This window comes from Streptomyces sp. SAJ15, assembly GCF_007595705.1.
Classification (GTDB): Bacteria; Actinomycetota; Actinomycetes; order Streptomycetales; family Streptomycetaceae; genus Streptomyces.
The window spans coordinates 57672-108856 of sequence record NZ_NISY01000017.1 but is presented as its reverse complement, the minus strand read 5'-3'; the positions used below and the strand labels follow the sequence as shown (position 1 = coordinate 108856).

The following is a 51185-nucleotide window of genomic DNA, read 5'->3' as shown; positions in this document are numbered from 1 at the left end:
CCTCCTGGCCTGCGTCCTGACCGGCCTCGGCGTCACCAGCCTCTCCATGGGCGCCACCGCCATCCCCTACGTCCGCGCCACCCTCGCCAACCACACCCTCGCCCAATGCGAACGCGCCGCGGCCGCCGCCCGCGCCACCGACACCGCCGACGAAGCACGCCGCGCCGCACAAGCAGTCCTCTCCGAAGAGGGCTGAACGGGCGCATGCCGGGGGCCCGTCGGTGTGGGCTGGCCCCCCGACCGCTTAAGAACCACCGACCCCCACTCCCAGAAACGGCAGGCCAAGCGTGGAAGTTGTCATCGTTCCGGACGCCAGGGCAGGCGGCGAGCTCATCGCGGAGGCCATGGCCGCCCTGGTGCGCCGCAAGCCGGACGCCCTGATCGGTGTCGCCACCGGATCCACCCCGCTGCCCGTCTACGAGGCCCTGACGGCCAAGGTCGCGGCCGGCGCCGTCGACGTCTCGCGGACGCGGATCTGCCAGCTCGACGAGTACGTCGGGCTGCCGGCGGGGCACCCCGAGAGCTACCGGTCGACCGTGCTGCGCCAGGTCGTGGAGCCGTTGGGGCTGACCGAGGGGTCCTTCCTGGGCCCCGACGGCGGCGCCGAGGACGTGCAGGCGGCCTGCGAGGCGTACGACCGGGCGCTGGGCGAGGCGGGCGGCGTCGACCTCCAGTTGCTCGGCATCGGCACCGACGGCCACATCGGCTTCAACGAGCCCTGTTCCTCGCTCGCCTCGCGCACCAGGATCAAGACCCTGACGGAGCGGACCCGCCAGGACAACGCGCGCTTCTTCGACGGCGACATCGACCAGGTGCCGCACCACGTCATCACCCAGGGCATCGGCACCATCCTGGACTCGCGCCACCTCGTGCTGCTGGCCACCGGCGCGGGCAAGGCCGAGGCCGTGGCCCGGTCGGTCGAGGGCCCGGTCGCCGCGGCGTGCCCGGCCTCCGCGCTCCAACTGCACCCGCACGCCACCGTGGTGGTGGACGAGGCGGCCGCCGCGAAGCTGCGGCTGGCCGACTACTTCCGCGCCACCTACGCGGCCAAGCCGTCCTGGCAGGGGCTGTAGGACCCGCTCCGGCCGGCGCTCCCGTCATGGCGTCGCCCACCTCCCCGGCGCGCCCACCCCACCCGCGTGTCCACCCGTGGGAGGCGCGATCCTCCTTCGGGGGAACCGAGCCGAAGACCGACGTCGACGAACCGCACCCGGAACATCTTCGGCCACCGCTTGCCGGTGAGCAGGAACTGATCGGTCCCGGGCACGGCCGCGACGCCGTTCAGCTCGCCCGCCTCCCGGCTCTCCGCGGGAGTGAGCAGCTGTGAGGCGTCGACGCTGCCGGTGACCGCGCCGGTGGCGCCGTCGATGCGCACGAGGCGGCCGGTCCCGACGATGTTGGCGTAGACCGTGTCGCCGTCGACGCACTCGAGTTCGTTCAACCCGGTCACGGGTCGGCCGTGCTCGGTGACGGCGACCGTGCCCGTGACGGCGAAGGTGCTCGGATCGCGGAAGGCGAGCCGGTCGGACCCGTCGCTCATCACCAGCCGACCGTCGCGGCGTCGGTGGCACAGCCCCCAGCCCTCCCCGGTGTACGTCACGCGGCGGCGCTCGGCGAGGGTGCGGGCGTCCCGTTCGACCGCGACGCCGTCGCGCCAGGTGAGCTGCCACAGCGTGCGCCCCAGGACGGTGATGCCCTCGCCGAAGAGCGGGGGTGGCAGCTCGGCCCGGTGGACCGGCGGCCGCCCCACGGGCCCGGCGGTGACGGCGGAGTCGCCATGAGCGAGACCGCCGGTGCCCTCGTAGAGCATGCCGTGGGCCATCTCCAGCCCCTCGGTGAAGGCCCGTGGGTCGTGGGGGAGGTGCTGGAGCACCTGGGTCCGCAGCGGGGCCACGGCCTGCCGCTCCGGCAGCCGCCGCGCACCCTGTGACGCCGCGGCGGTCCCCTCCGGGCGGGACGGGCACGGCCCATAGCCGCCCAGGGCCAGCACCGCCGCCAGGGTCGGCACGCCGACGGTCAGCCGTCGGCGGACCCCGAAGGGGCGCATATCACTCTCCGTGATTCGTCGCGTACGGTCATGAAGGCAGTCTGTTCGCCGTGGTCGGACGGCGCAAAAGATGCGCCGGGGACCCATGAGAAGATCACTTGCGAATCTGTGCGGGTACCGACCGTGGAGGGTGAGGATGTACGCGATATCCCTGGACGACGACGGTGCGGAGCTGCGCCCGCTCGAACCGTGGCGGGCCGATGAGTTCCTGGCCCACATCGACCGGGGACGGGAGTACATCGGGCGGTACGTCGGGCTGCCGGACATCGTCACGGACCTGGCGTCGAGCCGCGCGTACCTCCAGTCCTACGCGGACAAGACCGCGACCGACACCGGGCGGATCCACGGCATCTGGGTCGGCGACAAGCTGGTCGGCGGAGTCATCCTCCGGGTCATGGACGTCCCCCAGGGCAACGCCGAGGCGGGCTGCTGGCTGGAGCCCTCGGCCGCCGGCAGGGGCCTGGTCACCAGGGCGGTGCGCCTGCTCATCGACTGGGCCGTCGAGGAGCGCGGCATCCACCGCGTCGAATGGCACGTCTCGGCGGCGAACGCGGCCAGCATCGCCGTGGCCCGGCGACTCGGGATGACCAAGGACGGCGTGCTGCGCGAGAGCTACGCCTACCGAGGAGAGCGGCACGACATGGAGGTCTGGTCGGTGCTCGCCCCGGAGTGGCGGGCCGGCAAGCAGGCGCCCCAAGGCTCCTGAGCCACCCCTTCGGGTGGATTAGTCGGCGGTCGTGACCCGTGGGCGACGCGCCGTGCTCTCCTTTCCCTGCTCCTCGCCGAGGGGGAGCGGAGAGGGGGAACCACCGTGCACCCGAAGGCACACCTCAGGAAGTGGCTCGCCGCGGCGGCCGGCGCCACCGCCCTGCTGCTCGCACCGGTGACGGCCCACGCCCACGAGCCGCGGCAACAGGCCGTCACCTATCTCAACCTGCACCAGTGCATGTACTACTCCGGTTCGGCCACCAACCACTTCTCGACGGTGGTGACGAGTAGCGACGGTCGGTTCGCGGCGGGGACGAACGTGTCCGACACGGCCGACACCGGGCCGTCCTGCGGCGCCGGAGACGGCAACTACGCGCCCGTCCCCCTGCTGTCCGCCACCAAGGCGCTCGACGTGACCGCCGGGCGCTATCTCAACCTGCACCAGTGCGTCTACTACTCCGGTTCGGCCGCCAACCACTTCACCACCGTGGTGACGGGCGGCGACGGTCGGTTCGCGGCGGGGACGAACGTGTCCGACACGGCCGACACCCGGCCGTCCTGCGGCGCCGGAGACGGCAACTACGCCCTGGTACCGGTGCTGTCCGGCGTCAAGCCGCTGGACCTGACCACGGGTCAGTACGTCAACGTGCACCAGTGCATGTACTACTCCGGTTCGGCCACCAACCACTTCTCGACGGTGGTGACGAGTAGCGACGGTCGGTTCGCGGCGGGGACGAACGTGTCCGACACGGCCGACACCCGACCCTCCTGCGGCGCCGGGGACGGCAACTACGCCCTCGTTCCGCTGCTGTCGGGCGCCGAGGCGCTCCCACTGACCTAGAGGCCGGGCCGGTCCTGGTGGGCCGCCCGCACGGCCCACCGGACGGCCCCGCGCTCGCCCGACCCGTCGTCGTCGACGACGACCCGCCCGGGCACCTCAGCCGCGCCGGCCGAACCGGCCCGCCCGGCCCGCCTCATGACAACCTCCTCCCCTCAGGCGGCGTCTTCCTTGCCGCAGTCAGAAGGATGAAGTGTTCTCCTGATTCTCCCGAGGGGAGTCGAATTGCGTTTACGTCATCGTCTGCGCGCCCTGACCGTCGGCGGACTCGCCGTGCTGACCGGGGCCTCGATGCTGCCGGCCACCGCGGCCGACGCCACGGCCCGCGCCGGGGAGCGCGCGTCCGGCGGCGGACTGTCCGCCGTGATCCGCTACACCGAGTACGGCATTCCCCACATCGTCGCCAAGGACTACGCGAACCTCGGCTTCGGCACCGGCTGGGCCCAGGCCGCCGACCAGATCTGCACACTCGCCGACGGGTTCGTCACCGTACGCGGGGAGCGCTCCCGTCACTTCGGCGCCGACGGCAGAACCGACGGGTCGCTGTCGAGCGCCGGCACCAACCTCTCCAGCGACCTGTTCTTCTCCGGCATACGCGACACGCGGACCGTCGAGAAGATGCTCGCCCAGCCCGCGCCCGCCGGCCCCTCCCGGCAGAGCAAGGAGCTGATGCGCGGCTGGGCCGCCGGCTACAACGCCTGGCTGGCGAAGCACAGGGTCGACGATCCGACGTGCCGGGGCAAGGACTGGGTCCGCCCGATCACCACGGTCGACGTGGCCCGGCGCGGCTACGCCCTGATCCTGCTGAGCGGTCAGGGCTTGGCGGTGGACGGCATCACCGACGCGCGGCCGCCCGCCGGCGTCGCCGCGCGCACCGCGCCCCTCCCCGAGGACCCCGTGGCCGCCGCCCGCGCCGTCCTCTCCGCCCGCAACTCCGGCATGGGCTCCAACGCCGTCGCCTTCTCCGGCGCCACCACCGCCGGCAAGCGCGGACTGCTGCTCGGCAACCCCCACTACCCCTGGCAGGGCGGCCGTCGCTTCTGGCAGGCCCAGCAGACCATCCCCGGCGAACTCGACGTCTCCGGCGGCTCGCTGCTCGGCTCGCCCGTCGTCCAGATCGGCTACAACGCGGACGTCGCGTGGAGCCACACCGTCGCCACGGGCGTGCCGCTGAGCCTCCACGAGCTGAAGCTCGTCCCCGGCGACCCGCGCGCCTACCTGGTGGACGGCAAGCCGCAGCGGATGACCGAGCGCACCGTCACGGTGCCCGTACGGGCGAAGGACGGGACCGTCTCCCGGGTCACCCGCACCCAGTGGTGGACCCGGTACGGGCCCGTGGTGACCGGCCTGGGGAGGGAGTTCCCGCTGCCGTGGACCAAGGGTTCGGCGTACGCGCTCAACGACCCCAACGCGGCCCAACTGCGGTTCACCGACACCTCGCTGGGCTTCGGCACGTCGCGGAGCGTACGGGACATCCAGCGCACCCTGAGCCGCACCCAGGGCCTGCCGTGGGTGAACACCGTCGCCGCCGACTCCGGCGGGCACAGCCTCTACACCCAGTCGCAGGTGCTGCCGCGGGTCACCGACGCGCTCGCCGAGAGCTGCTCGACCGCGCTCGGCCGCCAGACGTACCCGGGCATGGGGCTCGCCGTCCTCGACGGCTCCCGCGGCGGCTGCGCCCTCGGCCGGGACTCCGACGCCCTGCAACCCGGGGTGTTCGGCCCGTCCAGGATGCCGACCCTGGTCGACGCGCCGTACGCCGAGAACTCCAACGACAGCCCCTGGCTGACCAACGCGGACCGCCCGCTGACCGGATACCCGCGGATCTTCGGCGACACCGGCACCAGCCGCTCGCTGCGGACGCGCGGCGCCGTCGAGGACGTCTCCACCCTGGCGAAGCGCGGCGGGCTGACCGTGGCCGACCTCCAGCGGCAGCAGTTCGCCGACCGCTCGCCCACCGGCGCACTGACCGCCGGCGACGCGGCGGCGGCCTGCGCCGAGCTGCCGGGCGGGCGGGCGACCGGCAGCGACGGTACGGTCGTCGACGTCTCCGCGGCGTGCCGCGTCCTGGCCCGCTGGGACCGCACCATGCGCACGGGCAGCAAGGGCGCCCTGCTCTTCGAGCGCTTCGCCGGCCGGCTGGTCGCCAAGGTGCCGGAGGCGGAGCTGTGGCGCGTGCCCTTCGACCCGGCCAAGCCGTTGACCACGCCGAACACGCTCAACACCGGACACCCCGCCTTCGCCCGCGCGCTGGCGGACACCGTGGCCGAGCTGCGCGCCGCGAAGATCGCTCTCGACGCCCCGCTGGGCCGGCACCAGTTCGTCGAACGCAACGGCAAGCGCATCCCGATCGGGGGCGGCCCGGAGGCGCTGGGCGTCTGGAACATGATCGATGCCGAGTGGGACCCGGCGCGCGGCGGCTATGCCGAGGTGCCGTTCGGATCCAGTTACATCCAAGCCGTCGGCTTCGACGGCGGCCCGTGCCCGATCGCCCGCACCGTGCTGTCGTACTCCCAGTCCGCCAACCCCGGGTCGCCGCACTACAGCGACCAGACCGAGCTCTTCTCGGCCGGCCGGATGGTGACCGCCCGCTTCTGCGAGAAGGACATCCTGGCATCGCCCCAGCTGCGCGTGGTCCGGGTGAGTCAGCGCTGAGACGAGCCGGGCGCCGGGCTGATCCGGTGCTGACATGAGCCCCGGAAGCACCACCAGCCGCAGCGCGTGCGCCGCGCCCATGACCGGGCGCGGCGCACGAACGCGCTTCGCGACGCTGGACGGGGTGTGCCCGGGCCGGGGGGCTCAGGCCCGGGACGAGTCCGCGCGCGCGGCGCCGATGCCGGCGACGACCACCAGCACGGTGCCGGCGAGCTGCTGGAGGTCGGGGGTCTGGGCGATGAGAACCACACCGGCCAGCATGCTCACCGCCGGTTCGAGCCCGGCCAGCGTGCCGTAGGCGGTCTTCCCCATGCGCTGGAGGGCCATCATCTCCAGCAGGAACGGCACCAGCGGCATGAGTACGGCGATGCCCGCCGCGGCGGCGGCCGTCTCCCAGGTCACGCCCGTGACGACGCCGGGGGCGCCGAACGGCGCGGCGACCACGGTGGCGACCGCCAGCGAGATGGCGAGGCCGTGCTGGGCGGAGAAGCGGCTGCCCACGTGGGCGGTGCCGATGACGTAGAGCGCCCAGCAGGCCGCGGAGCCCAGACCGAAGAGGACCCCGGCGAGGCTGGCGGCGCCGCCCCAGGGCGAGGTGAGGAGCAGGACGCCGGAGGCGGCCAGCCCGAGCCAGGCGAGCTCCCTGGGCCGTCGTGACGCCGCCACGGCGACGGCGAGCGGGCCGAGGAACTCCAGCGCGGTGGCGGTGCCCAGCGGCAGTCGGGCGGCGGCCTCGGAGAACAGCAGCATCATGCCCGCGCTCACCGCGCCCAGCAGACAGGTCGCCAGCAGGTCGGCCCGGAGCGCCGTCCGCACCACGTGCCACAGGGACCGCCCGGTGAAGGCGAGGAGCATCACGGCGGCGAAGGACAGGCGGAGCCAGGTGGTCCCGGCCGGCCCGAGGGAGCCGAACAGCTCGGTCGCCAGCGCGCCACCGGTGTGCAGCACGGCCATGGCGACGAGGAGGAGCGCGGGCCCCGGCACACGGTGGCTCCCGGGATGCTTCGGGGCGCTGCCTCGGGACGCCCCCTCCGACGTCACCTCCGGCGACGGGCGCGCCGGGACGGCTCCTGCCGCGGCGGTGCTGGGGGAGGAGACGCCGGGGGAGGAGGCGCTCGGGGCGGGGGCGGTGCTGGCTGTCACCCGGTCATTTGATCGTTTCCCGTCCATTTCTGTCCACGGGCTGGTTGTGGACGTATCGTCCACCGGTAGTGGACGATGTCGGGGTGGCGGTAGAGGCGATGCGACAGCTCCCGGACCTGGGCCGGCTCCGACTGCTGGTCGAGCTGCACCGGCTCGGCACCATGGCGGCGGTGGCGGAGGGCACCGGGTACGGGACGTCGGCGGTCTCCAAGCACCTGGCCGTGCTGGAGCAGGAGGTCGGGGTGCCGCTGCTCACCCCCGTCGGCCGCCGGGTGCGGCTGACGCCGGCGGGGGAGCGCCTGGTCGAGCACGCCGTGGGCATCCTCGCCGCGGTGGAGGAGGCCCGAGCGGAGCTGCACGGCGAGGCGGAGCCCGTCGGACGGGTGCGGCTGGCGACCTTCTTCACGGCGGTCGAACCGGTGGTGCTGCCCGCCCTGTCCCGGCTGCGGCGCAGGCATCCGCGGGTCGAGGTGGAGGTGAACGAGCACGAGCCGGAGCACACCGTGGAGCTGCTGCGCTCCGGCGGCATCGACCTCGGCGTGGTCTACGACTACAGCCGGGTGCCGCGCACGCTGCCGCCCGAGCTCAGCGCCCGGCAGTTCGAGGAGCAGCCGCTGTATCTCGCCGTCCCCGCGGACCATCCGCACGCCGACCGGCCCATCGCCGTGTCCGGGCTGGCGGACTTCGCCACCACCGGCTGGATCGCCAACTCGCGCGGCACCGACGACGACGAGCTGGTGCAGCGCGTGTGCGCGTTCGCCGGCTTCGCGCCGCGGATCGCCCACCGTGTGGACAGCCTGCACCTGGTCAACAGTCTGGTGGGCGCGGGGCTCGGGGTGGCGCTGCTCGCCGAGTCCGGCATCGAGCGGGGGCGGCGGGACGTGGCCTTCCGGGTGCTGGATCCGCTCGCCGGCACCCGCCGTAGCTTCCTGGTCGCGCGCGCCGGCCAGTGGTCGTGGCCACCCATCGCCGCCCTCGCCGAGATGATCACCCCGGCTCGGTGAGCGGCCGCCCCCGGCCGGGGGGATGGCCTTCCCCTGGAGCCGGACGGCGCTCCACGAGACCCGGGAGGCGTTCCGGGAGAGCCGGGAGGCGTTCTGGGAGGGAGCGGGTGAAGATGGGCGGTGTGAGTGGTTCGCGCATCAAGCCACCCACGAACCGACCGATCGCGGACATCGCCCTGGAGCACGGCTTCAAAGGCAACGGCGGCTACACCACCCGCTGACCGGCCGGCCGCTCCCGCCGCGGACTACCGCGGCGGGGGCCGGCGGGCGTGCTCGGGTGGTCCGGGCACACCCGCCGGCCGGGCGGCCGTGGGGATCTCGCGCGAGCGGTCAGCGGCCGCGCTTGGTCGGGCCGGTGCGGACCGACCCGCCGCCCTCGGCGAGCTTCCACTCGTGGTGCAGGCCGCCGAGTGGGATCCGCTTCTCGAAGATCGGCGTACCGAAGATCTTCAACTGGAACTGGAGCGCTCCGGACAGGTCGACGCCGCCCGCGACCAGCCAGTGGCCCACGGCGGAGCCGGTGCCGTCGCTGGAGCCGGTGGCGCTGACCTCGGCCTCGCCGCGCAGATAGGGGGCGAGTTCGGCGGTCACGCCCGCCGCGCCGTACAGGCCGACGGTGGCCTCGGCGCCCAGCGTGGCCTTGACCTTGCCCGCCGCCGCGACGCTGGCCTTCACCGGGGACGCCTTGATGTCGGATTCGCTGACGGTCTTCCAGCCCTTGGCCCGGCTGTAGCTGCCGCCGACGCGGAAGTCGCCCTTGAGCTCCTCCTTGACGTCGACGCTGACCTTGCCGTCGGCGTCCACCGCCAGGTAGCAGGTGAGGTCGAGATTGACGACGACCGGGACCGGGCCGACCTGGATGACCGGGTCGGCGTGCAGCTTGGCGAACGGCATCCGCAGCGGCTTGCCCTCCGGGGTGCGGGCGGCCGCCTGGCCCTTCAGCTGCCACTGCGAGGACCAGTCGCCGGCCAGGCCCAGGTACGCGCCGCCCGGCGAGCCGGCGCCGCCGGAGCCGTCGTAGGAGAACTCGACCTCGGGGGCGAGCTGCACGAAGCCGGAGACCGACGCGCTGGCGGAGACCGGGGCGTCCTCGGCGGTGGCGATCCCGGTGCCGACGTCAAGCCGCAGATTGCCCAGCGGCACCTTGGTGCCCTGCGGCCCGGAGTGCACGCCGCCGTTCGCCGTCCAGGACACCTTGACGCCCTTGACCAGCGGTTCGACCTCGACGGAGGCCGGGTCCACGGGCACCTGTCCGCGCGCCTTGGCGCTGCCCAGCAGCGCGTTGAGGGTGGCCGGGGCGGTCTTCACCTCGGTGCCCTGCGCGGTGGTGCCGAGCACCTGGGTGACCTTGGCGAGGACGCCGTCGGGGGCGCCGGGGGTGGGCGCGCTGGCGACGATGTCGCCCACGGCCACGTTCTGGTCGTCCGCCCCGGAGCCGGTGGCGGGTGTCTGCCCGGCCTCCGCCTTCGGGGTGGCCTTCGACGCGGGGCGCGTGGGACGGGAGATGACGGCGCGTCCGCTGTTCCGGTCGAACGAGCTGATCTTCAGAGCGGACTTGCGGGCCGGCTGGCCGCCGCCGCTCGGACGCGCGACGGCGGTCGGGGTGGCCGACGCGGTGGGAGCCTTGCCGACCGCGAGCTGTCCGGCGTCGTGGGCGTCGCGGGCCTCGGGCGTCGCGGACACGGGAGCGGTCGGCCGGGAGTCGGCGGCCCGCCCGGCGTCGGTCGTGTCGGACGCTCCGGTGGCCGAGCAGCCGACGGCGAGCAGCGCCAGGGCACTGAGCGCGGGCAGCACGGCGGGTCTGGATATCTTGCGTAGCTTGCGCAACGTGGATCCTCGGGGGCGTGGGGTGGGGACGGGCCGCAAGGAGCCGCCGGAAAGGCGGGCATGGGTCCGTGTCACACGTCAACGGGATGAAGGACGACCGCCCCTGGAGCTCGTCCATGAGCGGTTCGATTGCGTGATCATGCCACGCCCGGGGCTACGGTGGAAAACAGGACGGAATGATGGATTCCGAAAGCTGCGCCGGTACGCCGCCGACGTCTCACCGGAGGGGCGGCAGGGCGCGCGTGGTGCCGACCGCCGCCGGGCCCTCGGTGACTGACAGTCAGTTGTTCCCGTACCAGGAGTCAGGCGCGAGCCAGCTGATGAAACGCCGACGACACCGCGGAGGGTCCCGCGCCGGAGGGGCTGGACCTCAATAACCGGCCGGGCGCACCAGACCCGTCTCGTAGGCGAAGACCGCGGCCTGCGTCCGGTCACGCAGGCCCAACTTCACCAGGATGCGGCTCACATGGGTCTTGACGGTCTGCTCCGCGACCACCAGGCGCGTGGCGATCTCGGCGTTGGACAGGCCCTGTGCGATCAGCGAGAGGACCTCGGTCTCCCGGTCCGTCAGATCACCCACCCGCTGCTTGAGCGGGGCCCGGGGAGCGGCCGTCACCCGGGAGAACTCGGCGATGAGGCGCTTGGTGACCGTGGGGGCGAGCAGCGCCTCGCCCGCGGCCACCACGCGCACCGCCTGGGCGAGCTCCGCGGCCGAGGCGTCCTTGAGGAGGAAGCCGGAGGCGCCCGCGCGGAGTGCCTCGTACACATACTCGTCCAGGTCGAAGGTGGTCAGGATGAGCACCTTGACGGCCGCGTCGGCCGGGGACGTGATCCGCTGAGTCGCCTCGATGCCACCGAGGCGGGGCATGCGGATGTCCATGAGGACGACGTCCGGGGCCAGCTCGGCGACCTGGGCGACCGCGTCGAGGCCGTCCACGGCCTGTCCGACGACCTCGATGTCCGGCTCCGCGTTCAGGAGGACCGTGAACCCCTGACGGACCATCACCTGGTCGTCGGCGATCAGCACGCGGATGGGTGACGTCATGAACTGCCTCTCACGGGGTCGGTGGAGCTCCCCGCGACGGCGGGGGCGGGAGCGGGGAGGAAGGCGGTCACCTCATAGCCGCCGTCCGGGGTGGGGCCGGTGACGAGGTCGCCGCCGAGCAGGGCGGTGCGCTCACGCATGCCCAGGAGGCCGTGGCCGTGGCCGTGGCCGGTGCCGGTGCCGGGCGAGGGTGAGCCGGGCCGGTCGGGCGCCGTGTTGGACACCCCCACCGTCAGCCCCGCGGGATGGTAGGCGAGAGCGACCTTCACCCGGGAACCGGGCGCGTGCCGCATCGCGTTGCTGAGCGCCTCCTGGATGATGCGGAACGCCGACAGCTCCAGCCCCGGCGACAGCGCCCTCGGGTCGCCCGTGGTCTCGGCGGCGACCGTGAGCCCGGCACCGCGGACGTTCCCTATCAGCTCGTCCAGCCGGTCGAGGGTGGGCTGCGGGGTGTGCCGCTCGCCCTCGGCGGGCGCCTCCTCGGAGCGCAGCACGCCCAGCACCCGCCGCAGTTCGGTCAACGCCTCGACGGCGTTCTGGCGGATGCCGGCGAGATTCTCCTTCAGCTCCTCCGGCGGATCCTGGACCAGGTGCGGGGCGACCTGCGCCTGAATGGAGATCACCGACATGTGGTGGGCCACCACGTCGTGCAGCTCGCGGGCGATGCGGCCGCGCTCCTCCAGCAGGGTGCGCCGGGCCCGCTCCTCGGCGGTGAGGACCTCCTGCTCGACCAGCCGCCTGCGAGCCACCCGCCCGGTGCGCAACGAGGCGCCGACGATCACCGCCGTCGTGAAGAACACCGCGCAGCTCATGACGTTCTGATGCTGCCCCTGGACGGTGACGGCGGCGGAGACCAGTCCCGAGGCGATGGTGATGGCCAGCGCCTCGACGGCGGCCCGTAGCCGGACCCGCAGGGAGAGGAGGAGCAGCACCATGGTGTGCAGGGCGACAGCCGCCACGTTCGAGGGCCATGGAGCGCCGTGCGGCTCTGCCGACACGGTCACGAAGACCCCGATCGTCGACAGCCACCAGGCGGGCACCGGGCGGACCAGGGCGAGGACCACGGTCGCCGACTGGGCCACGACGATGAGCCACACGGCTGCCGAGGGCTCGACCGTCGAGGGACGCTCGCCGAGGTTGAGGAGGAGCATTCCCACCGCGAACAGCACCACGTGCACGTGGGGCAGCCATCCCAGCAGCCGAAGCCGGGGCAGCGGGTCGCGGGCCACCGTCCACAGGTCCTCGCGCAGGGCGCGGGGCACCGACCGCACGGCGGCCGTCAGCCGCTCACCGGCCCGCGGGCCGCCCCGCCCCTTCCCGTCCGTCACGCGTGGCGCGTGCATCACGGGGCCTCCCCCCTCACTCCGTCACCGTCAGGTATCGGCACCGCCGTCATCCGACCGGGCGGTCGCCCGCACACCACCCGACTCCCGCCGCCCCGACCCCTGCCGCCCTGCTCGTACGCGTGAAACGCGGCCCAGCACGCCAGGAGCGCCACCGCGAACACCGGCAGCCAGACTATCCGGGTGATCACCCAGCCGGCCCCGTCGGGAACGGTGTGCAGACCGGGCAACGGCCGGCCCGCCAACAGCCCGAGGGAGGTGACGGCCATCATCGCCGTCTGGTGCCAGAGGAAGACCGTCATGGCCGACAGGTTGACCAGTGCCACCACCGCCCAGACGGCGGGGCGCCGCAGGACCCGGCGCAGCGGACCGAGCAACAGCAGGGCCGCCCCGCACTGCGCGAGACCGAAGCAGACGGCGGCCAGGGTGGGCGGGGCGAGGTTGGATACCTCGGCACCGGGCACGCCGACCATCGCGGCGGGATAGCCGGCCCCCAGCACCAGGACGGCGGTGGCGGCCACACCCCCGCACAGCAGCGCCCAGCCCGTCCCGCGGGACCGCAGCGCGCCCCGCGCCCAGGCGGCGCCCAGGCAGTACGGCACCATCCAGCCGGCAGCCTCGTTGACCCACGGCAGCCAGTCGGGGCCGCCCAGACCGCCGAAGCGGATCAGATCGACATGGAGCACCACGGCCAGCGGCCACAGCGGATGCACCCTGGCCACCAACGGCGTCGCCGCCGTCAACGCCGCGAACACCAGCAGGAACCAGAGCGGGGCCACCGCGAGCCTGCACAGGGTCCGCACCGTCCCCCACTCCACCCCGGAGGCGAGCATCCCGCCCCCCACCAGGGCCCACACCGCCAGCAGGGCCGCGACCGGCCGGAACAGCCGCGCCATGCGGGCCCCGACCCACTGCCCGTATGTCGCGCCCCCGGCCCGGGCCGCGGCGTGGCCGCGCGCCGCGACCTCCCCGCCCACCAGGAAGAAGACCGCCAGGGTCTGGAACACCCAGGAGACCGGCGCCAGCTGGGGCATCCGCTGGAGCGGGCCGGCGCCGCGTATCGTGCCGCTGTCGGTCACCAGGGCCGTCACCAGCCAGTGCCCCAGCACCACGCCGAGGATGGCGAGGGCGCGCAGCCCGTCGACCGCGCGGTCGCGGCCGGGCGGGGTCGCGGCATCGATCCGACGGATCAGCTCACGCATGCCGGACCTCCCCTGTCGGGGCCTGACCGGCCGCGATCCGGGCGATGTTCGCGAGCGCCACCGAACCGGACGTCAGATAGTCGCTATGGCCGCCGTCGCCGCTCGGGAAGACGCGCGCTCCGAACCCCGGAGAGACCGGGTCGGCCCCGAGCCCGAGGGTGGCCAGGGGCGTCCACAGCCGGGTGTGCGGCACGTCGGCTATCCAGTCGGCGCCGCCCCGGCCGGCCCAGACGGTGGCCCGCGTACGCAGAGCGGAGACGGAGTCCGCACCGGCTCCCGGGCTGCCATAGAGCACGATGTCCGCGACATCCACCTCGGACGCGGCCCTGCCGCAGACGACCGACCCGTAGGAGTGGCACAGGAGCGACATCCGGGCGGCGGGGCGCGCCGCCCGCACCTCCGTGACGAAGGAGCGCAGCGCGGGAACGGCGTCGTCGGCCGTCTCGGTGGTCAGCACGTCCGGGCTCACCGTGCTCGGTGTGCGGTACCCGAGCCAGGCGATGACGGCCGACCCGTCGCCCAACTCCCGCCGCAGCGCCCTCGCGCCGCTCCGCAGACGCCCGTAGTGGTCGAGGCTGGTGTCCGAACCCGGGACCAGCACGGCGATCCGCACGGCCGAGGACAGGTCGCCGAAGACCTCGGCGCCGCGGCCCCCGTCACGGCCGTCGAAGGAGAGGAAATGACGCGCCGGGTCCGCCATGGCCCGCAGCGCGGCGGCCCGTCTGTGGTCCCCGTGCCCGGCCGCCATCCGCTGGGCCGCCCGAATGTCGGCCCGGCTGGCCGCGTACCGCCCGGCGAGCGCGGCCGGGCTCGCGTCCCGCAACGGCCCAAGCGCCGTGGGGGCGGGGGCCGGGACGTCCGCGGGCGTGGCCGCGCCCGCCACCGGCAGGACCACCGACGCGGCGACGAGCACGGCGAACAGGGTCCGGGTGAGCCGGTTCCGCCGCGGGCGGAGCGGCCGGTGGTCGCGCGGGCGCGACCGCCGTTGGTCGCGCGGGCGAAGCGGGTGGTCGCTGTGCGGGCGGAGCGGCATGGGCGAAGGGTCCTTCCGTGCCGGGCGTCGATCGTCCTTCCGGCACGAAACTAAGATCCAGCCCGTGTGGTCGGCGTCCCGCCGCGGAGTGCACCTTCGGCGTAGCTCTCAAGTAGTACGGGTAGGGGGCGGATCGCGCATGGGTGGGGGCGGACCGCGCCCCGTTCCGCTACCGGCACGTGCCGCGCCCAGCACCCCCGCGCACGCCGCTCCCCTGCCTCCAGGCGCCGGCGCCTCGGCGAGAGGACGAGGAGCCCGTCCCCTCAGCGGAGGCGACCGTCCCTTGCGTCGAGGTGACCGCCCCCCGGCGCCGGGGCAACCGACCCCTCAGCCGAGGGGCAGCGCGAAGCGGTCGGCCGGCTCGCCGCTGAGGCGGCCCGCCGGGAGCCTGCGGCCGAAGGCGAGCAGCAACAGGTCCTGCGCGGCGCCGACGAGGGGCGCGCCGGAGCCGAAGGACCAGTCCAGGTCGTCGGCGCGGAGTTCGACGCCGTCGAGTTCGGCGCCGAAGAACCTGACGGACGAAGGGGTCACGTTCCGCAGCAGAACGCGCAGCCGGTCCTCGGGGACCCGGCGTTCCAGGCCCAGCGGCACCGTGATGTCCAGGCCGTGCACCACGTCGTGGCCCAGCGCCGACGCGAAGCCGCCCACCGGGGGAGTCCAGGGGTGGTGGGCGTTGTCGCGGAGCCAGCCGGCGAGTTGCCGTGGGGAGTGGGCCGCCGCGTCCCGGCGGGCGCACCGGTCGGTCATCCGGTGCAGTCCGCCGCGCGCCTTGGCCAGCTCCAGGAGCACCCTCGGCAGCGAGTAGCGGAACCCGAGCGACATATGGGCCACCACCTCCCGCACCCGCCACCCCGCGCACAGCGACGGCGCGTCCCAACTCTCCTCCGGCAGGCCGTCCAACAGATCGGCCAACTCCTGGCGTTCGGCCGCGATCGCGGCCCTGACCTCGGCGTCCTTCGCTTTCCCCATGTCCTCCAGGGTGTGTCCGGCGCCGCCATAAGTCCAAGAGTCGGTAATTCTCGCCACTAGAATGATCAGTTATGGAGCTTCGACAGCTGCGCTACTTCGTCGCCGTCGTGGAAGAGGCCAACTTCACCCGTGCGGCGGCCCGGTTGCACCTGGCGCAGCCCGGGGTGAGCGCGCAGATACGGCAGTTGGAGCGGGAGCTCGGGCAACCGCTGCTCGACCGCTCCGGCCGTTCGGTGACCCCGACGGAGGTGGGCGAGGCCGTCCTGCCGTACGCGCGAGCCGCGCTCGCGGCCGCCGAGGGCGTGCGGCAGACGGTGGACGCGTTCACCGGGCTGCTCCGCGGTCAGGTCACCATCGGGCTGGTCTCCGGCGCCGCCGCCCACGAGTTCGACGTGGCCTCCGTCCTGGCCGAGTTCCACGACGACCACCCCCAGGTCGATATCGCGCTCACCGAGGACACCTCGGAACGGATGCTCGCCGCGCTGCGCCGCGGTGAGCTCGACATCGCCATCCTCGGACTCGTCGACGAGCACCCGCCGCCGGGCACCTCCGTCCAGATCGTGGTGGACCAGCCTCTGGTCGCCGCCGTCGCCCCCGACGACCCGCTCCTCTTCACGGACTTCTCCGTCACCACCGAGTCCGCCGTCGCCGAATCCGTCAGCGCCGCCCTCTGCGCCACCGCTCCGCAAAACGCCCAAGCCCCGGGGAACGCCCATGCCTCGGGGAGCCCCCAAGCCCCGGGGAACGCCCATGCGTCGGAATGCGCCCATGCCCCGGAAAGCGGCGCCGTCCCGGAAACCGTCGCCGCCGCCCTCGGCTCCGTCAGCGTCACCGAAGCCGCCGTCGCCACCGACGGGGCCATCCCGCTGGCGGCCCTGCGCGACCGTCCGCTGATCAGCCTGCCGCGCGGCACCGGGCTGCGCGGGGTCCTTGAACGCGCCTGTACGGAGGCCGGCTTTCGGCCCCGTATCGCCTTCGAGGCGGCGGCCCCGTCGCTGCTCACCCAGCTCGCCGCCCGTGGCCTGGGGGTGGCCATCGTCCCAGCGCTGGAGCCGGGAACGGCCGCGGCGCTCGGCCTGCGCACCCTACGGATCACCGAGCCCGGGCCGCGGGGGCGCATCGCTCTGACCTGGCGCACGGACGGCCCGGCGAGCCCCGCCGCCCGGGCACTGCTGGGGCTGTTGCGCCGCGCGCTCGCCCCGCGCGCTCGGTGGGGAAGGTGACGTACGGAGAAAAAGAAATCCCCCGGTCGGATTGCCGACCGGGGGATTTCGCTCGTATATTGGGGATTTCCATGTCTCGCCGCTATCGAGACATAAGAAAACCCGACGAAGTCATCGTATCCGAGCGGGAGTCGAATTGTCAAACGAGGAATTGCGTCGTGAGCAGGAATTCATCGACCTGCTCTACGGCCGTCTCGCCGAACTGCGGGCCGGCGCCGAAACGGCCGTGTCCGAGGCCCTCGCCCGCAAGGAGACGGGTCTCCAGGCGCGGCTGGAGCGCGATGTGCTGGTCGCCGAGCGGTCCGGGCTGCTGGCCGCCTTCGACGCCGGGGAGCGTGGACTGTGCTTCGGCCGGCTGGCTTTCCAGGACGGCCGCGACCACCACATCGGCCGCATCGGCATCCGTCGTGACGACGCCGACCGCACTCCGCTGGTCGTCGACTGGCGGGCCGAGGTCGCCCGTCCCTTCTACCTCGCCACCGGCCACACCCCCATGGGCCTGCGCCGCCGGCGTCACATCACCACCGCGGGGCAGCGGGTCACCGCCCTGCACGACGAGATCCTCGACCTCTCCGACACCATACGGACCGGGCACGAGGGCGCCGACGCGGACGCCGTGCTGTTCGCCGCGCTGGACGCCGCGCGCACCGGCCGGATGCACGACATCGTGCGGACCATCCAGGCCGACCAGGACCGGATCATCCGTGCTCCGCACCGTGGCGTGCTGGTCGTCGAGGGCGGTCCCGGCACCGGGAAGACCGCCGTCGCGCTGCACCGCGCCGCCTACCTGCTCTACGCGCACCGCGAACTGCTCGCCCGCCGCGCGGTGCTGATCGTCGGGCCCAATCCGGCGTTCCTGAGCTACATCGCGGAGGTGCTGCCCTCGCTCGGCGAGACCGGTGTGCTGCTCGCCACGCCCGGCGAGCTCTTCCCCGGCGTCACGGCGCACGGCACCGACACCCCCCGCGCGGCCGAGGTCAAGGGCCGGGCCGAGATGGCCGAGGTGCTGGCGCGGTTCGTGGCGGACCGGCAGTCCCTGCCCGACCCGGTCATCGCGATCGACCACGAGGACGGCGCGCTGCTGCTGGACGTGGAGATGGCGGAGCGGGCACGGCGTCGGGCCCGCGAGACCCGGCTGCCGCACAACCTCGCCCGCCCGTACTTCGCCTTCCACCTGATCGACGCCCTCACCGCCCAACTGGCCGACCGGCTGGGCGCCGACCCCTACGGCGGCCCGAACCTGCTGGGCCCGGACGACATCGCCCAGCTCGGCAAGGCCGTCGCGGACAGCCCCGAGGTGCACGCCGCCATCGACGAGCTGTGGCCCGTCCTCACCCCCCGGCAACTGGTCGCGGACTTCCTGGCCGAGCCCGTCCACCTCCCGGAGGCCGACGCCGCCGCGATCCGGCGGGTGGGCGGTGACTGGACCCCGGCCGACGTGCCGCTGCTGGACGAGGCCGCCGAGCTCCTCGGGGAAGACGACGCGGCGGCCCGCGTGGCCGCCGAGGCGGCGCGCCAGGAGCGGATCGCCTACGCGCAGGGCGTGCTCGACCTCTCCTACGGCTCCCGCACCCAGGAGTTCGAGGACCGCGACGACGAGGATTCGGAGGTGCTCGCCGCCCACGATCTGATCGACGCGGAAACGCTCGCGGAGCGCCACGAGGAGGCCGACCACCGCAGCGCCGCGGAACGCGCCGCCGCCGACCGCACCTGGGCCTTCGGCCACGTCATCGTGGACGAGGCGCAGGAGCTGTCCGCGATGGCGTGGCGGCTGCTGATGCGCCGCACCCCGACCCGTTCCATGACCCTGGTCGGCGACCCGGCGCAGACCGCGGAACCCGGCGGCTGTGGCTCCTGGGACGCGATCCTCGCGCCGTACGTCGGCGACCGCTGGGAGCACACCCGGCTCGGCGTCAACTACCGCACACCGGCCGAGATCATGGAGATCGCGGCGGGAGTGCTCCGCGCCGTGGACGACTCCTTCGAGCCGCCGACCTCGGTCCGAGCCACCGGCGTACGGCCCTGGGCGTGCCGCGCCGACGACCTGCCCCGCGCGGTGGCCGACGCCGTGGCCGGGGATCGAGCGGACCGCGCGGTGGGCCGGCTCGCGGTGATCGCCGCCCGCGACCGGCACGAGGCCCTGTCGGCCGCCCTGCCGGGCGCGTCCACCGGCCCCACCCCGGACCTGACCAATCCGGTGGTGCTGCTCGACCCCCGGCAGGCCAAGGGCCTGGAGTTCGACGCGGTGATCGTGGTGGAGCCGGCCGAGCTCGGGACCAGCGATCTGTACGTGGCGCTGACTCGCGCGACGCAGCGGCTGGGCGTGGTGCACGCGCGGCCGCTGCCCGCCGGGCTGGAGGCGCTGACGGCGACGGACCAGCGGGCCGGAGGGTGAGACGAAGGCGCCGGCCGGGGCCACGGCGACCGGGCCGGGTGTGGGCGGCCGGCCGCGACGCCCGTGCCCCGGCGAACGGGTCCGGTGGTCGGGGCCCGGCGTACGGGTCCCGGCGTACGGGCCGTACGGGCCCCGGTGGTCGGACCCGGTGACCGGGCCCCGGCGATCGGTACCCAGAGATGGGGAAACCGGTGGCCGGACAGGCGCCGGCGGCCGGGGCCGACCGCGGTGATCGGCCGGGCCGGCGGACTCTGCCCGGTGGCGGGTGCCCGGCGCCCGGTGTCCGTGTCCAGTGGCGGGTGCCCGGGTGCCCGGGTGCCCGGGCGACGGGTGCCGGTGCCGGTGACGGTCGGCCCCGGCCAGGGCGGACGGCCCGGTGCGCGACCCGGGCACGCGACGACAGGGCCGCACACGCGACGACCGGGCCGGGCACGCGACGACCGGGCCCGGGCCCGGCCCGGGGCGCGTGCTGTGGCCGGGCGCCGGACGGGCGGATGCCTAAAATGGCTGGTCGGATGCCGGGGTCCCGGCCCGGCAGGCATCGAGCGACAGGTAAGAGGAACCACACACCGTGCCCGAGATACGTCATGACGCGGGACCCGAGCAGGGGCGGACGGACCTGCGGGGCGACTGTGCGCAGTGCTTCGGGCTCTGCTGCGTGGCCCTGCCCTTCACCGCCTCCGCGGACTTCGCCGTCACCAAGGACGCCGGGAAGCCCTGCCGGAACCTGGACGCCGACTTCCGCTGCGGCATCCACACCCGCCTCCGGCGGGAGGGCTATCCCGGCTGCACCGTCTACGACTGCTTCGGGGCGGGGCAGAGGGTCTCCCAGATCACCTTCGGCGGGCGGGACTGGCGTCAGGAGCCGGAGAGCGCCCGGGAGATGTTCGCGGTCTTCCCGGTCGTGCGACAACTTCACGAGCTGCTCTGGTACCTGACCGAGGCGCTGACCCTGGAGTCGGCCCGACCGGTCCACGCGGAGGTGCGACGGGTGCTCGACGAGACCGAGCGCCTCACCCGTCAGAGCCCCGAGGCCCTCGGTGAGCTGGATGTCGCGGCCCACCGGCAGGTCGTCAACACGCTGCTGCTGCGCACGAGCGAGCTCGCGCGGGCGGGCGTACGGCGCAAGAAGAAGGACCGCAGGGGCGCCGACCTCATCGGCGCGAGGCTCAAGGGGGCCGACCTCAGGGGCGTCAGCCTGCGCGGGGCCTACCTCATCGCCGCCGACCTCTCCGGCGCCGATCTTCGGTTCGCCGACCTCATCGGTGCCGACCTGCGGGACGCCGACCTGTCCGGCGCCGACCTCACCGACTGCGTCTTCCTCACCCAGCCCCAGCTCAACGCGGCCAGGGGCGACGCGGCCACCCGGCTGCCGGGCACCCTGACCCGCCCGGCGCACTGGGCCGCCTAGAAGACCGATCGAAACCCTGGGCTCGCTCCGCGCCCTTGGGTGACGCTCATCCCCGGCAGCCGGGCAGTTCGGGTGTTCGGCTCCGGCGCGCCGCCACGATGACGAGGACGCCGGGGACGATTCCGACGAAGAACGGCGACGGCACGAGAAGGACGCCGCCGACCGCGCACCACGCCACGACGCCCCAGCCGATGCCGGCCGGGATGGCCACGCCGCGTCCGGCGAGGTGCCAGGTGAGGCAGCCGAGCAGGACCAGCGGGGCGCCGAAGCTGCCGGGGCCGCCCCAGAAGGCGAGCTTGCTCTCCAGGCCGGCCACCGTCTGGGCATCCCCGAGCGAGAGCGGGACGGCCGCCCACACCCCTCCGTCGACCCAGCCGGTGATGTCCTCCCAGCGGGTGAGCGTCAGCAGGACCAGGTGCCCCGTCCCCAGGACGGTCATGATGGCGCCGGCCCAACGAAGCAGCCGCGTATCGGTGTTCATCGCGATATCCCTTCGCGGTCGCGCCAGGCTCGTTCCCACTGCCGGGTGAGCGCCGGGTAGACGACAAGGTGGCGGAAGGGCGCGATGCCGGCCATGTAAAGCCGCCCGAACCTTCCGTTGGGCTTGACCAGGACGGCCATCCGCAGCTCGTGGTCGCCGTCGGCGCCGCGCACCCAGCCCAGGTGCATCACGGTGTGCACGGTCTTGTTGGCCAGTTCGCGGACGGACTCCGCAGGGGTCTGGTAGACCGCCGTGAGGACCGGGCCGCCGCCGTCGGGCGCGGGCGAGGCGTCGCGCAGGTCGTCGGGCAGGCGCTCGCGGAGCGAGGCGACCCGGCCGCCCAGGCCCGCCGACGGCTTGTCCCACCCGAGGAGTGCCCCGAGCTTCCAGCGCAAGGAGAACAGCACCCGCACCGGCCGAGACTGCTGATCGATACGGCCGTGCGAGCCGATCGCCGCGAGCATCGCCGGGAAATCGTCCGGCCCGGCCCCCGGCGTGCGGAACGACCAGACGTCCTCGACCGCGAAGTCCCGCGTGATCTCGTGGACTCGCCACGGGTGGGCGACGTGTGCGGACTTCGCCAGTCTCATGCGAGCCCCCGTGCCGTCGGACCGGTCTTCGCCGGCCCCGCGGCGTCCCGTGCGTCCCTCGCCTTCCATGCCCCGTGCATGCGGGCCTCCCCGTTCTGTGTTGGTCAACACAGGCTATACCAGCCAGCATCTTCACTGTCGCTCGGCATACCTGGTTAGATGGACCGCATGGCAACGCGACGCATCGAACGGACCCAGGAGAGCCGCCGACTCCTGATCGCGGCCGCTGCCGAGCTCTTTGCCGAGAAGGGTTACCGGCAGACGAGCTTCATCGACATCGCCGAGCGGGCCGACATCAGCCGCGGCTCGATCCCCTGGCACTTCGGCAACAAGCTGGGCCTGCTGGAAGCGGTGGTCGACGACCGACTCCAGGCCCTGATGCGGCGCTTCACGCCACTGCCCGGCGATCCGCTCGACCAGCTCATGGACTTCATCCGTCGACCCGACACACGCCTGTTCATCACCCTGCTCGCCGAGGCGGTGGAGGACGACTCGCCGCTCCGCGCGCACTACGCTCGGCTCCACGCCGCGCTCCGGCAGGGCGCACAGAGCTGGATCCCGGCCGAGGCTCTGCCCCCGGGAGCCACTCCCGAAGCAGTCGCGGTGCTGCTGGTCGGGGTCGTCATCGGACTCCACGCCCAATGGCGCGTCGCCCCCGAAGCAGTCGACCTCGACACCGTTCGCACCACCATCCGCGCCCTGCTGCCCGCACGCCTCAGCGCCTGACTCCGCCGCGGACCCCGGTGCTCCAGCACCCGCGGCCGGCGTTGTCGGCGGGCCCTCGGCGACGTTCCGACGGGCGCCGGGAAGCGGGCGCCCCCCTCCAAGGTCGCGCATATGCGCAGTTGACGCACTGTTGTTCGGGTTGTGGTCCATGAGCGATCATCTGGTCATGAACATCACGGGGGTAAGCTGATGATTCCGGGCTGCGCACCGCCGCGCCCGTCGTTCGGGCCCGTATCGCGGCGACGTCGGGGCACCGGGTCCCGACGCCAGCCCGGGTGGTGACCCAGACCCGAGTCCGGGTGACCCACACGCGTCCACCGGGACGCCGGACGCCCCGGCGGGCCCCGTCCCCCGCAGGCCTGGGCAGCTGACCCGGCCCCTTTTTCCCACTTCTTCTCCGACGACGTCTCCGAGGCTCGGCGCGACCCGTGGCACGCAGCGGAACCGACTACCGAAGGGGAACGGACCATGGCGACTTCACAGGACCACGCGGTGGTGCTCGGAGCCGGGATGAGCGGATTGTTCACCGCCCGAGTGCTCGCGGACCACTTCCGGCGGGTGACGGTGGTGGAACGCGACGCGTCCGGCACCGACGGCCCACGACGAGGCATCCCGCAGGGGCGTCATCCGCACGGCCTGCTGCTCAGGGCCTCGGACTTATTCGACTCGCTCTTCCCCGGGATCGTCGCCGAGTGCGCGGAGCACGGCGCCGTGCGGGCCAGCGTCCTCACCCAGCACCGGGTGTACATCCACGGCCACCAGCTCAAGCAGACCGAGATCGGCAGGGAGACCGTGCTCCTCAGCCGTCCGCTGCTGGAACACCGCGTCGCCGAGCGGGTGCGTGCGCTGCCCAACGTCTCGGTGCGGCGCGGCTGGGAGGCGATGGACCCGGTCACCGCCGCGGGCGGGCGGGTGACCGGGGTCATCGTGGGCCGGAGCGGGGCGTCGGAGCGGGAGGACCTCCCCGCGGACCTCGTCGTCGACGCCACGGGACGCTCCGGGCGGGCACAGGCGTGGCTGCGGGCCCTCGGCTACCCGGAGCCCGCCGAACAGCGCATGCACGTCGCCGTCAGCTACGCCACACGCCTGTACGACCTGCCGCCGGACGCCCTGGGCAACGACCGGCTCGTCAGCGTCGGCGCGGAGCCCGGCCGCCCGCTGGGACTCGCCTTCGTGGCCCGGGAGAACCAGCAGTGGTCGTTGACCGTCTACGGCTACGGCCCGGACCGCCCGACCGGGGACCCGGAGCGGTTCGCCGCCGTCGTGGAGCAACTGGCACCCGAGTACCTGCTGAAGGTGCTGCCCCGGGCGACCGGCGTCGGCGACATCCACGTCATGCAGTACCCGGCCCAGGTCCGGCGCCGCTACGACTCCCTGGACCGCTTCCCGGACGGCTTCCTGGTCACCGGGGACGCGATGTGCAGTGTCAACCCGATCTACGGCTCCGGGATGACCAGCGCGGCCGCGCAGGCCCGCGTCCTGGACGAGCAACTGCGCGGCGGGGTGCAGGGGCTGTGGCGACGCTACTTCCGGGCGGCGGCCCGGGTCACCGCCCCGGCCTGGTGGTTCGCCACCCTCGGCGACGCGCCGCTGACCGGCGCGGGGCCGCGCCTGCCCGGTGCCAGCCTCGGAGCGGCCTACCTGCGGCGGCTGGCGAAGGTCGCCGAGTCGGACGCGGAGACCTCGGCCGCCCTCATGCGAGTCGCCGGCATGGACCGGCCCCCCGCCTCCCTGTTCCGCCCCCGCCTCCTGGCACGAGCCATGCGCGGCGGCCGGACCCCTGACGTGATGCGCCCCTGACGTCGTGTGGTCCCTGACGAAGGGCGGCCCCTTGGCGTCGTGCGCCCCCTGACGTCGTGTGGTCCCGGGAACGGCCGACCGGTCCGCCCTACGGGCCGCCCGCGCGGTGGTCCTGTGCCTGCTGTCGCCAGAAGTCACAGCGGTGTTCGGCGGCCGCGTCCACCGGGCCGATTCCGCCGGGCCCCGGCGCCAGCGACTGGACCACCGCCGCGCGGCCGCGCGGGAGGAGGCGCGGCCAGGGCGGAGCGCCCGGCGCGTTGGGGTCGGCGGCGTGCGCGAAGCGCGTCCAGTAGCCGATCATCCGATCCGAGAGATCCCGCTGCGCCGGGGTGAAGGGCGGGGCGTCGGGGAACAAAGACGATCCCCAGGAGGCAGAGCAGCGCCGCGAACGGCAGCGCCCACCGCGCCCCGAGCGCGCCGCCGCCCGTCCGGCCCACTCGGCGGCGCCCCGGGGCCCCTCCGTGGCGTGCCCGGACCACCTTCGGGCGCGTGCGGACCGCCTCGCGGAGCGTGCGGCTCACCACCTCGGTCCCCGTCCGTACGGGGGCCGCGCGCTCCAGGACGGAGGCGGCGGCGGTGGCGGGTGTGGGGGCGGCGGTTGAGGCGGAGGTGGCGGCGTGGGCGGGGGAGTGACGCCGGCCCGCCGCTCCGCGCGGGCCACGGCCCGGCGCAGCGCGAGCGAGAACGCCCAGGCTGCCAGGAAGAGCCCGGTGGCGATGGCCAGTGTCCGCCAGCGCAGATCCTCGGAGACGGCGGGGCCCTCTTCGGTCTCGGGATGGACGGTGTGCATCAGTACATGGAAGAAGAAGAGCAGGGCGGTCAGATAGAGCGCGTACCAAGCCGGTCTGCTCCAGGTCTTGAGCGCGTGGCCGTCCATGCCGGACAGCGGCAGCATCCCGAAGACCACGACCTGGACGCCGCCGATCACGATCAGGCCCAAGGTGTAGGCGAGGACGTACGAGGGGCTGCCGGTCGAGGCGTCACGGGCCGCCTCGACGCGGGACGCCCCCAGGGTCCACACGGCCAGCGCGGCGGCCAGGACGCAGATCCCGCCGAGGAGGACCGCCTGGCCCTTGGGGATCCCGGCCACGGGCCCGACCGGGCCGGGTGGGGAACCGGCCGGCCCCGGGAGGGGGTTGACCCGGGTCGGGACATAGCCGCCCGGAACCGGTGGCCCGCCGGCCGAGGGTGAGGATGCCCAGCCGCCCGGAGCCGGTGGCCTCCCGCCCGGAGCCGGTGGCCCGCCGGCCGATGGTGATGATGTCCAGCCGCCCGTACCCGGTGGTCTCCCGCCCGTACCCGGTGGTCTCCCGCCCGGATCGGCGCCTCTCCCGCCCGGAGCCGGTGACCCGTCGGCCGTCGGTGGTGCCCAGCCGGCCGTCGGCGGTGCCCAGCCACCCCGGGTCGGCGGCCTCCCGTACGGCGCCGGTGTCGGCGTGACCGGAGGGGGTGGAGACGGCCCGTCACCTGGCGCCTGTCGGGTGCCGCTGAGCACCACGTAGACGGCCACCAGGCCGTAGACGTAGGGGACGGGGAACTCCAGGGCGCGGGAGAGGGCCGTCAGCAGGAGGGCGAGTGCGATGCCCGCCGGGACCACGCGCAGTTCGGCGCGGACGCCGCCGCGCCCTGGCCGGAGCAGGGTGTCCTTCGTCTTCTCGTACGTGACGAGGGTGATGAGCACGCCCACGGCCGCGCCGAGCACCTTCACCGCGGCCTCGGCGTTCCAACCGGTCTCCACGTCGGCCCAGGCCACCAGCGTGCCGCCGAGCAGGGCGAAGCACCCCATCCGCGACCAGCCGGGCAGCCGCGCGGCGCGGGGCGGCCGCGGCCGGCGGGCGGAGGTCGCCCGCCGGGCTTGGCGCAACCGTGACCAGCGGCCTATGGCGTTGTCCGCCAGCTGGGAGGGGAACGCCTTCTCCAACAGCAGCACCAGCAGCAGGAACCAGGCGGCCATCGCCACGGAACCCGCGAGGTCCTTCAGCGCCCAGGAGACGTCCGACGGCGTCCGCAGGGCGCGCACCAGGCCCGGGGCCTCGTCGTCGGAGTCACCGCTCTCGGAGGGGTTCGGGCTCGGCTCATGAACGTGGGAGCCCGATTCGGTGGGGGCGGGGGTGGGAGCCGTGCTGTGGGACGTGCTGCCGCGGCCGGTGCCGGTCGGCGTGGGATCCACGTGACGGCTCGGCGCCGGTTCCGGCCCCGACGACAGCCCGTAGGTACTGAGGTACGTCGCCGGCGGGAGGTCGATGGGGCCGGCGATCTCCGTGTCCCGCCCCGGGCAGGAGAGCACCACGTCCTGACGGCCCTTCAGGTCGCCTGGGATCTTGGCATGCAGGTCGATGAAGGCCCAGCGCCCGGTGCCGGCGTCGCCCTCGTATGAGCTCGGGTTCAGCCAGGTGTCGAGGGTGCGGGTGCCGATGACGATGCTGCCGTCCCGACAGGCCGCGGGGTAGCCGGCCAGGTGGATGGTGATCTCGCGCTCACCGTCCGACGGCGTGGCGCCGCCGGTCGGTGTGGTGGTCCCGGGTGGGGGTTCGGTCGTCTCGTCGTCCGAAGGGGTGGGGCGGGTGTGTGTGACCGTGAAGGTCTCGGACGCCTCCACGCCGTCGGGGGCGCCGCATCGCGCGGTGACCTCATGGGCACCCTCACCGGCGCCGGCCGGCACCCGGAAGACCGCGCTGAACCCGCCCTCACCGTCCGGGGTCGCGTTCTGGACCTCCGTCCCGTCCCACAGCAAGGAGAGCGCGCCCTCGCAGCCGAATCCGGTGCCGGAGACCTCCACCCGGGTGTCCTCCGAGCCGGTGTCGGGAGACAAGGCGACCTGTGCGGGGTCGGGCCGGGCGCGGGGGAGGACCTCCAGCACGGTGCTGGCGCTGCCCCCCGGCCCGGCCTCACAACTGGCCGTCAGGGTGTGGGTGCCGGGGGCGAGGTCCTCGGGGAGCGGCGCGTTGAACGATCCGAGGTCGTCGGTCGTCAGCGACTGGGGCGCCCGGCCCGGCACGGTGAGGAGGAGCGGGCCGGCGGACTCCGTGTCCGCGTCCGCGCAGTCGAAGTCCTGACCCGACAGGCTGACCGGGGAGCCCTCCTCGACCGGGTTGTCGGACAGGCGCAGGCTGGGGTCGGCCAGGGGCGGTGGCGTCGGCGAGGTCGGCCCGGGCGTCCGCGTCGGACCGCGGCGGTCTGGCCCGCCGACGGGGGACGTGGGCTCCCCGGACGCCTCGGGTACCCGGGATGCCTCGGGTCCTCCGGACGCCTCGCGTACTCCGGACACGCTGGGCACTCCGGACGCCTTGGGCACTCCGGACGCTGGAGGCCCCTCGTCCCGGGCGGTCTCGACGGCCGTCGCGGGAGCCCCCGCCGGGGTGGGCTCCCCGGAAGCGGCCACCGCGCCGGGCAGCAGCGCCAGGGCGAGGACGACGCAGGCCGGCGCGCCCCGGACTCGGATCCACCGCCGCATGGATGTGCCCCCTCCCCGCCCAGGCGACCGACCCTGATCGCGCCCCCTCCGGGCTACGTCTGTTCGGACGAACGGGCGGCGGGTCGTCGTTTCCGGTCCGGTGGGAGTGCGGGCGCACTCGCCCGCGTACGGGAGCGCGACCGACGCCTTCCGCGCCCCCGCGCTCCCGTCGAGTGCGGGCGCTTCATGATCACGATTGAGACGAACCTCCATGCGACCCGCCGGTTTTCGGACATACCGGGGCGGGCGTCGCTCCGTCGGGGAACCCGCGCCAGGGGTGCGCCGACGATCACTCGAAGGGCTCTGTGGGCTCGTCCTGAGCTGGCCCTTCGGTACATGGGAATCTCTGAGGACGGAACGGGTTCATGGAACGTAGAGGCTTGCTCAGGACCGCGGCGGCGGGCGCTGGTGTGTTCGCGGTGGGATCGGCGGCGGGGACGGCGCGGGCCGCCGAGCCCGCCGCCGCGCCCGCCCGCGCGGTCAAGCGGGATGCGAGCAATCCGTTGCGGGTGCACATCGTGTTGTTCGAAGGGGTCGAGGAGCTGGACTACGTCGGCCCGTTGGAGGTCTTCGGCGGGGCCGCCAAGCTGGGGAAGCCGGTGAAGACCACCCTGGTGACCAGCTCCGGGCCCGGCCGGGTCAAGGGTCGGTTCGGCATGGAGGTGGTCGTGCCCGGTGCCTGGAACCCGGCCGAGGCCGATGTCCTGGTCGTGCCCGGCGGTGGCTTCGGCCAGCGGAACAGCACCGGAGTCTGGACCGAGATCGACAAGGGTGACCTCCCGCGCGCCCTGGCCGCCGCCGCCCGCCCCGGGCTGACGTTCTTCGGCGTCTGCACCGGTGTGATCCTGCTTGAGGCCGCCGGACTCGTCGGCAAGCGGCCCTGCACCACCCACCACGCCGCCCAGGACCACCTGAAGGGCAAGGGTGCCGACGTCCGGCCGAACCGCGTCGTCGACGACGGCGATCTGGTGTGCACCGGCGGCGTGAGCTCCGGCATCGACGGCGCGCTGTGGCTGCTGGAGCGCGAGGTCGGCGCCGACGTCGCGGCCACCATGGAACGGATCATGGAGTTCGAGCGGCGGGGCACCGTCGCGGTGACGCGCGCGTAGCGCGTGCGCCCCCGGCCCCGCGGCTCTCCTCCGGGCCGTGGGGTTCTCCGCGCCACCGCGGCCGCGAGCGTGCGCGTGCGGTTCAGTCCCTCGTGTCGCCCAGCGACTCCAGCACGGTTCGGAGGGTGTCGGCGAGCGCGTCGCGCTCGCCCTTCGGGAGGGCGGCGAGCAGCCGGTTCTCGGTCTCGATGTGGTCCGGCAGGGCCCGGTCGATGAGGGCGCGGCCCTCGTCGGTGAGCGCGACATGGACGACCCGGCCGTCCTCGGCGCTCGGGGTGCGGCTCACCAGGCCGCGGGCCTGAAGGCGGTCGAGGCGCTGGGTGATGGCGCCCGAGGTCACCATGGACGAGCGCATCAGCTCCGCGGGGGTGAGGCGGTGCGGGGGCCCGCTGCGCCGCAGGGTGGCCAGGACGTCGAACGAGGCGGGGTCCAGGTCGTGCGCGGCGAACGTCCTGCGCAGCTCGGCGTCGATCAGCCGGGTGAGTCGTTTCAGCCGCCCGAGCACCGCCATCGGCGACACATCCAGGTCGGGGCGCTCTCGGCCCCACTGCTCCAACACATGGTCCACGTGGTCTGTCACATCTCCCACTCTAGCCAAATCTCTTAGCGGTGAGTTATATTCTCTTAGTGCTAAGGAATCGATTCGGGATCATCCTCGTGACCGCGCTGGCGCCCATGATCTGGGGCACCACCTACCTCGTCACCACCGAACTCCTGCCGCCGGGTCGCCCGTTGCTGGCCGCGGCCGTACGGGCGCTGCCGGCGGGTCTCGTGCTCGTGCTGGTCACCCGGCGACTGCCGCGCGGGGACTGGTGGTGGCGCGCGCTGGTGCTCGGCGCCCTCAACATCGGAGTCTTCTTCGCGCTGTTGTTCGTCGCCGCCTACCGGCTGCCCGGCGGGGTCGCGGCCACCATCGGCGCCATCCAGCCGCTGCTGGCGGCGGGGCTGGCCGCGGGCCTGCTCGGCGAGCGGATGTCCGCGCGGACGGCGATCGCGGGCATCGCGGGGGTGGCCGGGGTCAGTCTGCTCGTGCTCCGCGCCGGCGCGCGGCTGGACGGCCTCGGCGTCGCGGCCGCCGTCGGCGGCGCGGTGGTGATGGCCACCGGCGTCGTGCTCAGCAAGCGGTGGCCCTCGCCCGCGCCGCTCCTGGCGACGACCGGATGGCAGCTCACCGCGGGCGGCCTGCTGCTGCTCCCCGTCACCCTGGTGGTGGAGGGCGCGCCGCCCGCGGCACTGACCGCGGGCAACCTGGCGGGCTACGCCTACCTCGCCGTCATCGGCTCCGCGCTCGCCTACGCCCTGTGGTTCCGCGGCATCCGGGAGCTGTCGCCCACCAACGTCACCTTCCTCGGCCTGCTCAGCCCGCTGGTCGCCACCGTCCTCGGCTGGCTCGCGCTCGACCAGCGACTCACCGTGCTCCAAGGCGTGGGCGGCCTGGTCATCCTCGGCGCCCTCGTCGCCGGGCAGCTCCGCGGCGGCGGCGGGGCGCGGCGCCCGACCGTCGTGACACGGGCGCGGAACACCGCCGTCCCGGGGCGTGAACCGGGCATGTCGGCCGGGGGCGCCCCGGCCGCACCGGTCGAGCGCGAGCCGGCCTCGTCCGTCAACTGACCGGCGGCCAACTGATCGGCGGCTCCGACCTCCGCCCGATCGACCCTCTCCCGGGCGAACCCCTCCCGGGCGAACCCCTCCCGATCGACCCCTTCCCGGGCGACCCCTTCCCGATCGACCCCCTCCCGGGCGATCCCATCCGTCTCCGGTCGGCCCCCCGGATTCCCTGAATTCCCCGAACTCCCCCAGCCATCCCATTCCAGGCCGTCGATCCGGCCGACCCCGACCATGAGGAGCGAACAACCATGCGCATCACCGTCTTCGGAGCCGCCGGAAACGTGGGCGGCCGCGTGGTGACCGAGGCCCTGTCCCGCGGCCACCGGGTCACCGCCGTCACCCGTGACCCGGCCCGTCTCGATCGGCTGCACCCCGCCGCCGAGGCCCGGACCGGCGACGCCGCCGACCCAGAGGACGTGGCCGTGCTGAGCGCCGGCCAGGACCTGGTGATCAGCGCGACCCGACCGGTGCCGGGCCGCGAGGGCGACCTGGTCACCACCGCCCGGGGACTGCTGGCCGGCCTGGCGAGAACCGACGTCCGGCTGCTGCTCGTCGGCGGCGCCGGCAGCCTGATCGTGCCCGGCACCGGCGGCGGCACCGTGGTCGACACCCCCGACTTCCCCGCCTCCTGGCGCCCCATCGCCGACGCCTGCGAAGGCCAACTGGCGGTCTGCCGCGCCGAGACCGCGGTGGACTGGGCCTATCTGAGCCCGGCCGCGCTGCTGGAGCCCGGTGAGCGCACCGGGGCCTACCGGCTCGGCGGCGACGAACTGATCGTCGACGCCGAGGGCCGGTCGGCGATCTCCATGGAGGACCTCGCGGTGGCGCTGCTCGACGAGGCCGAGCGGCCCAAGCACCACCGGACCCGGTTCACCGTCGGGTACTGAACCCGTTACCGAACCCGCCGGCCGTCGACCGGCCCTCGCGGCCGCGCCCCGGCCGGTGCGGCAGCTCCTGCGGGGACTGATCCGGACAGCGCGCTTACTTGACGATGGAGAAGCTGTGCCACGCCCCCGCGCCCGGCGCGGGGTTGTCGCTCAGGGTCGTCGCCAGATAGGTGACCTCGGTGCCCTTGGGCTGTCGGCACCCGGGGTCCGTGAACAGCAGGATGTCCGCGGAGGTGTCGTTCTCCACCTCCAGGGCGCCGTCCGGGTGCAGGACGTGACATCCGTCCGTCGTGGGATTGGTGATGGTCCCGTGGTGGTGCTTCGTCTGGTAGTTGACGGTGCCGATGGCGGCGTCGCCGGCGTCGGAGCAGCCGGCGGCCGCGAACGTCAGGAACAGGGCCGCCACGACTGCGGCGCGGCCCCTGCGGCGCGGGGGAAGGATCATGCCTCCACGCTGCGCCGGGCACCGCCCCCCGGCATCCGCTGTACCGCCAACCGGCGCAGCGCGGCGCCTTACACCGGGCGCGGGTGTGTGCTTGCATGACAAAGAGAACTGAAGACGGGGGACGGGCCGCGGAGACGGAGGGACGGACCCCATGGAACACACCCGCTGTTGTGTCGTCGGCGGAGGCCCCGCCGGGATGGTCCTCGCGCTGCTGCTGGCCCGCGCCGGGGTGGAGGTCACCGTCCTGGAGAAGCACGGCGACTTCCTGCGGGACTTCCGGGGCGACACCGTGCACCCGTCGACCCTGGCCCTGCTCGACGACCTGGGTCTCGCCGAGCGCTTCGCCCGGCTGCCGCAGCGCCGGGTGACCACCGTGCAGCTGCCGATCGGCCCCGGCCGGGGGCTGCTCACCGTCGCCGACATGAGCGCGCTGCCGGGGAAGTACCCGTACATCGCGATGGTCCCCCAGTGGGACCTGCTCGACCTGCTCGCGGACGAGGCCCGACGGGAGCCCTCCTTCCGGCTGCGGATGAACACCGAGGCGACCGGCTTCCTGCGCGAGCGCGGCCGGGTCGCCGGCGTCCGCTACCGCACCGCCGACGGCACCACCGGCGAGCTGCGGGCGACGCTCACGGTGGCCTGCGACGGCCGCGGCTCGCTCGCGCGCGACCTGCCGGAGCTGCGGCTGCGGGCGTTCCCCTGCCCGATGGACGCCTGGTGGTTCCGGCTGCCCCGGCACGAGGACGACCCGCGGGGGCTGGTCGGCAACGTCGGCGACCGCTTCTTCACGGCCATGATCGACCGCGGCGACTACTGGCAGTGTGCCGCGCTGATCCCCAAGGGCACCGATCCGGATCGCCGCGCCGCCGGACTCGACCGGTTCCGGGCCCAGTTCGCGGCCGCCGCCCCCTGGGCGGCCGAGCGCACCGACCACCTCCGCTCCTGGGACGAGGTGCGGCTGCTCGACGTCCGCCTCGACCGGCTCGGCCGCTGGTACCGGCCCGGCCTGCTGTGCATCGGCGACGCCGCCCACGCGATGTCACCCGTCTTCGGCATCGGCATCAACCTCGCCGTCCAGGACGCCGTCGCCGCCGCCCGCCACCTCGTCGAGCCGCTGCGCACCGGCACCATCCGGGTCGGGGACGTCCGCCGCGTCCAGCTCCGTCGCTGGCCCACCACGGCGGCCACCCAAGGGCTCCAGCGGTTCGCCCACGCCCGCCTCATCGAGCCGATCCTCGCCGGGCGCTCGCCGATGCAGGACCCGCGCACGCCGACCAAGCCGGACCGGCCGCCGCGGGCCGCCCGGATCCTGGGCGCACTGCCCCTGCTGCGCCGCCTGCCCGCCTACTTCATCGCCTACGGAGCGCTGCGCGAGCGGCCGCCGGCCGCCTCCGTACGACCCGCCGACGACACCCGCCGCGAACCGGCCAGCTGAGCAACACGCCTCCCTTTACGGTGTGTTGGTCCACCCCGTACGCTCCCGCCACCGCGACCACATGTCGTAGCGAGGGGGAGGGTGCACCACCATGGCGACTCCTGACCGACGCACCACCGGAAGGCGGCGCACCACGCTCCTGGCCGCGGCGGGTGCGCTCCTGGCCGCCTGCGCGCTGGGCGCCGCCCCGCCCATGGCGGGAAACCGCCCCGAGCCGCGGCCGGCGACCGCGACCGACGGCGCGCCGGCGACCGCCGGGGCCACCGCGACCACCACGACCACCGCGACCGACAAGGCCACCGTGATCGACGGCGCCACCGTCGTGCCCGTGCAGCGGACCGGACCTGCGGACAAGCGGTTCAACCTGATCCTGCTCGGCGACGGCTACACGGCCGACGAGATACCCGACTTCCGGGCCGACGTCGACCGCCACCTCAACGTGCTGTGGAGCATCGAGCCGTTCGCCTCCTACCGCTCCTACGTCAACGTCTGGGCCGTGGAGCTGCCGTCCCGCGACTCGGGCGTGGACTGCGACCCCGGGCTGGACGCGCCACGCCGCGACACCCCGCTGAACATGGGCTTCTGGGGCGGCTGCGACGCCGACAGCGTGCGACGGCTGCTCACCGTGGACAGCGCCGCCGCCACCGCCCTGGCCGACCTGGTCCCCGGCACCTCCGGCGGCAACCGCCAGATCGTCGCGCTCGCCAACAGCCGGACCTACGGCGGCGCCGGCGGCACCCACGCCACCGCCTCCGGGGGCAACGCGCTCTCCGCGCTGATCACCCCGCACGAGATCGGCCACTCCCTCGGCAAGCTCCAGGACGAGTACGACTACTACGCGCGCGGTGTGCCCGGCGGGACGTACGCCGGCGGAGAGCCGTCCTCCGCCCACCACACGCTGCTCAGCGCGTCGGAGATGAAGGAGCAGCGCAGGAAGTGGTGGCGCTGGCTGGGCGAGGAGAGCGAGTCCGGCGGCCGCATCGGTCGCCATGAGGGCGGCCTGTACAGCACCAAGGGCGTCTGGCGGCCCAGCCGGCACTCCATGATGAAGACCCTCGGCTACGCCTTCGACCAGGTCGAACGCGAGATCATGACCCAGGCGCTGGCGGCCAGGGTCGACCTCGTCCAGGACCACACCCCCGACGCCGCCCCGCTCGGCGCCGACCGGATCGCCTGGGTCGACGTGCTCCACCCGGTCGGCGGCGAACTCGACGTCGTCTGGCGCGTGGACGGCGACCGGGTCCCGGGCACCCGCAACGCCCGCGGCCTCGATCTGCGCACCCTGGACCTCGGCCCGGGCCGGCACACCCTCACCGCCACCGTCACCGACCCCACCCCCTTCGTCCGCGACCCCGCCGTCCGCGGCTCGGCGGCGCTCACCCGCACCGTCCGGTGGACCGTCGACACGGCGGTCACCACCCGGCCCGCCACCACCGCACCCGCCTTCACCGGTCACACCGCCACCGACGCGCCCGTCGGCGCCTCCGGCGTCGTCTACGCGGACACCACGCACCCCGACCGGCGCGTCGTCCCGGTCCGCTGGAGCCTCGACGGTCGACCCGTCGCCAACCCGGGCAACGACCGCGACCTCGACCTGTCCACCCTGAAGCTCCGCCCCGGCGACCACACCCTCACCGCCCGGATCCCCGGCACCGACCACACCCTCACCTGGACCGTCGACGCCACCCCGGCCACCGCCCGGTACGCGCTGTCCGACCCGCGGCGCACGGTGCGCACCCCGGGCCGACCGGTGGAGTACGTCTACGACGGGCCGTTCACCATGAAGCTCACCGCCCGCGACGATCACGCGGGAGCCGCCGTCATCGAGTTCCGGGTCGACGGGGACGGCTGGTACAGCTACTACGGCTGGCCGACCGACGCCGACGCCCCGTTCCGGTTCACCCCCTCCGGCACCGAGATCGACGGCCTGGTCTACGGCAAGCTCGGCACCCCGCGCGTCGTCCCCTGGGACGACGCCACCCCGGAGTACGGCACGCACACCATCGAGTACCGCACCATCGACCCGGCCGGGAACATCGGCGCCCCGCGGGCCTTCCGCGTCACCCTCCTCCCGCCCCGGTCGGACCGGGACGCCCGGCCCTGACCCGGCCGCCCCCGTCCTGACCTGGGACGCCCGGCCTCACACCGCGCCTTCGGCCGCTGTGTGACCGGTGTAACCAGCCATGATCAGCGCGTGTGACACCGGTGTAACCGGCGGCTCGTACCGTCGGTGCGCAGGGTCGATCAGGCTGTTCACCAGGGAGGCGCGGGGTGCCCGGACAGGAGGCGGAGACCGGCGGTGGCGCGGTGCGGACGGTCTGCTCGTACTGCGGGGTGGGCTGCGGCATCGTGCTCGACGTCGCGGTCGGCGCGGACGGGCGGCGCAGGGTCCGCAGGTCGTCGGGGGACCGGCAGCACCCCGCCAACTTCGGACGACTGTGCACCAAGGGCGCGACGACGGCCGAGCTGCTGGCCGCGCCGGGCCGGCTGGAGTCCGCCCTGGCGCGGCCCCGGCGCGGCGCCGAGCCCGAGGCGGTGGGCGTCGACGCGGCGATCGAGGAGACCGCCCGGCGGTTCCGCGCGATCATCGACGAGCACGGCCCGGACGCGGTGGCGCTGTATGTGTCGGGACAGCTGAGCCTGGAAGCGCAGTACCTGGCGAACAAGCTCGCCAAGGGGTTCATCCGGACCAACCAGATCGAGTCCAACTCGAGGCTGTGCATGGCCAGCGCCGGCAGCGGTTACAAGCTGTCGCTCGGCGCGGACGGGCCGCCCGGCTCGTACCAGGACTTCGACCGGGCCGATGTATTCCTGGTGATCGGCTCCAACATGGCCGACTGCCACCCGATCCTCTTCCTACGGCTCATGGAGCGGGTGCGGGCCGGAGCGAAGCTGATCGTCGTCGACCCCCGGCGCACCGCCACCGCCGAGAAGGCCGACCTGTTCCTCCAGATCCGGCCGGGCACCGACCTGGCGCTGCTCAACGGACTGCTGCAACTGCTGGTGGCGAACGGCGACACCGATCCCGACTTCATCGCGGAGCACACCGAGGGATGGGAGGCGATGCCGGAGTTCCTCGCGGACTACCCGCCGGCGGCCGTCGCCGCGCTCACCGGCATACCGGAGGAGGACATCCGCCGGGCCGCGGAGTGGATCGGGACCGCCGGGGAGTGGATGAGCTGCTGGACGATGGGGCTGAACCAGTCCACCCACGGCACCTGGAACACCAACGCGCTGGTCAACCTGCACCTGGCCACCGGAGCGATCTGCCGCCCCGGCAGCGGCCCCTTCTCGCTCACCGGCCAACCCAACGCGATGGGCGGCCGCGAGATGGGCTACATGGGGCCGGGCCTGCCGGGCCAGCGGTCGGTGCTGGTGGCGGAGGACCGCGCCTTCGTCGAGGAGCTGTGGAAGCTGCCCGCGGGCACACTCCGCGAGGACGGGGCGGGGCAGGGCACGGTGGAGATGTTCCGGCGCATGGCCGACGGCGACATCAAGGCGTGCTGGATCATCTGCACCAACCCCGTCGCCTCGGTCGCCAACCGCAGGACCGTGATCGAGGGGCTGGAGAAGGCGGAGTTCGTCGTCACCCAGGACGCCTTCGCCGAGACCGAGACCAACGCCTACGCCGACGTCGTGCTGCCCGCCGCGCTGTGGGCGGAGGCCGAGGGCGTCCTCATCAACAGCGAACGCAACCTGACCCTCGCCCAGCGGGCCGTGGACCCGCCCGGCGAGGCGCTGCCGGACTGGCTGATCATCGCCCGAGTGGCCCGCGCCATGGGGTACGAGACGGGGTTCGACCACGCCAGCGCCGAGGAGGTCTTCGAGGAGATCAAGCGCGCCTGGAACCCCACGACCGGCTACGACCTGCGCGGGGTGAGCTACGAGCGGCTGCGGACCACGCCCGTGCAGTGGCCCGCGGCGACCGCCGACGGCCCGGACCGCAACCCCGTCCGCTATGTGTCCGGGGGCGGCGGGCCGGTCTTCCCCACCGCCAGCGGCCGTGCCGTCTTCTACGCCCGCCCGCACCTCCCCGCGGCCGAGATGCCCGACGACGACTTCCCCTTCGTGCTCAACACCGGGCGACTCCAGCACCAGTGGCACACCCTCACCAAGACCGGCAGGGTCGCCAAGCTCAACCGGCTCGACCCGGGCCCCTTCGTGGAGCTCCACCCGCAGGACGCGCGCGACCTGGGCATCGCGGAGGGGGACGCGGTGGAGGTCGCCTCGCGGCGCGGGCGGGCGGTGCTGCCGGCGGTGGTGACCGACCGGGTACGACCGGGGTGCTGCTTCGCGCCGTTCCACTGGAACGACCTGTTCGGCGAGTACCGCTGCGTCAACGCGGTCACCAGCGACGCGGTGGATCCGATCTCCCTGCAGCCCGAACTGAAGGTCTGCGCGGTCGCGCTGAGCAGGGTCGCGGGGCCGTCGCCGACGGCGCTCGGGGCGGCCCCCGGGGCCGAGACCGCGGCCGAGGCCCGTGGTGCGGCGGTGGTCTCGACCTCGAACGCCGCCGCGGAGGCGCTCCCCGGCGTGATCCCGGACGCGGCCTCCGGCGCGGTCCCGGCCCTCGACCCGGCCCCGGTCACCGCCGTCGCGGGGGCCCTCGGGCTGGAGACAGGCCCCCCGCCGGTGCTCGCCGAACACGAGCGGCGCTATCTGACCGGCTTCCTGGCCGGGCTCGGCACGGGCGCGCCCGGCGTGCCCGTACTGCCGGCGGGGGCTCCGTTCACCCCCGAGCACACGCTGTGGGTGAACGGCGTGCTGGCCGGGTTGTACTCGCGCGCCGCGCGGCCCGCCCCCGACCACCGGGCCTCCGACCCGGCCGCGCCGGCCGCGGGCCGCGAGGTGATCGTGCTGTGGGCCTCGCAGACCGGCAACGCCGAGGAGTTCGCGGTGACGACGGCCGACCGGCTCGCCGCCACCGGCCACCGGGCGAAGCTGCTCGGCATGGACGCCGCCGATCCCCACGCGCTGCCGACGGCCGCCGATCTGCTGCTGATCACCAGCACCTTCGGCGACGGGGACGCCCCCGACAACGGCTCCGACTTCTGGGACGCCCTGTCCGCCCCCGACACCCCACGGCTGGACAGTCTGCGCTACGCGGTGCTCGCGCTGGGCGACTCCTCCTACGACGACTTCTGCGGCCACGGCCGCCGCCTGGACCAGCGCCTGGGTGAGCTGGGGGCGGAGCGCCTGGCGCCGCGTACCGACTGCGAACCCGACTACGAGCCCTCCGCGCTGGCCTGGCTCGACCAGGTGCTGGCCGCGCTCACCGAGGACGCCCCCGGAACGGACCCGGGTGTCGGAACCGGAACGGGCGCGGGCACCGCCCCCGGAACGGGCTCGGGCACCGGCCTCGACAAGGCCCCGGGCACCGCCCCCGGAACCGCCCTGGGCACCGGCCCGCGCACCGGACTGGGCACCAAGCAGGCCCCGGTCACCGCCCGCCTCGCCGAGAACCGGCTGCTCAGCCGCCCCGGAGCGGGCAAGGAGGTGCGCCGCGTCTCCTTCGACACGCGCGACTGCGAGACGCCGCTGACCTACGAGGCGGGCGACGCGCTCGGCGTACGCCCCGTCAACTGCCCCGACTTGGTCGCCGAGTGGCTGGCCGTCACCGGTCTGGACTCCGAGGCCGAGGTGGCGCTGGACGGCCTCGGTCAGGTCCCCTTCCGCGAGGCCCTGCACCGGCACCTGGACATCACCGCGCTCACCCCCGCCCTGCTGCGCTTCCTCGCCGAACGCACCGGCGACCGGGAGCTGCGCAAGCTGCTGCGCCCCGACAACAAGGGCGACCTGGCCCGGTGGTCCTGGGGCCGGCAGGCCGTGGACGCGGTCATCGAGCACCCGGTGCGCGCCACCGCCGGGGAGTGGACCGAGGTGCTCCGGCGGCTCCAGCCGCGGCTGTACTCCATATCGTCCAGCCCGCTCACCGCCCCGCACCGGGTGTCCCTGACGATCTCCGTCGTCCGGTACGAGAGCCCGCTCGGACGCCCCCGCAAGGGGGTGTGCTCGCCCTTCCTCGCCGACGCCGCCCCCGACACCCCGGTGCCGGTGTTCGTGCAGCGCTCCGCCCACTTCCGGCCCCCGGCCGACCCGGCCGCGCCCATGGTGATGGTGGGCCCCGGCACCGGGGTGGCCCCCTTCATCGGATTCCTGGACGAGCGCCGGGCCCGCGGCCACCACGCGCCCAACTGGCTCTTCTTCGGCGAGCAGCACCGGGCCACCGACTTCTACTACGAGCGGGAGCTGACCGACTACCTCGACGAGGGCGTGCTCACCCGACTGGACACCGCCTTCTCCCGCGACCAGCGCGCCAAGGTCTACGTCCAGGACCGGATGCGTGAGCACGGGCCCCTGCTGTGGTCCTGGCTCCAGGACGGCGCGCACTTCTACGTCTGCGGGGACGCCTCCCGCATGGCCAAGGACGTGGACCGGGCGCTCCGCGACATCGCCGTCGCCCACGGCGGGCTCGACGAGGAGGCGGCGACCCTGTACGTCAAACAGCTGGTCGCGGACAAGCGGTATGTCCGCGACGTGTACTGACGCAAGCCCTCCGGACCGTGATCTTGGTTGCGGTGTCCGCGGCGGTCCGGCCGTAGGGTGCCGCGGTGTGAACCGACACCTGAGCTTCGAGCGGCTGCACAACTTCCGTGACCTGGGCGGCTATCGCACGGCCGACGGCCAGTCGGTCCGCTGGGGGCGGCTGTACCGGTCCGACTCGCTGAGCAAGCTGGCCGGCGCGGACTGGGAACGCTTCCTGGCGCTCGACATCCGCACCGTCATCGACCTGCGCTACCCGTGGGAGATCGAGGCGAAGGGCCGGGTGCCCGAGCACCCCGGCCTCGCCTACCACAACCTCAGCGTCGAGCACCGGCCCTACGACCAGGCGGCCCTGGGCCCGGACGTGGACGCCGGCCCCTTCCTCGCCGAGAAGTTCGGCGAGGTCGCCCACGACGGCGTCGCGGAGCTGCGGCAGGCCCTGGAGGTGATCGCCGCCGCCGAGGGCGGCCCGGTGGTGTTCCACTGCGCCAGCGGCAAGGACCGCACCGGCCTGCTCGCCGCCCTCGTGCTCGCCCTGCTGGGCGTGGACGAGGACACCATCGTGGAGGACTTCACGCTCACCGAGCTCGCCACCGAACGCCTCGTCGCCGACTGGAAGGCCGCCCACCCCGGCCGGGAGCCGCGCTGGCCCGACTACGGGCGGGCACCGGCCGCGGTGATGCGGATCTTCCTCGCCGACCTGGCGGAACGTCATGGATCGATACGCGGCTACGCCGCCGACCTGCTGGGAGTCGACGAGGCGCTGGTCGCCGCGCTCCGCGCCGTGCTGCTCGAAACCGCCCCGGTCACGTCGCCGGCGGACCGGCCGTGACACGGGCTCGCGGGGGCGCGACCGCCCGGTGGGCGCACCCCGGCGCATAGGAACACCTTCCCATTGGCGGTGGTCGGTCACCGACCGGATCATGGAAGGGGCGGCAGGGGCGTCGACGCGGGTCACGGGGGTACCCGCGACCGGCGCCCCCGCCGAAGCGCGCCCGACGACGGCCGAAACCCGTCGTTGTTCCGGCACGGGCCGCGTCGCTTTGGCACGCTGCACCCATGGCTCAGCTTCTGATCCGGGATTACGAGCGCATGCTCGACATCGTCGCCGCCGTGCTCCAACTCGATGACCCCGACTCGGCGTGGAAACTGATCGCGGAACGGCTGCACGAGACCCTCGACTGCGACAACCTGGTGATCCTCTCCGGGATCCGGGTCGACGAGCGGACCGGACACGCCGACGGATGGGCGCCCGTGTCCCTCGGTGAGTCGCTCGCCGACGTCGTCCAGCGGCGCGTGCGCCAGAAACACCCCCTGGTGCCCTACCTCGCCGCCGGACAGCACGGCCCGGTGGCCGTGAGCCAGCTCTGCGACTCCTGGCGCGACTCCGAGTGGTGCAGCGAGGCGCGGGCGGACTGCGGGTCGACGTACCAGATGGGACTGCCCCTGCCCGATGCCGCGGCGCGCGGGGCGGGCATCGTGGTCTTCGGCAGCCAGCGGGACTTCGGCGAGCGTGAACTGGCGTTCGCGGCACGCATCCAGCCACTGCTGCTCGGGGTCCACAGACAGCTGCGGGAGCTGCGCCGGCTGCGCGGGGAACTCACGTCCGCGCCGCGGGGGCCGGAATCGGCCCCTTCTCCCGAGGACTTCGGACTCACCCCGCGCGAGCTCACCGTGCTGGGGCTGCTCGCGGAGGGGCTCACCACCCGCGCCATCGGGCGCCGGCTCACGATCTCCCCGCACACGGTCAACCGCCATCTGGAGAAGGTGTACCGGAAGTTCGGCACCAACAACCGGGTCTCCACCGTGTCGGTGGCGAAGCGGGCCGGACTCGTGGCCTGAAGGTCCGCGGGTGTCGCGCGGAACCGGAGCCGCACGGCGGCCGCACACCTTCCCCCGTGAGCGGTGGCGTCGCTCCCGCGAGATCGGCGCGAGGGGCCCTACCATCGTGGCGATGAACAGTGCGGATCTTCTGGTCGACGCCTTCACCCGTGTGCGGGAGACGGTCCACGAGGCCGTCGAGGGGCTCACGGCCGACGAGCTGGCCACGCGCCTGGACGGCAGGTCCAACACGATCGGCTGGCTGGTGTGGCACCTGACGCGCATTCAGGACGATCACATCGCCGATGTCGCGGAGCGCGAGCAGATCTGGACCGGCGAGGGCTGGTACGACCGGTTCGCGCTGCCCTTCGCCGCGGAGGACACCGGATACGGGCACCGGGCCCGGGACGTGGCCGCCGTCCGGGTGGACTCGCCCGATCTCCTCCTCGGCTACTACGACGCCGTCCACGAGGGCACGGTCGACTATGTGCGCGGCCTGGACGACGACGCCCTCGACCGGGTCGTGGACGAGGCGTGGACGCCGCCGGTGACCCTGGGCGTCCGGCTGGTCAGCGTCGTCTCCGACGACCTCCAGCACGCCGGCCAGGCGGCGTACGTCCGCGGCCTGGTGCGGCACGGGTGAAGCCTCCGGGGGCTCGAACGGCGCAGGAACGGTGGCGCCGCCCGCGTCGGACGGCGTCGGCTGCTTGACTTGGTCGGGTGACGGCGAAGCGAAGCGCGGGGATCCTGCTGTTCCGCCGGCGGGGTCCGGAGGGCGATGACATCGAGGTGCTCCTCGGACACATGGGCGGACCCCTGTGGGCGGCGCGGGACGAGCGGGCCTGGTCGGTCCCCAAGGGGGAGTACGCGTCGACGGGGGAGAGCGCCGAGGAGGCCGCGCGTCGGGAGTTCGAGGAGGAGATCGGGCTGCCGCCCCCGGTGGGCCGTTACCTCCCGCTCGGTGAGGTCCGGCAGCGGAACGGGAAGATCGTCACGGCCTGGGCGGTGCGGGGGGACCTCGACCCGGAGCTGATGGTGCCCGGCACCTTCACCATGGAGTGGCCGCGGGGCTCTGGCCGGATCCAGGAGTTCCCGGAGCTGGACCGGGTCGGCTGGTGGGGCCTCGACCAGGCCCGGGACAAGCTCGTGACCGCGCAGGTGACCTTCCTGGACCGGCTGGCGGAGCTGCTCGGCGCGGCCCGCGGCTGAGCGCGGAGGCGGCCGGCCCGCCACGCGCCGTAGGGTGGCGTTCTGTGAGACGCAGGCCCAAGATTCCCCCGGCGCCGCTGCCGCAGCGGCACGGGATCGACCCGGTCCGGCTGCGGCTGCCCGCCGACGGCTCCTGGACCACGATCCGTGACCACCTGGTCGACCGACTCCCCGCCCTGGGCCCGGAGCGGATCGACGCGCTGCTGCGCGAGGGCGGGATCGTCGGCACCGAAGGGCCCCTGGCCCCCGACGCGCCCTTCGCTCCGGGCGCCTTCCTGTGGTTCTACCGGCCGCTCGCCGCGGAGGTGCCCGTCCCGTACGAGCTGGAGATCCTGCACCGGGACGAGGCCATCGTCGTCGTGGACAAGCCGCACTTCCTGTCCACCACCCCGCGTGGCAGCCACGTCACCGAGACCGCCCTGGTGCGGCTCCGCCGCGACCTGCGGCTGCCCGAGCTCAGCCCCGCGCACCGGCTGGACCGGCTGACGGCCGGCGTGGTGATGTTCGTGATCCGCCCCGAGCACCGGTCCGCCTACCAGTCGCTCTTCCAGGACCGCGGGGTGCGCAAGGAGTACGAGGCGATCGCGCCGTACCACCCGGGACTCGCCCTGCCGCGCACCGTGCGCAGCCGCATCCACAAGGAGCGCGGAGTGATCGCCGCGCAGGAGGTCCCCGGACCGCCCAACAGCGAGAGCCGGATCGAGCTGATCGAGCACCGCGCCGGCCTCGGCCGCTACCGGCTCCACCCGGTCACCGGCCGCACCCACCAGCTGCGCCTGCACATGAGCGCCCTGGGCGCGCCCATCCTCGGCGATCCGGTCTACCCGGTGGTCACCGATCCGGCCCCGGACGACTTCAGCGCCCCGCTCCAGCTGCTGGCCACCACGTTGGAGTTCACCGACCCGGTCACCGGCGAGCCGCGCCGTTTCACCAGCGGGCGCACGCTGGCGGCCTGGCCCGCCCCGGGACGACCCGAGGTCTGAGCCGCGCCGGCCCGGCGGCCCGGGGCCGGTGGACGTATCCCAGCGCGCCGTCCGGCGCGGCACGAGAGGAGCGGACGGCGGCCCGAGTAGACAGGACTCGACCCGTGCCCGTCGACGGCGGCGGCGACCACCGGATCGACCGCCGCGGTCGCGCCCGGCGCGCGCCCCGGGCGATCCGCGCCACGTCCTGGAGGACAGCACCATGAGCAGCAGGTCGGAGTTCGTGTATGTGACGGTCATCCGCGCCACACCGGAGCGGCTGTGGCAGGCTCTCACCGACCCCGCCGTCATCCGCCGCTACTTCGAGGGCACCGGCCCGGAGTCCGACTGGCGACCGGGGTCGCCCGTGCGGTGGCGGATCGACCCGAACGGGGAGTTCCACGACTGGGGGCAGAAGGTCCTGGAGGCCGAGCCCCAGCGTCGGCTCTGCTACACCTGGCACTCCTACGAGCCCGAGATCGCCGAGATGTTCGGCTGGAGCGACGAGAGACTCGCCGAGCTGCGCAAGGAGCGGATCTCCAAGGTCGCCTTCGAGCTGGAGCCGCTGGGGGACGCCGCCGTCAAGCTGACCGTCGTCCACGACGACTTCGAGCCCGACAGCGAGATGCTCAAGGGCGTCAGCGAGGGCTGGCCAGTGATTCTCTCCAACCTCAAGACGCTCCTGGAGACCGGGGAGACCCTTCCGCTCTCGGCGGAATGAGCCGACGGAGCGTCATGGCGGGGTGAGTCTTGGCCCATGAACGCTACCTGGGAGACCACGGCCACGGGCGTGCTGTCGCTGCCCTCCGGCCGTCTGATACGCGGCAGGGGGCTCCGGAAGCCGCTGCCCGCCGGGCCGACGCCCGACTTCGCCCTCCATCTGCTGGGCAAGCAGCCACCCGCCGTCGCGTGGGAGAGCCGCTGGCTCCGCTGGCCCGACTTCCGGCTGCCCGCCGACCGCGCGGAGGCGGTCGACGCCCTGCGCGAGCTCTGGGAGCGCGCCGGGACCGAGCGCGTCGAGGTCGCCTGCGGCGGCGGTGTCGGACGCACCGGCACCGCCCTGGCCTGTCTCGCCGTGCTCGACGGCGTCCCTGGGGAGGAGGCGGTCGCCTATGTGCGACAGCACTACGACCGGCGTGCCGTGGAGACGCCCTGGCAGCGCCGCTACGTGGCCCGCTTCGCCCCGCCCGCCCCCACCCGCGCCGACCGGCCCGGCGACCGCGGTCCAGGTCCGGCTCCAGGTCCAAAGCGTTCATGAGGGGCGGGAGGGACATCGTGGCCCGCCGGCGGCACCACGCCCGCTACGCCGGGGAGTCGACGTCCCACAGCGCGGTCTCGTAGCCCTCGACCGTGGCCTGGACGCGGGCCAACGCCTCGTCCGCGGGCATCGGGTCCAGCCGCCGGCCGTCCCGCAGCCGCAGCGCGACCCCGTCGTCCGCGACCTCCCTGGCGCCGATCACCGCCTGGTACGGCACGAGCCGGGCGGCGCGGACGCGGGCGCCCAGGCTGCCCGACTCCGGCCCCGCCAGCTCCGCGCGCAGCCCCCGGTCGAGGCAGCGCCGCACCAGGTCGGTGGCGCGCGGCAGCTCGGCCTCCGAGACGGGCAGGACCACCAGTTGGGTCGGGGCGAGCCAGGCGGGGAAGGCGCCACCGTGGTGCTCGACGAGGTGGGCGACGGCCCGCTCCACGCTCCCGATGACGCTGCGGTGGAGCATGACGGGCCGGTGCCGGCCGCCGTCCGGGCCGATGTAGCGCAGATCGAACCGGCGGGGCTGGTGGAAGTCGACCTGGACGGTGGAGAGGGTGGTCTCACGGCCCGCCCCGTCGGCGATCTGCACATCGATCTTGGGACCGTAGAACGCCGCCTCGCCCTCGACGGCCTCGTACGCCAGGCCGGACGCGTCCAGCACGTCGGCGAGCACCGCCGCCGCCCGCCGCCACATCGCCGGGTCGGCCACGTACTTCCCGCCCGCGCCGGGGAGGGAGAGCCGATAGCGCGCCGGCCGGATGCCCAGGGCCCGGTAGGCGCTGCCGATCAGCTCCAGCGCCGCCCGCGCCTCGTCGGCGACCTGCTCCTCGGTGCAGAAGACGTGCGCGTCGTTGAGCTGGATCGCCCGGACCCGGGTCAGCCCGCCGAGCACCCCGGAGAGCTCGGAGCGGTACATGCCGCCCAACTCCGCCATCCGCAGCGGCAACTCGCGGTAGCTGTGCGCGCGGGAGCGGTAGATCAGCGCATGGTGGGGGCACAGGCTCGGCCGCAGCACGAACCGCTCCCCACCCAGCTCCATCGGGGGGAACATGTCCTCGCTGTAGTGGGACCAGTGCCCGGAGATCTCGTAGAGCTCGCGCTTGGCCAGCACCGGCGAGGCGACATGCCGGTACCCCGCGCGGCGCTCGGCGCCGCGGATGAACTCCTCCAGGGCGTGCCGCACGGTCGCGCCGTCGGGTAGCCAGTACGGCAGCCCCGCGCCCATCAACGGGTCGGTGTCGAACAGGCCCAGCTCACGGCCGAGTTTGCGGTGGTCGTACACGGTGGTCTCCTCGCGGATCGTCGGGCGAGTGACCACACGGCGAAGCCCCGGGGCACTCGCCCCGGGGCTTCGACTCGGACAACGGTCAGCGCGCCGGGACACTCTCCGGCGTCGTCGTCAGGTCGGCGCGCTTGATCATGCGGCGACCGTAGCAGCCCCGGCTCCGGCCGGGCGACCGGTTAACCGGCACCCCGCGGGCGGCCGCCGCCCCCCGTCCCCAGCCCGCTACCCGTCCTCCGCGCGCTGGGTGACCGGAGCCTCGGTGCGGTCGCCGAGGAACTCGTACCACCGGCGCTGGAGACACACATAGCGCGCGTCGGCCTCGACCAGGCTGAGAAACCCGGAGACGGTCTCGGCCAGCCGCTCCTGCAGCCCCTCGTCGGCCAGCCGGCCGTCCCCGGTGAAGCCCTGGTGGGCCTTGGCCAGGCTGAACATGTCCGGGTACACACGGGTGCCGAGGTGCTCCAGCGGCACCCGCAGCGCCCACAGGCCGCGGTTGCCGCCGACCATGGACGGGGACGCGGAGACGAGCAGCGCGTGCTTGCTCTTGAAGGGTTGCGGACGGACCCGCGAGACCCAGTCGATGGCGTTCTTCAGCACACCCGGCACCGAGGCGTTGTACTCCGGAGAGGAGATCACGAAGGCGTTGCACGCCTCCAGTCGGTCGCGCAGCGCGAGCGCGCCCTGCGGCAGCCCCCGGGCCTCCTCCACATCCCCGTCGTAGGCCGGCATCTCGAAGTCGCGCATGGTGGCGAGGTCGACGGTGGCCCCGGCCGCGGTCACCAGGCGGGCCACCAGGGAGGCGAGTCTGGCGTTGGTGGAATCGGCGCGCAGCGCGCCGCCGAAGACCAGCACCCGCAGCGGTCCGGGCGGGGCGTCCGTGGTCATGGCTACGTCCTTCCGGGGTCTGTCCTACCGGATGTCTCCCTCGCGGGCCGGCCCCGTCGGCACCGGGCGCGCCCGCCGGGCGGGGCCCGCGACCAGTCTGCCCCGGCCCGGCGGCCACCGCGCCGCGCGACATGCGCCGATGTCCCGTTCGGCGTCCTCAGTTCCCGCGCCGTCCTCGGCCCCCGGTACACCAGCCGCCGCAGCACCGCCTCCACCGGCCCGCGGCGCCCCGCGCGCTCCAGCGCGTACGCCCCGAACACGGTGATCAGCCAGACGCCCGTGGCGACGCCGGTCGGCACGGGGGCCAAGCGCGCTCGGCACGCCGGTCCACCGCGGTCCGCACGGGAGTGCCAACGCGCTCGGCGCGGGAGTTCACCCCGTGCGCGGCCGGCGCACCGTGGCGTCGGCGAGGTGCCGCAGCCGTCGGGCCGCCGCGGTGGCGGGCAACTCCTCCGCCACCGCCGCCCATGCCTCCTCCACCAGCCCCGCCGCCCGCTGCTCGCACCGGTCGAGCGCCCCGCACGCCTCGATGGTCCGCGCGATCCGCCGCACGGCGCGGGCGTCCGGTCCGCCCCGCAGCCGCTCCCAGAGGGCCGCGGCCTCGGGCCCGGACAGGCGGGTGACGGCATAGGCGAGCGGGAAGGTCACCTTGGCGTTGTGCAGATCCTCGGCGACCCGCTTGGTCTCGCCGCCCTCGTTCGCCACTCCGCGCAGATCGGCCACGTCGTCGGTGATCTGGTAGGCCATGCCGACCGCCTCGCCCAGCGCCCCGAGCGCCGCTCGCTGTCCGGCCGTCGCCCCGCCCACCACGGCCGCCGTCTCGAACAGGGCGCGCACCGGAGCCCCGGACTTCAGCCGGTGGGTGAGCGTCAGCATCCGCAGCAGCGGCCGGACGTCGCCGCGCTCCACGGCGAGGTCCATCTCCTCGTCATGTCCCTGGAGGTCCAGCGCCTGCCCGGCGTGCGCGGCCCGCAGCGCGGTCAGGTAGATCTCGTACACCGCCGTGCGCAGCCGAGGGTCGGGCGGCAGAGTGCGCCGGATGGCGCGGTCCAGACAGAAGTACGCGGCCGTGCCGGCGGTGATGGTGGCCGCCGTGCCGTAGACCGTGTGGGCGGTCCGTCGACCGCGCCGGAGCGGGGCGCGGTCCTGGATGTCGTCGATCATGAGTGAGCCGGTGTGCAGCAGCTCGCACGCCGCCAGCAGCGTGCCGAACCGTGCCCCGTCGCCGCCCAGCGCCTCGATCACCGCCGTCATCAGTCGCGGCCGCCACCGCCGGCCCCCGGAGTCCAGCAGATGGCGTACGGGCGCGACCAGCGCGGCATGGATCCGCCGGTCCAGCGAGCCGTCCAGCGAGCCGTTCAGCGGACCGTCCAGCGGGCCGTCCGGCTCGGGGCCGCCCGCCGACCCGTCCACGCCGGGGGCGGTGTCCGTCCCGCGCCCGCCGGGGCGGGGCTCCGGGGCGTACGTCCCGTCGACGGCCGCGCCCTCCGGCGGCCTGCCCTCCGGCGGCTCGGCCTCCGGGAACGCGGCCTTCGCCAGCCCGGACGCCGCCAGCAACTCCGAGGTGAGCTCCGCCCCGGGCGCGGCCGGATAGAGCGCGTCGATGTCCTGCTCCCAGCCGTCCGCCGCCCCGCCCGACGGCCACCAGGCGGCTCGCTCCCCGATGTCCTCGATGTCCTCTTCCCGAGCGGCGGGCTCCGTGGCACCGGGCGGGGCGAGGAGGGACGGGGCGGTGAGGGGGGACGAGTCGTCACCGGTCGGGTCGTCACCGGTCAGGTCGTCACCGGTCGGCGGTGCGGCCCGTTCCGGCCGTCGAGCGCATCCTGTCCACATCACCGCGCGCTCCGTCCCGCCGTACCCGCGCCATGTCCGCCAACGCCAAATGTGACGCACCGGTCCGCCCGAACCGGCGGACCGGGCCGCGGCACCACCCGGATGGCGACACGAGCCGACCCGAACGGCCACCGCAGCGGTCGGCCGCGGGTTTCCCGGGCTCCGGCCGGTCAGCGCGCCGGCGGCAGGTGCCGGGCGAAGAACCCGCGCACCTGGTTCCGCACCGCGGGTATGGCCCGTGCGGGGGCGATAGCGCCGATCATGCTTCTCCGCTCCTCGGCGGTCATCAGCCCGGCGGCCTGCAACCGGGGCACCATGGCCGCGTAGTCGGTGAACACCCAGTGCGTCGCGTCGTCGACGCGCCGCAGCCGGGTGTGCCCGCCCGGGTGCGCGAGCATGGCCGACCAGGAGCGATCGAACCGCTCGTCGCGGAATCCGTCGGTGCCCAGCAGCAGGAGCGGGCGGTCCACCCCGTTCCGGGCCACCGGGAACAGCTCGCCCGGCTGCCCGGGAGCCTCCGCGGGGTGGTCGAGATAGCCCTCCAGATCGACCGCGGCGCCGATGCGGGGATCGTCGTACAGCGCCTGGGCGGCGGTGGTGCCGCCCGCCGAGTGGCCGTAGACGCCCACCCGCCGGAGGTCCAGCGCGCGGGGGAGCCCCTGGGGCAGCGGCCGCCCCTCGGCGTCGGGGTTTCGCCCGGCGGCCAGGTCGGCGAGCCGGTCCAGCACGAACGCGGTGTCCGCGAGCCGGGTGTCGACCATCGTGCGGAACCGCGCGGGGGTGGGCGGACCGAACAGCACGGTGGCACGGACCTTGGCGCGCTCCGCCGTCGCCGCCGGGAACTCCACCTCGCTCGAGTCCCCGGGGTGGTCCATCGTCACCACCACATGGCCGTGGCTCGCCAACTCCTCGGCGAGCGTGGTGCCGACGGTACGCGGATCGCCGCCGCCGGGGCTGTACAGCAGGACCGGCCGCCGCACGGGTCGCGCCGGGGCGTTCTCGTACGCGTGGGTGAGCGTGGCCGCCCAGTCGACGCCCGCGTCCGGGAGCGGCTGGTGCGCGTGGACGTCGATCTGCCCGAACAACACCGCGGCCTCGGGCGTCAGCTGGGGTGCCCGCCGGCGCCCCCGGACGCTCCGCGCCGGGTAGAAGACCGACACCATCAGCTCCCGCACGGTGATCCGGTCGTCCCAGGGATCGGTGCGGGAGCCGTCGACCAGGTGCAGGCTGGTGACGCCGACCCGGTGCGGCCCGGTCGGCGCGGGAAGCCGTAGGACGAGGCCGCCGCGCGAGGTGGATCCGGGGTCGCACGCGGAGGACCGGGCCCAGGCGGTGCCGCCGCCCGTGAGCAGGGTCGCGGCGGCCAGTGCGGCAGACTTGGCGACGGTGCGCCGTCCCATCGTGGCCGCACCGGAGGTGAGGGAAGTGGTCATGGGCTGAATGCTGACGTCCGGCGGGAGCGGGGACGAGGGTTCAGGCCCTGCCCGAAACGATGGCGCGGCCGCGCCGAGGAGAGTAGTGCGCCTGGGGAGAGCGTCGTGATACGGATCCACTTCACCGCCGTCGACTTCACGCAGGTCCGGTTCGCGCCGCGGCCGGCCCCGCTACAGGAGCTGAACACGGCCCTGATGACGATGTGCCGCCCCGATGAGGAGCTGCTCTTCGGACGGTGGAGACGGCGCCTCCTGCGGTCCCTGCCCGCCGCCGCCGGTGCGCTGGCCGACCTGGTCCCCGCGGGGCGGCCACCCCTGTTCCTCGACGAGTTCAGCGACGATCTGAGCGACGGGCTGGACGCGGTCCGCGCCACCTCCCCCACCCTCGTCCGCGCCGAGATCGAGCGCGTCTACGCCCCGCGCCCGACCCCGCCCCCACCGTGGATCCGCGATCTGCACCGAGGGGACGCCGACGCCTGGCGGCTGGTGCGGCGCGCCCAGCACGCGGCCTTCGAGACGGCGCTGCGCCCCGTGTGGCCGCTGGTCCAGGACCTGCACCGGCGGGAGTTCACCCGTTACGCCCTGAC

At 74.1% G+C, this 51185-nt stretch carries 43 protein-coding genes and 1 pseudogene (1 of these 44 only partly in view); 25 read left to right on the top strand and 19 right to left on the bottom strand.

Going from position 1 to position 51185, the window contains the following annotated elements:
* Together CD790_RS30410 and nagB are read left to right on the top strand one after the other, a co-directional pair.
* Positions 1-196, top strand: a pseudogene (locus CD790_RS30410) (phosphoenolpyruvate--protein phosphotransferase); the annotation flags it as partial.
* A 91-nt stretch (positions 197-287) separates the two neighbouring features.
* Complete coding sequence (nagB, locus tag CD790_RS30405; protein WP_144386601.1) at positions 288-1073, top strand: glucosamine-6-phosphate deaminase; 786 nt, start codon at positions 288-290, stop codon at positions 1071-1073.
* On the opposite strand, the gene CD790_RS30400 is transcribed toward nagB, so the two are convergent.
* Positions 1040-2047 carry a glutaminyl-peptide cyclotransferase gene (locus tag CD790_RS30400; protein ID WP_144386600.1) on the bottom strand — a complete coding sequence of 336 codons (1008 nt, stop codon included), beginning with the start codon at positions 2045-2047 and terminating at the stop codon, positions 1040-1042. The two genes, nagB and CD790_RS30400, sit on opposite strands and share 34 nt — an antisense overlap.
* A 136-nt stretch (positions 2048-2183) precedes the next feature.
* On the opposite strand from CD790_RS30400, the gene CD790_RS30395 reads away from it, so the two are divergent.
* Both CD790_RS30395 and CD790_RS30390 read left to right on the top strand, forming a co-directional pair.
* Positions 2184-2753 carry a GNAT family N-acetyltransferase gene (locus tag CD790_RS30395; protein ID WP_144386599.1) on the top strand — a complete coding sequence of 190 codons (570 nt, stop codon included), beginning with the start codon at positions 2184-2186 and terminating at the stop codon, positions 2751-2753.
* Between the two features lie 105 nt (positions 2754-2858).
* Complete coding sequence (locus tag CD790_RS30390; RefSeq protein WP_144386598.1) at positions 2859-3596, top strand: hypothetical protein; 738 nt, start codon at positions 2859-2861, stop codon at positions 3594-3596.
* Here the strand turns inward: CD790_RS30390 and CD790_RS34970 are convergent.
* Complete coding sequence (locus tag CD790_RS34970) at positions 3593-3733, bottom strand: hypothetical protein (protein ID WP_186319309.1); 141 nt, start codon at positions 3731-3733, stop codon at positions 3593-3595. The two genes, CD790_RS30390 and CD790_RS34970, sit on opposite strands and share 4 nt — an antisense overlap.
* Before the next feature lie 85 nt (positions 3734-3818).
* On the opposite strand from CD790_RS34970, the gene CD790_RS30385 reads away from it, so the two are divergent.
* A complete protein-coding gene (locus CD790_RS30385; RefSeq protein WP_144386597.1) occupies positions 3819-6248 on the top strand; it encodes a penicillin acylase family protein in 2430 nt (809 codons plus the stop codon).
* Between the two features lie 144 nt (positions 6249-6392).
* Here CD790_RS30385 and CD790_RS30380 read toward each other — a convergent pair whose 3' ends face one another.
* A complete protein-coding gene (locus tag CD790_RS30380; protein ID WP_260868011.1) occupies positions 6393-7232 on the bottom strand; it encodes a DMT family transporter in 840 nt (279 codons plus the stop codon).
* Between the two features lie 227 nt (positions 7233-7459).
* Between CD790_RS30380 and CD790_RS30375 the strand changes: the two genes are divergently transcribed.
* Positions 7460-8395 (top strand): LysR family transcriptional regulator, encoded by a 936-nt coding sequence (locus tag CD790_RS30375; protein ID WP_260868010.1) that lies wholly within the window; start codon positions 7460-7462, stop codon positions 8393-8395.
* 330 nt (positions 8396-8725) lie between these two features.
* Here CD790_RS30375 and CD790_RS30370 read toward each other — a convergent pair whose 3' ends face one another.
* The 6 genes from CD790_RS30370 to CD790_RS30345 form a co-directional block, all read right to left on the bottom strand.
* On the bottom strand, positions 8726-10222 hold the full coding sequence (locus CD790_RS30370; RefSeq protein WP_144386596.1) for a hypothetical protein: 1497 nt from the start codon (positions 10220-10222) through the stop codon (positions 8726-8728).
* 370 nt (positions 10223-10592) lie between these two features.
* Positions 10593-11267: a response regulator transcription factor gene (locus tag CD790_RS30365; RefSeq protein WP_144386595.1), complete on the bottom strand. Its 675-nt coding sequence runs from the start codon at positions 11265-11267 to the stop codon at positions 10593-10595.
* Positions 11264-12610: a sensor histidine kinase gene (locus CD790_RS30360; protein WP_144386594.1), complete on the bottom strand. Its 1347-nt coding sequence runs from the start codon at positions 12608-12610 to the stop codon at positions 11264-11266. Before CD790_RS30360 ends, CD790_RS30365 begins: the two co-directional genes overlap by 4 nt.
* Positions 12610-13812, bottom strand: coding sequence for an acyltransferase (locus CD790_RS30355; RefSeq protein ID WP_144386593.1), 1203 nt, complete (start codon positions 13810-13812; stop codon positions 12610-12612). The genes CD790_RS30360 and CD790_RS30355 overlap by 1 nt, the downstream gene beginning before the upstream one ends.
* Positions 13805-14734, bottom strand: coding sequence for an alpha/beta hydrolase family protein (locus tag CD790_RS30350; RefSeq protein ID WP_260868014.1), 930 nt, complete (start codon positions 14732-14734; stop codon positions 13805-13807). The genes CD790_RS30355 and CD790_RS30350 overlap by 8 nt, the downstream gene beginning before the upstream one ends.
* Positions 14735-15172: 438 nt before the next feature.
* Positions 15173-15814, bottom strand: a complete 642-nt coding sequence (locus CD790_RS30345) for a maleylpyruvate isomerase family mycothiol-dependent enzyme (RefSeq protein ID WP_144386591.1) — start codon at positions 15812-15814, stop codon at positions 15173-15175.
* A 71-nt stretch (positions 15815-15885) separates the two neighbouring features.
* Here CD790_RS30345 and CD790_RS36335 point away from each other — a divergent pair, with 71 nt between their 5' ends.
* From CD790_RS36335 to CD790_RS30330, 3 genes are all read left to right on the top strand, one after another.
* A complete protein-coding gene (locus CD790_RS36335) occupies positions 15886-17037 on the top strand; it encodes a LysR family transcriptional regulator (protein ID WP_144386590.1) in 1152 nt (383 codons plus the stop codon).
* Positions 17038-17188: 151 nt separating this feature from the next.
* Positions 17189-19432, top strand: coding sequence for an ATP-binding domain-containing protein (locus CD790_RS30335; protein ID WP_144386609.1), 2244 nt, complete (start codon positions 17189-17191; stop codon positions 19430-19432).
* Between the two features lie 580 nt (positions 19433-20012).
* The gene (locus CD790_RS30330; RefSeq protein ID WP_144386608.1) at positions 20013-20843 is read left to right on the top strand and encodes a pentapeptide repeat-containing protein; all 831 of its coding nucleotides are present in this window, start codon (positions 20013-20015) and stop codon (positions 20841-20843) included.
* Between the two features lie 46 nt (positions 20844-20889).
* Here the strand turns inward: CD790_RS30330 and CD790_RS30325 are convergent, their stop codons facing one another.
* Together CD790_RS30325 and CD790_RS30320 are read right to left on the bottom strand one after the other, a co-directional pair.
* A complete protein-coding gene (locus tag CD790_RS30325) occupies positions 20890-21324 on the bottom strand; it encodes a DUF6463 family protein (RefSeq protein WP_144386589.1) in 435 nt (144 codons plus the stop codon).
* Positions 21321-21914 carry a DUF2867 domain-containing protein gene (locus tag CD790_RS30320; RefSeq protein ID WP_144386588.1) on the bottom strand — a complete coding sequence of 198 codons (594 nt, stop codon included), beginning with the start codon at positions 21912-21914 and terminating at the stop codon, positions 21321-21323. The genes CD790_RS30325 and CD790_RS30320 overlap by 4 nt, the downstream gene beginning before the upstream one ends.
* Before the next feature lie 168 nt (positions 21915-22082).
* Between CD790_RS30320 and CD790_RS30315 the strand changes: the two genes are divergently transcribed.
* Together CD790_RS30315 and CD790_RS30310 are read left to right on the top strand one after the other, a co-directional pair.
* Positions 22083-22640, top strand: a complete 558-nt coding sequence (locus CD790_RS30315) for a TetR/AcrR family transcriptional regulator (RefSeq protein ID WP_144386587.1) — start codon at positions 22083-22085, stop codon at positions 22638-22640.
* A gap of 468 nt (positions 22641-23108) precedes the next feature.
* On the top strand, positions 23109-24440 hold the full coding sequence (locus CD790_RS30310) for an NAD(P)/FAD-dependent oxidoreductase (protein ID WP_144386586.1): 1332 nt from the start codon (positions 23109-23111) through the stop codon (positions 24438-24440).
* Between the two features lie 88 nt (positions 24441-24528).
* Here the strand turns inward: CD790_RS30310 and CD790_RS30305 are convergent, their stop codons facing one another.
* Together CD790_RS30305 and CD790_RS30300 are read right to left on the bottom strand one after the other, a co-directional pair.
* Positions 24529-24795, bottom strand: a complete 267-nt coding sequence (locus CD790_RS30305; protein WP_144386585.1) for a carboxylesterase family protein — start codon at positions 24793-24795, stop codon at positions 24529-24531.
* A gap of 162 nt (positions 24796-24957) precedes the next feature.
* A complete protein-coding gene (locus tag CD790_RS30300; RefSeq protein ID WP_144386584.1) occupies positions 24958-27894 on the bottom strand; it encodes an FGLLP motif-containing membrane protein in 2937 nt (978 codons plus the stop codon).
* A 365-nt stretch (positions 27895-28259) separates the two neighbouring features.
* On the opposite strand from CD790_RS30300, the gene CD790_RS30295 reads away from it, so the two are divergent.
* Positions 28260-29003 (top strand): DJ-1/PfpI family protein, encoded by a 744-nt coding sequence (locus CD790_RS30295; RefSeq protein WP_144386583.1) that lies wholly within the window; start codon positions 28260-28262, stop codon positions 29001-29003.
* An 82-nt stretch (positions 29004-29085) separates the two neighbouring features.
* On the opposite strand, the gene CD790_RS30290 is transcribed toward CD790_RS30295, so the two are convergent.
* Positions 29086-29583, bottom strand: a complete 498-nt coding sequence (locus CD790_RS30290; RefSeq protein WP_144386582.1) for a MarR family winged helix-turn-helix transcriptional regulator — start codon at positions 29581-29583, stop codon at positions 29086-29088.
* Between the two features lie 95 nt (positions 29584-29678).
* On the opposite strand from CD790_RS30290, the gene CD790_RS30285 reads away from it, so the two are divergent.
* Complete coding sequence (locus CD790_RS30285) at positions 29679-30614, top strand: EamA family transporter (protein WP_222108324.1); 936 nt, start codon at positions 29679-29681, stop codon at positions 30612-30614.
* A 245-nt stretch (positions 30615-30859) separates the two neighbouring features.
* Positions 30860-31498 carry an NAD(P)-dependent oxidoreductase gene (locus tag CD790_RS30280; RefSeq protein ID WP_144386580.1) on the top strand — a complete coding sequence of 213 codons (639 nt, stop codon included), beginning with the start codon at positions 30860-30862 and terminating at the stop codon, positions 31496-31498.
* A gap of 94 nt (positions 31499-31592) precedes the next feature.
* Here the strand turns inward: CD790_RS30280 and CD790_RS30275 are convergent, their stop codons facing one another.
* Entirely contained in the window at positions 31593-31943 is a 351-nt protein-coding gene (locus CD790_RS30275) for a hypothetical protein (protein ID WP_144386579.1), read from the bottom strand.
* Positions 31944-32094: 151 nt separating this feature from the next.
* On the opposite strand from CD790_RS30275, the gene CD790_RS30270 reads away from it, so the two are divergent.
* The 10 genes from CD790_RS30270 (at position 32095) to CD790_RS30225 (ending at position 45171) form a co-directional block, all read left to right on the top strand.
* A complete protein-coding gene (locus CD790_RS30270; RefSeq protein ID WP_144386578.1) occupies positions 32095-33378 on the top strand; it encodes an FAD-dependent oxidoreductase in 1284 nt (427 codons plus the stop codon).
* A gap of 91 nt (positions 33379-33469) precedes the next feature.
* Positions 33470-35482, top strand: coding sequence for a M64 family metallopeptidase (locus CD790_RS30265; protein ID WP_260868009.1), 2013 nt, complete (start codon positions 33470-33472; stop codon positions 35480-35482).
* Positions 35483-35649: 167 nt separating this feature from the next.
* Positions 35650-39924, top strand: a complete 4275-nt coding sequence (locus tag CD790_RS30260; protein WP_222108322.1) for a bifunctional nitrate reductase/sulfite reductase flavoprotein subunit alpha — start codon at positions 35650-35652, stop codon at positions 39922-39924.
* A 67-nt stretch (positions 39925-39991) separates the two neighbouring features.
* A complete protein-coding gene (locus CD790_RS30255; protein WP_144386577.1) occupies positions 39992-40753 on the top strand; it encodes a tyrosine-protein phosphatase in 762 nt (253 codons plus the stop codon).
* Positions 40754-40980: 227 nt separating this feature from the next.
* Positions 40981-41763 (top strand): helix-turn-helix transcriptional regulator, encoded by a 783-nt coding sequence (locus CD790_RS30250; protein WP_144386576.1) that lies wholly within the window; start codon positions 40981-40983, stop codon positions 41761-41763.
* A gap of 112 nt (positions 41764-41875) precedes the next feature.
* Complete coding sequence (locus tag CD790_RS30245) at positions 41876-42385, top strand: mycothiol transferase (RefSeq protein ID WP_144386575.1); 510 nt, start codon at positions 41876-41878, stop codon at positions 42383-42385.
* 77 nt (positions 42386-42462) lie between these two features.
* Positions 42463-42951 (top strand): NUDIX domain-containing protein, encoded by a 489-nt coding sequence (locus CD790_RS30240; protein WP_144386574.1) that lies wholly within the window; start codon positions 42463-42465, stop codon positions 42949-42951.
* A gap of 44 nt (positions 42952-42995) precedes the next feature.
* Positions 42996-43934, top strand: coding sequence for a pseudouridine synthase (locus CD790_RS30235; RefSeq protein WP_144386573.1), 939 nt, complete (start codon positions 42996-42998; stop codon positions 43932-43934).
* A gap of 202 nt (positions 43935-44136) precedes the next feature.
* Entirely contained in the window at positions 44137-44634 is a 498-nt protein-coding gene (locus CD790_RS30230) for an SRPBCC family protein (RefSeq protein ID WP_144386572.1), read from the top strand.
* Between the two features lie 36 nt (positions 44635-44670).
* The gene (locus tag CD790_RS30225; protein WP_144386571.1) at positions 44671-45171 is read left to right on the top strand and encodes a protein-tyrosine phosphatase family protein; all 501 of its coding nucleotides are present in this window, start codon (positions 44671-44673) and stop codon (positions 45169-45171) included.
* 43 nt (positions 45172-45214) lie between these two features.
* On the opposite strand, the gene thrS is transcribed toward CD790_RS30225, so the two are convergent.
* The 4 genes from thrS to CD790_RS30200 form a co-directional block, all read right to left on the bottom strand.
* Positions 45215-46444 (bottom strand): threonine--tRNA ligase, encoded by a 1230-nt coding sequence (gene thrS, locus CD790_RS30220; protein WP_144386570.1) that lies wholly within the window; start codon positions 46442-46444, stop codon positions 45215-45217.
* A gap of 225 nt (positions 46445-46669) precedes the next feature.
* Positions 46670-47332 carry an NADPH-dependent FMN reductase gene (locus CD790_RS30215; protein ID WP_144386569.1) on the bottom strand — a complete coding sequence of 221 codons (663 nt, stop codon included), beginning with the start codon at positions 47330-47332 and terminating at the stop codon, positions 46670-46672.
* Positions 47333-47704: 372 nt separating this feature from the next.
* Positions 47705-49165: a polyprenyl synthetase family protein gene (locus CD790_RS30205; protein WP_260868013.1), complete on the bottom strand. Its 1461-nt coding sequence runs from the start codon at positions 49163-49165 to the stop codon at positions 47705-47707.
* 170 nt (positions 49166-49335) lie between these two features.
* Positions 49336-50598: an alpha/beta hydrolase gene (locus tag CD790_RS30200; protein WP_260868008.1), complete on the bottom strand. Its 1263-nt coding sequence runs from the start codon at positions 50596-50598 to the stop codon at positions 49336-49338.
* A 105-nt stretch (positions 50599-50703) separates the two neighbouring features.
* Here CD790_RS30200 and CD790_RS30195 point away from each other — a divergent pair, with 105 nt between their 5' ends.
* Positions 50704-51185: the beginning of a winged helix-turn-helix domain-containing protein gene (locus tag CD790_RS30195; RefSeq protein WP_144386568.1), read on the top strand. 493 nt of this gene lie beyond the right edge of the window; 482 of the gene's 975 nt are visible here — the first part of the coding sequence; the start codon lies at positions 50704-50706; the stop codon falls past the right edge of the window.

What these genes read in the sequence shown, in the direction of transcription:
- CD790_RS30400 (WP_144386600.1), bottom strand. Translation starts at nt 2,047, where the DNA reads ATGCGCCCCTTCGGGGTCCGCCGACGGCTGACCGTCGGCGTGCCGACC.
- CD790_RS30395 (WP_144386599.1), top strand. Translation starts at nt 2,184, where the DNA reads ATGTACGCGATATCCCTGGACGACGACGGTGCGGAGCTGCGCCCGCTC.
- CD790_RS34970 (WP_186319309.1), bottom strand. Translation starts at nt 3,733, where the DNA reads ATGAGGCGGGCCGGGCGGGCCGGTTCGGCCGGCGCGGCTGAGGTGCCC.
- CD790_RS30365 (WP_144386595.1), bottom strand. Translation starts at nt 11,267, where the DNA reads ATGACGTCACCCATCCGCGTGCTGATCGCCGACGACCAGGTGATGGTC.
- CD790_RS30360 (WP_144386594.1), bottom strand. Translation starts at nt 12,610, where the DNA reads ATGCACGCGCCACGCGTGACGGACGGGAAGGGGCGGGGCGGCCCGCGG.
- CD790_RS30355 (WP_144386593.1), bottom strand. Translation starts at nt 13,812, where the DNA reads ATGCGTGAGCTGATCCGTCGGATCGATGCCGCGACCCCGCCCGGCCGC.
- CD790_RS30345 (WP_144386591.1), bottom strand. Translation starts at nt 15,814, where the DNA reads ATGGGGAAAGCGAAGGACGCCGAGGTCAGGGCCGCGATCGCGGCCGAA.
- CD790_RS36335 (WP_144386590.1), top strand. Translation starts at nt 15,886, where the DNA reads ATGGAGCTTCGACAGCTGCGCTACTTCGTCGCCGTCGTGGAAGAGGCC.
- CD790_RS30325 (WP_144386589.1), bottom strand. Translation starts at nt 21,324, where the DNA reads ATGAACACCGATACGCGGCTGCTTCGTTGGGCCGGCGCCATCATGACC.
- CD790_RS30320 (WP_144386588.1), bottom strand. Translation starts at nt 21,914, where the DNA reads ATGAGACTGGCGAAGTCCGCACACGTCGCCCACCCGTGGCGAGTCCAC.
- CD790_RS30315 (WP_144386587.1), top strand. Translation starts at nt 22,083, where the DNA reads ATGGCAACGCGACGCATCGAACGGACCCAGGAGAGCCGCCGACTCCTG.
- CD790_RS30310 (WP_144386586.1), top strand. Translation starts at nt 23,109, where the DNA reads ATGGCGACTTCACAGGACCACGCGGTGGTGCTCGGAGCCGGGATGAGC.
- CD790_RS30300 (WP_144386584.1), bottom strand. Translation starts at nt 27,894, where the DNA reads ATGCGGCGGTGGATCCGAGTCCGGGGCGCGCCGGCCTGCGTCGTCCTC.
- CD790_RS30295 (WP_144386583.1), top strand. Translation starts at nt 28,260, where the DNA reads ATGGAACGTAGAGGCTTGCTCAGGACCGCGGCGGCGGGCGCTGGTGTG.
- CD790_RS30285 (WP_222108324.1), top strand. Translation starts at nt 29,679, where the DNA reads ATGATCTGGGGCACCACCTACCTCGTCACCACCGAACTCCTGCCGCCG.
- CD790_RS30280 (WP_144386580.1), top strand. Translation starts at nt 30,860, where the DNA reads ATGCGCATCACCGTCTTCGGAGCCGCCGGAAACGTGGGCGGCCGCGTG.
- CD790_RS30275 (WP_144386579.1), bottom strand. Translation starts at nt 31,943, where the DNA reads ATGATCCTTCCCCCGCGCCGCAGGGGCCGCGCCGCAGTCGTGGCGGCC.
- CD790_RS30270 (WP_144386578.1), top strand. Translation starts at nt 32,095, where the DNA reads ATGGAACACACCCGCTGTTGTGTCGTCGGCGGAGGCCCCGCCGGGATG.
- CD790_RS30265 (WP_260868009.1), top strand. Translation starts at nt 33,470, where the DNA reads ATGGCGACTCCTGACCGACGCACCACCGGAAGGCGGCGCACCACGCTC.
- CD790_RS30250 (WP_144386576.1), top strand. Translation starts at nt 40,981, where the DNA reads ATGGCTCAGCTTCTGATCCGGGATTACGAGCGCATGCTCGACATCGTC.
- CD790_RS30245 (WP_144386575.1), top strand. Translation starts at nt 41,876, where the DNA reads ATGAACAGTGCGGATCTTCTGGTCGACGCCTTCACCCGTGTGCGGGAG.
- CD790_RS30230 (WP_144386572.1), top strand. Translation starts at nt 44,137, where the DNA reads ATGAGCAGCAGGTCGGAGTTCGTGTATGTGACGGTCATCCGCGCCACA.
- CD790_RS30225 (WP_144386571.1), top strand. Translation starts at nt 44,671, where the DNA reads ATGAACGCTACCTGGGAGACCACGGCCACGGGCGTGCTGTCGCTGCCC.
- CD790_RS30215 (WP_144386569.1), bottom strand. Translation starts at nt 47,332, where the DNA reads ATGACCACGGACGCCCCGCCCGGACCGCTGCGGGTGCTGGTCTTCGGC.
- CD790_RS30205 (WP_260868013.1), bottom strand. Translation starts at nt 49,165, where the DNA reads ATGTGGACAGGATGCGCTCGACGGCCGGAACGGGCCGCACCGCCGACC.
- CD790_RS30200 (WP_260868008.1), bottom strand. Translation starts at nt 50,598, where the DNA reads ATGACCACTTCCCTCACCTCCGGTGCGGCCACGATGGGACGGCGCACC.